This window comes from Ralstonia sp. SET104, from assembly GCF_003851545.1.
Lineage (GTDB): Bacteria > Pseudomonadota > Gammaproteobacteria > Burkholderiales > Burkholderiaceae > Ralstonia.
Window position 1 is genome coordinate 225,312 of record NZ_BHVX01000005.1, and the last position, 55,646, is coordinate 280,957.

The 55,646-nt window shown below is 63.9% G+C and carries 55 protein-coding genes, 1 tRNA gene and 1 riboswitch (1 of these 57 only partly in view); of the genes, 36 read left to right on the plus strand and 20 right to left on the minus strand.

Translation table 11 applies throughout. The features are described from left to right. Positions 1 to 60: 60 nt before the first annotated feature. Positions 61 to 1,308: a serine hydroxymethyltransferase gene (glyA, locus tag PSUB009319_RS08960; protein WP_124381947.1), complete on the minus strand. Its 1,248-nt coding sequence runs from the start codon at positions 1,306 to 1,308 to the stop codon at positions 61 to 63. A 134-nt stretch (positions 1,309 to 1,442) separates the two neighbouring features. Next, a riboswitch (ZMP/ZTP riboswitch) is annotated at positions 1,443 to 1,572 on the minus strand. 138 nt (positions 1,573 to 1,710) lie between these two features. Between glyA and ydfG the strand changes: the two genes are divergently transcribed. The 12 genes from ydfG (at position 1,711) to PSUB009319_RS09020 (ending at position 10,668) form a co-directional block, all read left to right on the plus strand. Next, complete coding sequence (gene ydfG / locus PSUB009319_RS08965; RefSeq protein WP_124381874.1) at positions 1,711 to 2,463, plus strand: bifunctional NADP-dependent 3-hydroxy acid dehydrogenase/3-hydroxypropionate dehydrogenase YdfG; 753 nt, start codon at positions 1,711 to 1,713, stop codon at positions 2,461 to 2,463. A 90-nt stretch (positions 2,464 to 2,553) separates the two neighbouring features. Beyond that, the gene (gene ybgC, locus PSUB009319_RS08970; protein WP_124381875.1) at positions 2,554 to 2,958 is read left to right on the plus strand and encodes a tol-pal system-associated acyl-CoA thioesterase; all 405 of its coding nucleotides are present in this window, start codon (positions 2,554 to 2,556) and stop codon (positions 2,956 to 2,958) included. Then, a complete protein-coding gene (gene tolQ / locus PSUB009319_RS08975; protein ID WP_004629517.1) occupies positions 2,955 to 3,647 on the plus strand; it encodes a protein TolQ in 693 nt (230 codons plus the stop codon). Before ybgC ends, tolQ begins: the two co-directional genes overlap by 4 nt. A 12-nt stretch (positions 3,648 to 3,659) precedes the next feature. Next, positions 3,660 to 4,094, plus strand: a complete 435-nt coding sequence (gene tolR / locus PSUB009319_RS08980) for a protein TolR (protein ID WP_124381876.1) — start codon at positions 3,660 to 3,662, stop codon at positions 4,092 to 4,094. Between the two features lie 52 nt (positions 4,095 to 4,146). Then, a complete protein-coding gene (gene tolA / locus PSUB009319_RS08985; protein ID WP_124381877.1) occupies positions 4,147 to 5,175 on the plus strand; it encodes a cell envelope integrity protein TolA in 1,029 nt (342 codons plus the stop codon). A 67-nt stretch (positions 5,176 to 5,242) separates the two neighbouring features. Beyond that, complete coding sequence (gene tolB, locus PSUB009319_RS08990) at positions 5,243 to 6,547, plus strand: Tol-Pal system beta propeller repeat protein TolB (protein ID WP_124381878.1); 1,305 nt, start codon at positions 5,243 to 5,245, stop codon at positions 6,545 to 6,547. 32 nt (positions 6,548 to 6,579) lie between these two features. Continuing rightward, on the plus strand, positions 6,580 to 7,098 hold the full coding sequence (pal, locus tag PSUB009319_RS08995; RefSeq protein WP_124381879.1) for a peptidoglycan-associated lipoprotein Pal: 519 nt from the start codon (positions 6,580 to 6,582) through the stop codon (positions 7,096 to 7,098). 68 nt (positions 7,099 to 7,166) lie between these two features. Continuing rightward, entirely contained in the window at positions 7,167 to 7,964 is a 798-nt protein-coding gene (ybgF, locus tag PSUB009319_RS09000; RefSeq protein ID WP_124381880.1) for a tol-pal system protein YbgF, read from the plus strand. 181 nt (positions 7,965 to 8,145) lie between these two features. Further along, a complete protein-coding gene (gene queC / locus PSUB009319_RS09005; protein WP_124381881.1) occupies positions 8,146 to 8,820 on the plus strand; it encodes a 7-cyano-7-deazaguanine synthase QueC in 675 nt (224 codons plus the stop codon). Between the two features lie 6 nt (positions 8,821 to 8,826). Further along, positions 8,827 to 9,942, plus strand: a complete 1,116-nt coding sequence (locus PSUB009319_RS09010) for a YeeE/YedE family protein (RefSeq protein WP_124381882.1) — start codon at positions 8,827 to 8,829, stop codon at positions 9,940 to 9,942. 52 nt (positions 9,943 to 9,994) lie between these two features. Further along, positions 9,995 to 10,070: transfer RNA gene (locus PSUB009319_RS09015), tRNA-Lys, on the plus strand. Between the two features lie 112 nt (positions 10,071 to 10,182). Beyond that, on the plus strand, positions 10,183 to 10,668 hold the full coding sequence (locus PSUB009319_RS09020) for a nucleoside 2-deoxyribosyltransferase (protein WP_124381883.1): 486 nt from the start codon (positions 10,183 to 10,185) through the stop codon (positions 10,666 to 10,668). Positions 10,669 to 10,726: 58 nt separating this feature from the next. Here the strand turns inward: PSUB009319_RS09020 and PSUB009319_RS09025 are convergent, their stop codons facing one another. Genes PSUB009319_RS09025 through PSUB009319_RS09035 form a run of 3 tightly spaced genes read right to left on the minus strand, consistent with a single transcriptional unit; the run spans position 10,727 to position 12,670 of the window. Next, positions 10,727 to 11,188 (minus strand): NUDIX domain-containing protein, encoded by a 462-nt coding sequence (locus tag PSUB009319_RS09025; protein WP_124381884.1) that lies wholly within the window; start codon positions 11,186 to 11,188, stop codon positions 10,727 to 10,729. A gap of 1 nt (position 11,189) precedes the next feature. Next, complete coding sequence (fetB, locus tag PSUB009319_RS09030) at positions 11,190 to 11,999, minus strand: iron export ABC transporter permease subunit FetB (protein WP_124381885.1); 810 nt, start codon at positions 11,997 to 11,999, stop codon at positions 11,190 to 11,192. Continuing rightward, complete coding sequence (locus PSUB009319_RS09035) at positions 11,996 to 12,670, minus strand: ATP-binding cassette domain-containing protein (RefSeq protein WP_124381948.1); 675 nt, start codon at positions 12,668 to 12,670, stop codon at positions 11,996 to 11,998. Before PSUB009319_RS09035 ends, fetB begins: the two co-directional genes overlap by 4 nt. Before the next feature lie 310 nt (positions 12,671 to 12,980). Here PSUB009319_RS09035 and PSUB009319_RS09040 point away from each other — a divergent pair, with 310 nt between their 5' ends. Beyond that, a complete protein-coding gene (locus PSUB009319_RS09040) occupies positions 12,981 to 13,346 on the plus strand; it encodes a hypothetical protein (protein WP_124381886.1) in 366 nt (121 codons plus the stop codon). 63 nt (positions 13,347 to 13,409) lie between these two features. Here the strand turns inward: PSUB009319_RS09040 and PSUB009319_RS09045 are convergent, their stop codons facing one another. The 3 genes from PSUB009319_RS09045 to PSUB009319_RS09055 all read right to left on the minus strand — a co-directional run bounded on the left by PSUB009319_RS09045 (position 13,410) and on the right by PSUB009319_RS09055 (position 14,778). After that, positions 13,410 to 13,937: a DUF3318 domain-containing protein gene (locus PSUB009319_RS09045; RefSeq protein ID WP_124381887.1), complete on the minus strand. Its 528-nt coding sequence runs from the start codon at positions 13,935 to 13,937 to the stop codon at positions 13,410 to 13,412. Beyond that, on the minus strand, positions 13,934 to 14,311 hold the full coding sequence (locus PSUB009319_RS09050; RefSeq protein WP_065857134.1) for a phage holin family protein: 378 nt from the start codon (positions 14,309 to 14,311) through the stop codon (positions 13,934 to 13,936). Before PSUB009319_RS09050 ends, PSUB009319_RS09045 begins: the two co-directional genes overlap by 4 nt. A gap of 140 nt (positions 14,312 to 14,451) precedes the next feature. Further along, the gene (locus PSUB009319_RS09055) at positions 14,452 to 14,778 is read right to left on the minus strand and encodes a YqjD family protein (RefSeq protein ID WP_009238780.1); all 327 of its coding nucleotides are present in this window, start codon (positions 14,776 to 14,778) and stop codon (positions 14,452 to 14,454) included. A gap of 282 nt (positions 14,779 to 15,060) precedes the next feature. Here PSUB009319_RS09055 and PSUB009319_RS09060 point away from each other — a divergent pair, with 282 nt between their 5' ends. Further along, the gene (locus PSUB009319_RS09060) at positions 15,061 to 15,699 is read left to right on the plus strand and encodes a peroxiredoxin (RefSeq protein ID WP_124381888.1); all 639 of its coding nucleotides are present in this window, start codon (positions 15,061 to 15,063) and stop codon (positions 15,697 to 15,699) included. 147 nt (positions 15,700 to 15,846) lie between these two features. Here the strand turns inward: PSUB009319_RS09060 and PSUB009319_RS09065 are convergent, their stop codons facing one another. After that, positions 15,847 to 17,229 carry an NCS2 family permease gene (locus tag PSUB009319_RS09065; protein ID WP_124381889.1) on the minus strand — a complete coding sequence of 461 codons (1,383 nt, stop codon included), beginning with the start codon at positions 17,227 to 17,229 and terminating at the stop codon, positions 15,847 to 15,849. A 398-nt stretch (positions 17,230 to 17,627) separates the two neighbouring features. Further along, entirely contained in the window at positions 17,628 to 18,833 is a 1,206-nt protein-coding gene (locus PSUB009319_RS09070) for an acyl-CoA dehydrogenase (RefSeq protein ID WP_124381890.1), read from the minus strand. A gap of 103 nt (positions 18,834 to 18,936) precedes the next feature. On the opposite strand from PSUB009319_RS09070, the gene PSUB009319_RS09075 reads away from it, so the two are divergent. Further along, complete coding sequence (locus PSUB009319_RS09075) at positions 18,937 to 19,761, plus strand: IclR family transcriptional regulator (RefSeq protein WP_124381891.1); 825 nt, start codon at positions 18,937 to 18,939, stop codon at positions 19,759 to 19,761. Between the two features lie 218 nt (positions 19,762 to 19,979). Here the strand turns inward: PSUB009319_RS09075 and metG are convergent, their stop codons facing one another. Together metG and PSUB009319_RS09085 are read right to left on the minus strand one after the other, a co-directional pair. Then, on the minus strand, positions 19,980 to 22,049 hold the full coding sequence (metG, locus tag PSUB009319_RS09080) for a methionine--tRNA ligase (protein WP_124381892.1): 2,070 nt from the start codon (positions 22,047 to 22,049) through the stop codon (positions 19,980 to 19,982). Between the two features lie 294 nt (positions 22,050 to 22,343). After that, on the minus strand, positions 22,344 to 22,973 hold the full coding sequence (locus tag PSUB009319_RS09085; protein ID WP_024975042.1) for an OmpA family protein: 630 nt from the start codon (positions 22,971 to 22,973) through the stop codon (positions 22,344 to 22,346). Positions 22,974 to 23,178: 205 nt separating this feature from the next. Here PSUB009319_RS09085 and apbC point away from each other — a divergent pair, with 205 nt between their 5' ends. The 15 genes from apbC (at position 23,179) to PSUB009319_RS09160 (ending at position 39,068) form a co-directional block, all read left to right on the plus strand. Then, positions 23,179 to 24,267, plus strand: coding sequence for an iron-sulfur cluster carrier protein ApbC (apbC, locus tag PSUB009319_RS09090; protein WP_124381949.1), 1,089 nt, complete (start codon positions 23,179 to 23,181; stop codon positions 24,265 to 24,267). A gap of 10 nt (positions 24,268 to 24,277) precedes the next feature. Beyond that, a complete protein-coding gene (locus tag PSUB009319_RS09095; RefSeq protein WP_124381893.1) occupies positions 24,278 to 24,808 on the plus strand; it encodes a DUF3305 domain-containing protein in 531 nt (176 codons plus the stop codon). A gap of 11 nt (positions 24,809 to 24,819) precedes the next feature. Further along, positions 24,820 to 25,368 (plus strand): DUF3306 domain-containing protein, encoded by a 549-nt coding sequence (locus PSUB009319_RS09100; RefSeq protein ID WP_124381894.1) that lies wholly within the window; start codon positions 24,820 to 24,822, stop codon positions 25,366 to 25,368. Between the two features lie 81 nt (positions 25,369 to 25,449). Next, positions 25,450 to 27,618 (plus strand): 4Fe-4S binding protein, encoded by a 2,169-nt coding sequence (locus tag PSUB009319_RS09105; RefSeq protein ID WP_124381895.1) that lies wholly within the window; start codon positions 25,450 to 25,452, stop codon positions 27,616 to 27,618. Between the two features lie 31 nt (positions 27,619 to 27,649). Then, positions 27,650 to 28,321: a molecular chaperone gene (locus PSUB009319_RS09110; RefSeq protein WP_124381950.1), complete on the plus strand. Its 672-nt coding sequence runs from the start codon at positions 27,650 to 27,652 to the stop codon at positions 28,319 to 28,321. A gap of 235 nt (positions 28,322 to 28,556) precedes the next feature. Beyond that, a complete protein-coding gene (locus PSUB009319_RS09115) occupies positions 28,557 to 28,805 on the plus strand; it encodes a twin-arginine translocation signal domain-containing protein (protein ID WP_124381896.1) in 249 nt (82 codons plus the stop codon). 67 nt (positions 28,806 to 28,872) lie between these two features. Next, on the plus strand, positions 28,873 to 31,869 hold the full coding sequence (locus PSUB009319_RS09120) for a molybdopterin-dependent oxidoreductase (RefSeq protein WP_124381897.1): 2,997 nt from the start codon (positions 28,873 to 28,875) through the stop codon (positions 31,867 to 31,869). 12 nt (positions 31,870 to 31,881) lie between these two features. Beyond that, complete coding sequence (gene fdh3B, locus PSUB009319_RS09125) at positions 31,882 to 32,559, plus strand: formate dehydrogenase FDH3 subunit beta (protein WP_124381898.1); 678 nt, start codon at positions 31,882 to 31,884, stop codon at positions 32,557 to 32,559. Next, positions 32,556 to 32,801, plus strand: coding sequence for a hypothetical protein (locus PSUB009319_RS09130; RefSeq protein WP_124381899.1), 246 nt, complete (start codon positions 32,556 to 32,558; stop codon positions 32,799 to 32,801). The genes fdh3B and PSUB009319_RS09130 overlap by 4 nt, the downstream gene beginning before the upstream one ends. Before the next feature lie 31 nt (positions 32,802 to 32,832). Further along, on the plus strand, positions 32,833 to 33,996 hold the full coding sequence (locus tag PSUB009319_RS09135) for a formate dehydrogenase subunit gamma (RefSeq protein WP_124381900.1): 1,164 nt from the start codon (positions 32,833 to 32,835) through the stop codon (positions 33,994 to 33,996). Between the two features lie 37 nt (positions 33,997 to 34,033). Continuing rightward, positions 34,034 to 34,351, plus strand: coding sequence for a hypothetical protein (locus PSUB009319_RS09140; RefSeq protein WP_124381901.1), 318 nt, complete (start codon positions 34,034 to 34,036; stop codon positions 34,349 to 34,351). Between the two features lie 82 nt (positions 34,352 to 34,433). After that, positions 34,434 to 34,976: a superoxide dismutase family protein gene (locus PSUB009319_RS09145; protein WP_124381902.1), complete on the plus strand. Its 543-nt coding sequence runs from the start codon at positions 34,434 to 34,436 to the stop codon at positions 34,974 to 34,976. A gap of 121 nt (positions 34,977 to 35,097) precedes the next feature. After that, a complete protein-coding gene (locus PSUB009319_RS09150; protein ID WP_124381903.1) occupies positions 35,098 to 35,973 on the plus strand; it encodes a formate dehydrogenase accessory sulfurtransferase FdhD in 876 nt (291 codons plus the stop codon). Positions 35,974 to 36,161: 188 nt separating this feature from the next. Continuing rightward, positions 36,162 to 36,728 carry a dCTP deaminase gene (dcd, locus tag PSUB009319_RS09155; protein WP_012762552.1) on the plus strand — a complete coding sequence of 189 codons (567 nt, stop codon included), beginning with the start codon at positions 36,162 to 36,164 and terminating at the stop codon, positions 36,726 to 36,728. A 60-nt stretch (positions 36,729 to 36,788) separates the two neighbouring features. Continuing rightward, positions 36,789 to 39,068, plus strand: coding sequence for an arginine/lysine/ornithine decarboxylase (locus PSUB009319_RS09160; protein ID WP_124381904.1), 2,280 nt, complete (start codon positions 36,789 to 36,791; stop codon positions 39,066 to 39,068). A 192-nt stretch (positions 39,069 to 39,260) separates the two neighbouring features. Here PSUB009319_RS09160 and PSUB009319_RS09165 read toward each other — a convergent pair whose 3' ends face one another. After that, the gene (locus PSUB009319_RS09165; RefSeq protein WP_124381905.1) at positions 39,261 to 39,869 is read right to left on the minus strand and encodes a hypothetical protein; all 609 of its coding nucleotides are present in this window, start codon (positions 39,867 to 39,869) and stop codon (positions 39,261 to 39,263) included. Positions 39,870 to 40,524: 655 nt separating this feature from the next. On the opposite strand from PSUB009319_RS09165, the gene PSUB009319_RS09170 reads away from it, so the two are divergent. Both PSUB009319_RS09170 and PSUB009319_RS09175 read left to right on the plus strand, forming a co-directional pair. Then, positions 40,525 to 40,800 (plus strand): hypothetical protein, encoded by a 276-nt coding sequence (locus PSUB009319_RS09170; RefSeq protein ID WP_124381906.1) that lies wholly within the window; start codon positions 40,525 to 40,527, stop codon positions 40,798 to 40,800. A 3-nt stretch (positions 40,801 to 40,803) separates the two neighbouring features. After that, positions 40,804 to 41,112, plus strand: a complete 309-nt coding sequence (locus tag PSUB009319_RS09175) for a hypothetical protein (RefSeq protein ID WP_124381907.1) — start codon at positions 40,804 to 40,806, stop codon at positions 41,110 to 41,112. 108 nt (positions 41,113 to 41,220) lie between these two features. Here the strand turns inward: PSUB009319_RS09175 and argH are convergent, their stop codons facing one another. From argH to PSUB009319_RS09190, 3 genes are all read right to left on the minus strand, one after another. Then, positions 41,221 to 42,636 carry an argininosuccinate lyase gene (argH, locus tag PSUB009319_RS09180; protein WP_124381908.1) on the minus strand — a complete coding sequence of 472 codons (1,416 nt, stop codon included), beginning with the start codon at positions 42,634 to 42,636 and terminating at the stop codon, positions 41,221 to 41,223. 96 nt (positions 42,637 to 42,732) lie between these two features. Continuing rightward, complete coding sequence (locus tag PSUB009319_RS09185) at positions 42,733 to 43,452, minus strand: anti-sigma factor domain-containing protein (protein WP_124381909.1); 720 nt, start codon at positions 43,450 to 43,452, stop codon at positions 42,733 to 42,735. Then, the gene (locus tag PSUB009319_RS09190) at positions 43,452 to 44,099 is read right to left on the minus strand and encodes an RNA polymerase sigma factor (protein ID WP_124381910.1); all 648 of its coding nucleotides are present in this window, start codon (positions 44,097 to 44,099) and stop codon (positions 43,452 to 43,454) included. The genes PSUB009319_RS09185 and PSUB009319_RS09190 overlap by 1 nt, the downstream gene beginning before the upstream one ends. Before the next feature lie 216 nt (positions 44,100 to 44,315). Here PSUB009319_RS09190 and PSUB009319_RS09195 point away from each other — a divergent pair, with 216 nt between their 5' ends. Beyond that, positions 44,316 to 44,921, plus strand: a complete 606-nt coding sequence (locus PSUB009319_RS09195; protein ID WP_124381911.1) for a ferritin-like domain-containing protein — start codon at positions 44,316 to 44,318, stop codon at positions 44,919 to 44,921. Positions 44,922 to 45,117: 196 nt separating this feature from the next. Here PSUB009319_RS09195 and ppc read toward each other — a convergent pair whose 3' ends face one another. Continuing rightward, a complete protein-coding gene (gene ppc / locus PSUB009319_RS09205) occupies positions 45,118 to 48,171 on the minus strand; it encodes a phosphoenolpyruvate carboxylase (RefSeq protein WP_124381912.1) in 3,054 nt (1,017 codons plus the stop codon). A 108-nt stretch (positions 48,172 to 48,279) separates the two neighbouring features. On the opposite strand from ppc, the gene hemC reads away from it, so the two are divergent. The 3 genes from hemC to PSUB009319_RS09220 are packed head-to-tail and all read left to right on the plus strand — an operon-like array spanning position 48,280 to position 52,628. After that, the gene (gene hemC / locus PSUB009319_RS09210; protein WP_124381913.1) at positions 48,280 to 49,296 is read left to right on the plus strand and encodes a hydroxymethylbilane synthase; all 1,017 of its coding nucleotides are present in this window, start codon (positions 48,280 to 48,282) and stop codon (positions 49,294 to 49,296) included. A gap of 15 nt (positions 49,297 to 49,311) precedes the next feature. Beyond that, on the plus strand, positions 49,312 to 51,432 hold the full coding sequence (gene hemDX, locus PSUB009319_RS09215; protein ID WP_124381914.1) for a fused uroporphyrinogen-III synthase HemD/membrane protein HemX: 2,121 nt from the start codon (positions 49,312 to 49,314) through the stop codon (positions 51,430 to 51,432). A 2-nt stretch (positions 51,433 to 51,434) separates the two neighbouring features. Further along, positions 51,435 to 52,628: a heme biosynthesis protein HemY gene (locus PSUB009319_RS09220; protein WP_124381915.1), complete on the plus strand. Its 1,194-nt coding sequence runs from the start codon at positions 51,435 to 51,437 to the stop codon at positions 52,626 to 52,628. Between the two features lie 33 nt (positions 52,629 to 52,661). Here PSUB009319_RS09220 and PSUB009319_RS09225 read toward each other — a convergent pair whose 3' ends face one another. The 4 genes from PSUB009319_RS09225 to PSUB009319_RS09240 form a co-directional block, all read right to left on the minus strand. Further along, a complete protein-coding gene (locus PSUB009319_RS09225) occupies positions 52,662 to 53,195 on the minus strand; it encodes a cytochrome b/b6 domain-containing protein (protein ID WP_260392921.1) in 534 nt (177 codons plus the stop codon). A 4-nt stretch (positions 53,196 to 53,199) separates the two neighbouring features. Then, positions 53,200 to 53,466 carry a PepSY domain-containing protein gene (locus tag PSUB009319_RS09230; protein ID WP_124381916.1) on the minus strand — a complete coding sequence of 89 codons (267 nt, stop codon included), beginning with the start codon at positions 53,464 to 53,466 and terminating at the stop codon, positions 53,200 to 53,202. A gap of 182 nt (positions 53,467 to 53,648) precedes the next feature. Then, positions 53,649 to 54,971, minus strand: coding sequence for an MFS transporter (locus PSUB009319_RS09235; protein WP_124381917.1), 1,323 nt, complete (start codon positions 54,969 to 54,971; stop codon positions 53,649 to 53,651). 164 nt (positions 54,972 to 55,135) lie between these two features. Further along, on the minus strand, positions 55,136 to 55,646 hold the 3' portion of the coding sequence (locus PSUB009319_RS09240; RefSeq protein ID WP_124381918.1) for an SDR family oxidoreductase. 248 nt of this gene lie beyond the right edge of the window; 511 of the gene's 759 nt are visible here — the last part of the coding sequence; its start codon lies off the right edge, out of view — the gene reads right to left on this strand; it ends in the stop codon at positions 55,136 to 55,138.

The following is a 55,646-nucleotide window of genomic DNA, read 5'->3' on the forward strand; positions in this document are numbered from 1 at the left end:
GGACAGGCACATCGCGGCAGGGTACTACGTGGCCGGAAGACCCGGCCATCGGCGGATGCCTTAAGCGTAGACCGGGAACTGCTTGGTCAGCTCGGCCACCTTGGCTCGTACAGCGGCAATGTTCGCTTCGTCGTGCGGGTTGTCCAGCACGTCGGCGATCAGATGTGCCACCTTCACGGCCTCAGCTTCCTTGAAACCGCGCGTGGTCATGGCCGGCGAGCCCAGGCGCACGCCCGAGGTCACGAACGGTTTTTCCGGATCGTTCGGAATCGCATTCTTATTGACAGTGATGTGTGCGTCACCCAGCACCTTCTCGGCTTCCTTGCCGGTGATGCTCTTGGCGCGCAGGTCGACCAGCATCACGTGGCTTTCGGTGCGGCCCGACACAATACGCAGGCCACGGGCCATCAGCGTTTCGGCCATGGCACGGGCGTTCTTGACCACCTGTTCCTGGTAGGTCTTGAACGCTGGGGACAGGGCTTCCTTGAACGCCACCGCCTTGCCGGCAATCACGTGCATCAGCGGGCCGCCCTGGATACCCGGGAAGATCGCCGAGTTGATGGCCTTCTCATGCTCGGCCTTCATCAGGATCACGCCGCCGCGCGGGCCGCGCAGGCTCTTGTGGGTGGTCGTGGTGACGAAGTCAGCGTGCGGCACCGGGTTCGGGTACACACCCGCGGCGATCAGGCCGGCGTAGTGGGCCATGTCCACCATGAAGTACGCACCGATCGACTTGGCGACCTTGCTGATGCGCTCGAAATCGATGCGCAGCGCAAATGCCGATGCCCCAGCGATGATCAGCTTCGGCTTCTTCTCTTGTGCCAGGGCTTCGAGCGCGTCGTAATCGATGTCTTCTTGCGCGTTCAGGCCGTAGCTGACGACGTTGAACCACTTGCCGCTCATGTTGAGCGCCATGCCGTGCGTCAGGTGGCCGCCCTCGGCCAGGCTCATGCCCATGATCGTGTCGCCCGGCTTGAGCACGGCAAAGAACACGCCCTGGTTGGCCTGCGAGCCGGAGTTCGGCTGCACGTTGGCCGCTTCGGCACCAAAGAGCTGCTTCACGCGGTCGATGGCGAGCTGCTCGACCACGTCCACGTATTCGCAACCGCCGTAGTAGCGCTTGCCAGGGTAGCCCTCGGCGTACTTGTTGGTCAGTTGCGAGCCCTGCGCGGCCATGACGGCCGGGGAGGTGTAGTTCTCAGAGGCAATCAGCTCGATGTGGTCTTCCTGACGCTGATTTTCCTTCTGGATGGCGGCAAAGATTTCGGGGTCGATCTGGTCGATCGTAAAGCGGCTGCGTTCGAACATGGCGAGTGTCTGGTCTGAAACGAAACGGAAATGGCAGAGATCGGGCGAGGCGTGGGGAAACATGCGCGCGGCTTGAACGGCTGCGCTCGGTGTTGGCCGATTACAGCGGGTGTCCAAGTCACCCAGTGCTTCCCATTCGCTGCCCAGGCGAGCGGCAGGCGTCGTTGTGCATGACGCCAGAAACCTTGCGCTTCCTCGTGGTCGTCGCCCACATGTTGAGGCTTCTTGATGCGGCCTCAGGATTCGCCAGTCGCGCAAGGTGGAATGGTTGCCCGCGAGTGTACGACAGGCCCATGGTCGCCGCAAGAAGCCGGCGTGCAGTCGCGCACATTGCGCTGCAATAAGACACAAGGCTTCAGGTAAACTCTGGTCTTTCGTCTTTTTAGGTCCGGAGGCACTTCCATGATCGTATTCGTGACTGGCGCAACAGCCGGGTTCGGGGCGGCCATCGCGCGGCGTTTCGTGCGAGAAGGCCATCGTGTGATCGCGGCCGGCCGCCGCCAGGACCGTCTCGATGCGCTCAAGGCAGAATTGGGCGACGCCGTGCTGCCGTTCGTGCTGGATGTGCTGGACGCCGATGCCGTCGCTGCGTTGCCGGGCACGCTGCCCGAGGGCTGGCGCGAAGTCGACGTGCTGGTCAACAACGCTGGCTTGGCACTGGGTCTCGAGCCTGCCCAGCGCGCCGACCTGACTGACTGGGACCGCATGATCGGCACCAACTGCTCCGGCCTGGTCCATATGACGCGTGCATTACTCCCGGCCATGGTCGAGCGCAACCGCGGCCACGTCATCAACATCGGCTCGATCGCCGGCACGTACCCCTATCCGGGTGGCAATGTCTACGGCGCGACCAAGGCGTTCGTGCGCCAGTTTTCGTTGAATCTGCGGGCAGACCTGACCGGCACCCGAGTGCGCGTATCGAACGTCGAACCGGGTCTTTGCTCGGGCACCGAGTTTTCCAACGTGCGTTTCAAGGGCGACGACGCCCGTGTGGACAAGGTCTACGAAGGCACGGAGGCACTCACCGCTGACGACATCGCCGAGGCCGTCTACTGGATGGCGGCGCTTCCCGCGCACTTCAATGTCAACGCAATCGAACTGATGCCCGTTTGCCAGTCATTCTCGGCCACCAGCGTCACGCGAGGGATGGCTTAAGGCTTCTTATGCAGGGTTTGTCGCGCCATGCAAGCCCTCGGCCGGCCGGTGGATGGCTGGCCGTCACATGCGTCTTGTTAAAATTGGCAGATGTCTTCTTTTGACTGGAACCTGCGCGTGTATTGGGAAGATACCGATGCAGGCGGCGTGGTGTTTTACGCCAACTACTTGAAATTTTTTGAGCGCGCCCGCACCGAGTGGCTGCGCGCGCTTGGGGTTGACCAGCAGGCGCTGGCCGACACGACCGGGGCCATTTTCGTCGTACGCAGCACTGCCGTGGACTACCGTGCGCCAGCACGCCTGGATGACCTCGTGCAGATCCGTTCGCGTATGGAACGGGTTGGCACGGCATCGGTCCAATTTGCCCAAGAAGGCTGGCGTGGCGACATTCTGCTCGCATCAGGCACGATTCGTGTTGGATGTGTTGACCGGCTCACTTTCCGGCCGACCCCGATTCCCGCTTCCGTACTCGCAACCATCAAAGCCGCCGCATGAATCCCGTCGAGGTCACACAAGATCTGTCGATCGTCTCGCTGGTGCTGCACGCCAGCCTCTTGGTCCAATTTGTCATGGGCCTGCTGCTGGTGATGTCGCTGTTCTCCTGGACGTACATCTTTCGCAAAGCCTTTGCGCTGCGTGCCGCACGCAGCCAGACCGAATCGTTCGAGCGCGATTTCTGGGCCGGCGGCGACTTGCAGGCCCTGTACCAGAGTGCCGCCAACAACCGCCACACCACCGGGGCGCTCGAGCGCATCTTTGAAGCCGGCATGCGTGAGTACCTCAAGGCGCGCGAGTTGCAACGGGGTGGTGGCGATCCGAGCGCCATCCTTGACGCATCCCGCCGTGCCATGCGCGCGGCCTACCAGCGCGAGATGGATTCGCTCGAATCGCACCTGCCGTTCCTTGCGTCGGTCGGCTCGGTCAGCCCATACATCGGCCTGTTTGGTACGGTGTGGGGGATCATGAACGCCTTCCGCGGCCTGTCCAACGTGCAGCAAGCCACGCTGTCCGCGGTGGCCCCCGGTATTGCCGAAGCGCTGGTCGCCACGGCCATCGGCCTGTTCGCGGCCATTCCGGCGGTGATCGCCTACAACCGCTATGCCACTGAGATGGACCGCCTGGCCAACCGGTTCGAGAGCTTCATGGAAGAGTTCTCGAACATCCTGCAGCGCCAGACGCGCTAAGGAGCCGAGCGTATGGCTACCATCCAGCGAACGCGCCGCGCCCGACGGGCCAAGGCCGACATCAACGTCGTTCCATATATCGACGTGATGCTGGTGCTGCTGGTCATCTTCATGGTGGCGGCACCCGTGGTGAACCCGGGCGTGGTCAACCTGCCTTCGGTGGCCAACGCCACGCCGCAGCAGACCCAGCCGCCCATCGTCGTGACCATCAAGGGCGACGGCACGATCCTTGCTCGCGTGAAAACCGGTTCGGGAGCGACCGAGCAGAAACTCGCCAACAACAACGAACTGCGCGCCTTTGTGAAGCAGCGCACCGACGAAAACCCCGATCAGCCAGTCGTGATTGCCGCTGACAAGTCGGTTCAATACGACCGCGTGCTGACCGTGATGAGCGTACTCAAGGGCGACGGCGTGAAGCGTGTCGGCCTGATGGTGAAATCGTCATGAGCACGTTGATGAACCGAACCTTGACGAACCAGGGCGGGGCAACCTGAACGTCATGACTACGACGTCGTTGCATCGGTATGAGCCTGTTCGCGAGCGCGGCACGCTGCGCGCGTTCGGGCTGGCGGTCCTGACGCACGTTCTGCTGCTGATCTTTCTGTACTTTGGCGTGCAGTGGCAGAGCAGCACCCCGCGCGGCGAAGAGGCTGAACTGTGGGACGAGGCCGCTGTTCAGCAGGCCGTGCAGCAGTCGGCTCCGGTTCCGGAAATCAAGCCCGAACCGGTGGTCAAGGCACCGCCCGCCAAGGTGGACGAGGAAGCCGACATCGCGCTGGAGCAGCAGAAGCGCAAGCGTGAGCAGGAAGCTGCTGCGGCCCGTGATGCAGAACTCGCCCGCCGCGCCGCGGAACAACGCGCCGAAGCGCAGCGTCAGGCCCGTCTGAAGGAAGAGCAGCAGGCCCGCCAAGCGGAACTCCAGCGCAAGGCCCTGGCCGAACAGCAGGCCAAGGAAAAGGCGGCAGAAAAGGCAGCAGAAAAGGCAGCCGCCGATGCCCAGGCGCGAAAGAATGCGCAACTGCAAGCCCAGGCCGAAGCGAAGGCCAAGGCTGAGGCGGAAGCCAAGCTTAAGGCCAAGGCGGCAGCGGACGCCAAGCTGAAAGCGGAATCCGAACGCAAGGCCAATGAGGCGCGCTCCAACGCACAGCGTAAGGAACAACTGGACCGCCTTCGCGCCATGGCCGGCGCCGGAGCGACGGGCTCGGTGGCAGGGTCTGGCGGTGGTGTTGGCAATGCGCAGGGCACGGGCGGTACTGCGTCGGCGGGGTATGCCGAGCGCGTGCGTGCCAAGGTCAAGCCGAACATCTTGTTCGACCCATCGGCCGTCAACGGCAATCCGTCGGCGGTGGTGTCGGTGCAGATGGCGCCGGACGGCTCGATCCTGTCCAAGCGCCTGACGAAATCGAGCGGCAACGGTGCCTATGACGAAGCCGTGCTGCGCGCGGTCGAACGTTCCGACCCGCTGCCGCGCGATACCAATGGCAAAGCGCCGTCGAGCGTCATCCTGACGTTCCGGCCCAAGGAATAAACGTGTCAGCGCAGTTCGTGCGGCGCTGGCCAACGGTTCTCAGATTCCGGATTTGATAGTAGGGACGATGAACATGATGAGAAAGATGTGGATCCCGATGTTCCGGCGCGCAGCGCAGGCATTGTTGCTGACCGCGGCGTGCGCCGGCGTGGCTCATGCCCAGCTCAACGTAGAGATCTCAGGCGTTGGCGCCAGCCAGTACCCGATCGCGATCGCCAACTTCCAGGGCGAAGCGCAGGCTCCGCAAAACCTCTCGGCCATCGTCCGGGCGGACTTGGCGCGTAGCGGCCGCTTCTCAAACGTGGACGTTGCCGGCGCGGTGGTGCCGGATAGCCCGGCGCCTGACCTGGGCGCGTGGAAAACCAGGGGCGCCGCAGCCTTTGTGGGCGGCACCGTGACCCGCAACGGCGACCGCTACGAAATCCGCTTCCGTTTGTACGACACCGCCAAGGGCGAAAGCCTGGGCGGCCTGTCGCTCACGCGCGGGCCGGGCCAACTGCGTTTGGCTGCGCACGAAATCGCCGACTACATCTACCAGAAGCTCATTGGCGAGCGGGGCGTCTTTGCGACGCGCCTGTCATACGTGTCCAAGGTCGGCCGCCGCTTCCAGTTGCAGATTTCTGACTCGGACGGCGCCAACCCGCAGATTGCGCTGACGAGCAATGAGCCGATCATCTCGCCGTCGTGGTCGCCGGACGGCACCAAGGTCGCGTATGTGTCGTTCGAGAGCAAGAAGCCCGTGGTGTACGTGCATGATCTGGTGGCAGGCCGCCGCACGGTCATTTCGAACCAGAAGGGCAACAACTCGGCGCCGGCCTGGTCGCCGGATGGGCGCCGCGTGGCGGTATCGCTCTCGCGCGATGGCAATACGCAGATCTACGTCGTCAACGCTGATGGTTCCGGCCTGCGCCGCCTGACGCGCAGCAGTGCGATCGATACCGAGCCGTCGTTCTCGCCCGATGGCCGCTCGATTTACTTCACCAGCGACCGTGGCGGTGCGCCGCAGATCTATCGCATGTCGGCCGAGGGCGAAGAGTCGGGCGGTGCGCAGCGCGTGACCTTCAAGGGCAGCTACAACACGAGCCCGCGCGTGTCGCCGGACGGCAAGCTGCTGGCGTACATCTCGCGCGTGGGCGGTGCGTTCCGCCTGTACACGCAGGACTTGTCCAACGGCGACGTGAACGCGCTTACGGATTCGTCGCACGATGAATCGCCGAGCTTTGCGGCCAACGGCAAGTTCATCCTGTATTCCACGCGCGTGGGTGGCAAGGCGGTACTGGCTGCGGTGTCGACCGATGGCCGCACGCGTCAGATTCTTTCGCTCCAGGCCGGTGAAGTTCGCGAACCGGCGTGGGGTCCTTTCATGCAATAACGAAGCAGTTGTCCCTCTAGGAGAAATCGGACATGTCGAAGTCCCAAACCATGATCAAACTCGCAGCCATTGCCACGCTGCTGGCCCTGGGCGCTTGCAGCTCGGGCGTCAAGCTGGATGACACCGCCAAGAACGGCACGGGCGGCGCCGGCACGGGCGCGGACGCCCGTACGGTGACCCCGGTGGACGTGGGCCGTGACGAGCTGACCGACCCGAACAGCCCGCTGGCCAAGCGCAGCATCTATTTCGACTTCGACAGCTACTCGGTCAAGTCGGAATACCAGGGCCTGCTGGGCCAGCACTCGCGCTATCTGCAATCGCACAACCAGCGCAAGGTCCTGATCCAGGGCAACACCGACGAGCGCGGCACGAGCGAGTACAACCTCGCACTGGGCCAGAAGCGTGCCGAGGCCGTGCGCCGCGCACTGTCGTCGATGGGCGTGCCTGACAGCCAGATGGAAGCCGTGAGTCTGGGCAAGGAAAAGCCGCAAGCGACCGGCCACGACGAAGACTCATGGGCACAAAACCGCCGCGCCGATATCGTCTATTAATCGGTACGGTTTGAAGTGGAACGCGCCGGCTGCGAGGTTGCGGCCGGCGTTCTTACGTTGGCAATCACATGAACACGATGATGAAACAGCGCGCCGATCGGACGTTACGCCGGGCCATGCGTCGAGCAATCCTGATGGCGACGCTCGTCGCGGGTGGCGCCCTTACCATGGCCGGCCCGGCGGCGGCGGGGGTGTTTGACGACGATGAGGCGCGCCGCGCCATCATCGACATGCGCGACAAGTTCAACAACTTCCAGTCGACAGCGGCTCAGCGCATTGATCAGAACAGCAAGAACCTGCTCGACGCGCAAAACCAGATCGAGACGCTCAAGTCTGAAGTGGCGCGCCTGCGTGGGCAGAATGAAGTGCTGCAGAACAGCGTCGATACGCTGACCAAGCAGCAGAAGGATTATTACACTGACCTCGACGCGCGCCTGAAGAAGTTCGAGCCGCAGCAGGCCACGGTGGATGGCCGCGAAGGCATGGTCCAGCCCAACGAGAAGCCTGAATATGACGCTGCGCTCAAGGCGTTTCAGGGTGGCGACTTCAAGGGCGCGGGCAACCAGTTCTCGGCGTTCGTGAAGAAGTATCCGCAGAGCCCGTATCTGCCGCTGGCGCAGTTCTGGCTGGGCAACGCGCTCTATGCGCAGCGCGATTACAAGGGCTCGAGCTACGTGCTGGAGAACATGGCACGCAGCAACCCGCAGCACCCGAAGGCGCCCGATGCGCTGCTGCAGGTGGCCACCAACCAGGGTGAGTCGGGTCAGAAGGCGGCCGCACGCAAGACGCTGGAATCGGTGGCGTCGCAGTACCCCGGCACTGAGCAGGCCAAGACCGCACAAAGCCGTTTGAAGACGATGCGCTGATCGGCAAGTCGTTCTGTGATTGAGATTGAGGAAACAACGCCCGCCCGTGGTTGCATCGGCGGGCGTTTTCTTATGGGCGACCATGACGGGTGAATGGCGGACATATGGCGCGTGGGGCGCGGGCAGGGCGGTAGCACGCTAAAATGCGGGCCTTCCCGATTCGCTTTGCAAGGCTTCGCCTATGAAAAAACGCGCCATCGTCCTGCTCTCCGGCGGGTTGGACTCTGCCACCGTGCTCGCCATGGCCAATGCCGATGGCTTTGAGACGTATGCACTGTCGATGCGCTACGGCCAGCGTCATTCGTCCGAGCTGGAAGCGGCCAAGAAGGTGGCGGCATCGCTGGGCGCGGTGCGCCACGAAATCGTCGATCTGGATCTGCGCAAGTTCGGCGGCTCCGCGTTGACCGATGATGCACTCGACGTGCCGACCGACGGTGCGCAGTCAGGCATCCCGATCACCTATGTGCCGGCGCGCAACACGATCATGCTGTCGCTGGCGCTTGGCTGGGCCGAGGCGGTGGGCGCGCGTGATCTGTTCTTCGGTGCCAATGCGGTGGATTACTCCGGCTACCCCGATTGCCGCCCCGAATACGTTGCCGCCTATGAGGCGCTCGCCAACCTGGCCACCAAGGCCGGCGTGGAAGGCGAGCGCATCCGCGTGAACGCCCCCATCATCGCCATGACCAAGGCGGAGATCATCCAGGCTGGCGTACGGCTGGGTGTGGACTACAGCATGACCGTGTCGTGCTACAAGGCCGACGACGATGGCCGTGCCTGCGGCGTGTGCGATTCGTGCCGCATCCGCAAAGCCGGGTTTGACGCCGCCGGCGTGCCCGACCCCACTCGCTACGTCTAACGCGCCATGCCCGATATCGACCTCAATGCGTTGTCCCACACCGTGCTGTGGGGCACTTTTGCGCTCACGTTTGTGTTTGGCGCGATCCTGCAGCGCACGCACTTCTGCACGATGGGCGCGGTGTCCGATGTGGTCAACATCGGCGACTGGAGCCGCCTGCGCATGTGGGCGCTCGCCATCGGTGTGGCCATGATCGGTACGGGGTGCCTAAGCTGGCTCGGGCTGATCGATACGAGTAAGACGATCTATACGGCCAGCAAGCTGCTGTGGCTGTCGTCGCTGGTGGGTGGGCTGTTGTTTGGTTTTGGCATGGTGCTGGGTTCGGGTTGCGGCAGCAAGACGCTGGTGCGCATTGGCGGCGGCAATTTGAAGTCGGTCGTGGTGTTTGTGTTTCTCGGGCTGGCGGCGTACATGACGCTCAAGGGCGTGTTTGGCGTGGTGCGCGTGGCGACCGTGGACGCTGTCGCAGTTACGCTGCCGACGTCGCAGGATTTGCCGAGCGTGCTGGGCCATGCGCTCTCCGTGGATGCGCGCACGCTGCGCCTCGCGCTGGCACTCGTGATTGGCGGGGCGCTGTCGTTGTGGGCGCTGCTGGGGCGCGATTTCCGCACAGGTGACAACCTGTTGGGCGGGATCGGCGTCGGGCTCATCATTGTGGGCATGTGGTACGTGTCGGGCCACGTTGGCTATGTGCAGGAAGATCCGAACACACTGCAGGAGGCGTTTGTGGCGACCAACAGCGGCCGCATGGAAGCGCTGAGCTTCGTGGCCCCCGTGTCGTACACGCTGGAGTGGCTGATGTTCTTCAGCGATACGTCAAAGGTGCTGACGGTTGGCATCGTGAGCGTGCTGGGCGTGATTGCCGGTTCGGCCGTGGTGGCGCTGGCCACGCGCACGTTCCGCTGGGAAGGCTTTGCCAATGCCGAGGACACCGGCAATCACATCATCGGCGGGATTCTGATGGGCATTGGCGGCGTGACGGCGCTGGGCTGCACGATCGGGCAAGGGCTGTCGGGCATCTCGACGCTGGCGATCGGCTCGTTCATTGCGCTGGCGGGCATCGTGATCGGCGCGCTGCTGGCGTTCCGTTATCAGATGTGGCGGATGGAACGCCTGACTTGATCTGACGGGCGTTGACAGAATCGCGGATATCTTTCTATAATCGCGGTCTTTGGGGTCTTTAGCTCAGTCGGTAGAGCAGTAGACTTTTAATCTATTGGTCGCGGGTTCGAATCCCGCAGGACCCACCAAATTTCAGAGGGCTCGACAGCAATGTCGGGCCCTTTGTTTTTGTGCGGTGCTTTTTTGTATGGCGTCCATCGGCGGCGCTATGCTGCGCGTATCGCTCACCGGTCTACGCTCATGCCTTTGCGCCTCTACCTCGCTGGCCCTGATGTCTTCCGCCCGCAACCCGCTGCGCATGGCGAAGCACTCAAGAAGCTGTGCACGGAGTTCGGTTTCACCGGCCTGTACCCGCTCGATAACGCGATTGCCCCGCAGGCCGATGGCGTTGCGACCGCCGCCGAGATTTACCGCCAGAACATCGCGCTGATCGACTCCGCCGATGCCGTGCTCGCCAACGTGGCGGACTTCCGCGGCCACGAGCCCGATTCCGGCACAAGCTTTGAAATCGGCTACGCCATCGCGCGCGGCAAAGACGTGTGGTGCTACAACGTGCCCGCCGTGCCGCTCATCGCGCAGGTGCCGAACACCAACGGCAACGATGCCGACGGCTGGGCGGTGGAAGACTTCGGCCTGTCGCGCAACCTCATGATCGCTTGCAGCAGCCGCCTCGTCGTGGGAGATGCACGCCAGTGTCTGGAGCGCATGCGCGCGCATTACGCTTAGTCGCTTACTGGATGTGCGTATGCGGATTGCTTCCTTCAGGGCGGCCAACGCCGTTCGCCTATAGCCCCGCTTCGGTCAGGCGGGCATCGATGCTCGCCAGCGTCAACGTCTGTGCGAACAGCCGCGTGAGCGATTGGCTCGCGTATCGCGGCACTTCCTCCGCCGCGGCCCAGCGGTAAGCGTCCATCTCGGGGATGAGCCGGCCGGTGTGATAGCTGTTGAACATCGACGTGCAGATCAGCGTGTCGAGTGCAACGTCCGCGCGGCGCAGGCGGGCGGCGAACAGATGCAATTCTTTGTCGCGGCGATACGGGATTCGGCCGAGTTCGATCAGCGCGTGGCTGTCGAGCACGAGGCCGGTTTCTTCGCGGGTCTCGCGCAGGGCCGTGTCGCGGTGGTTCTCGCCGGGGTCGGGTGCGCCTTTGGGGATGTCCCAGTGGCGCGTTTCGGTGGCGTGCGCGAGCAGCACTTCTGCGTCTTCGTTGAGCAGCACAAGGCCGCAAGACAGGGAGAGCGGCATGCTATTTCGCCCCGCCACGTTGCGTAATGCGCGCGGTCATCAACTGGTGATCTCGGCTGAACAGCCGGCGATAGGCCAGCAGCACCGCTGCCACCGTTCCTAACCCTGACGCTGCCGCCAGCAGGAACATGATGACGATCTGGTAGCGCACGGCTTGCAGCGGTGATTGCCCCGCCAGCACCTGGCCCGTCATCATGCCGGGCAGGCTCACTACGCCCACCACAGTCATCTGATTGATGATCGGCGTCATGCCGGCACGCACGGCGGCGCGTGCTGCGTTGCGCGCCGCCTCCCAGCGCGTCCCGCCGAGTGCAAGAATCGTCTCGACCTGATCGCGCGAGGCGATCAGTTCGCCGGTCATGCGCTCCAGCGCCAAGCCCACGCCAGTGAGCGTGTTGCCGAGAATCATCCCCATGATCGGAATTGCGTATTGCGGCGCGTACCACGGCCGCGCATGCAGCACGACCACCAGCCCGATCGCGCCGATCAGCCACGTGCTGCCGAACACCGACAACGTACCGTCCAGCCGCAAGCCCGCATAACCGCGCGCACCACGGCTGCCGGTGGCGTGTCCTGCGATCAGCGTCATGACGGCCACGATGCCCAGTACGGTTGCCCAATGCGCGTGAGCGAATACCCATTCGAGCACGAAGCCGACCGCCAGCAACTGTACGACGGTGCGCACGGCCGCCCACGCCAGGCGTCGCTCCAGCCCAAGCCCGAGCCCGATGGACAGCGCCCCGTTTACGAGGATCAGCGCCGCGGCAATGCCGACCTGCCAGGCGGAGAGGGTGAGGTCTTGGCCGTTCATCGCGCGGGCTCCGTGTTCAGCCAGCCGCCCTCGACGCGCCAATGTCGCCGGCCGATACGTTCGGCTTGTGCCGGATCGTGTGTCACCCACACCCAAGCGCGCCGCTCAGGCGCCTGTGCAAACCAAAGTTGCAAGAGCGCTTCGACCACGCGTGCGGAGGCAGGGTCGAGCGCGGCCGTGGGTTCGTCGAGCAGCAGGACGGTGGGCTCCGTTTGGAGGGTACGGACCAGCGCTGCAATCTGCGCTTCACCGCCGGAGAGATCCCCCGCGTTCTTCTCCAGAAAGCGCGCATCGCGCTCGGAACCTGCGAGCAGGGCGATGGCGGCGTCTCGGTCAAATCCGGTGCTGTGCCGCCGTACGTGCAGTTGGTAGGGCACGTGCAGGTTGTCTTCCACCGTGCCAGGCAGCAGCGCCGGGCGCTGGCGCACGTAAGCAACGTGACAGCGATAGGCGGGAATCGCGCGCGAGCCGATCGCTTGGCCATGCCATGTCACCTGACCGCCGTCGAGCGGGTCGAGCAGCGCCAGCGCGCGCAGCAGCACGCTCTTGCCCGAACCCGACGGCCCGGTAAGCGCAATCTGGTCTCCCGCTTGCACGACGAGTGTGGCAGGTTGCAGCAGCGTGACACCGGAGCGTGCGTCGCGGCGTTGGAGGTGGGTGGCGACCAGCATGGTGGGGCGAGTGTGTTGCGTACGATACGGCATCAATGAGCCGCTTTTATGCATTATGCATATGAGCGGGTGAGGCGGTCCTCCGCCGGAATCGCAGAGGCGCGTCAGCGTGTGCTGTTTTGGCACCGCATGGTGGCGCGATCCGCGTGCCATCCGGGGCCGCCCCTAGGCCGAACGTATCAGGCCGAATGCCTTGGCTCGTGGCTGATGTCGGACGAATCCGACATGGCATTCAGCGGCGGGCGGGTCGCCATTTGCGCACGCCAGGCATAGGATCGAAACGTCACCAGAAGAAGAAATGGAGGGCGCCATGGAGACAAACAAAATGCAAGTTGCTCACCCATGGTGGCAGCCGGGAGTGTTTGCATCGGCGCCGGCGATTTTTCTGTGGATGTGCGCGGAGTTGCCTCCCGATATGCTCGGCGCCATCTTCCATGCGGGCACGTCGCCAGACTCCATCAGGCACGTTGGCGATACGCTGTTCGTGATCGGCTGGACGGCCAGCGGCGCGCTGATGTGGCATGGCCGGCGGCGCATCGTGCCCGACGCTGATGTAACAGCGCAACCCGTCCAAGCCGAGGTGGGCCCAGCTAATCAACCGCACGGGCTCGCTGCCTTGCGCCAGAACATGGCCCGACGCTGGGAACGCGTGCGTCATCCAATTGCACTGCACTGACATTGCGCCGCCACAAACGAGAAAGGCCGGGTTGCTCCGGCCTTTTTGTTGGGCACGCACGCCTCAAGAGGTGCTGCCGGGGATGATCTCGTTCGCGTTGGCGTCAACTGCGGGTGTTGCCACGCCAGCGGGCTTGCCTTGCGCCTCTTGCCATTTTTGATAGCCCCACCAGGCCGCACCGGCCACGAGGCCAACTTTGCCGAGCTTTCGCGTAATACGGCCGATGAACGTGCGACGCAATCCCGCATACGCCAATGACAGCGCGGTCCCCACCAGCGGGTACTCACGCGCAATACCGAGTGTTCGCATCAGGCTGTTCGGCCGTGCCAGCGGACGTATCAGACTGGGGAGCAGCGCACCGAAGCCGCCCAGGCTGAAGGTGCGGCGTGTGGCGCGATGCACGTCGTTGCGGGCCTGTGCGTAGTCGTAGCGCTCCAGTGCGGCGCGCGTGAGCAGCAGTTCCTTGCGCACGCTCAGGGGTAGGCGGGTGTCGGCGCCACGGCGCGATGGCCGCACATGATGTCGTGCACTCGATGCGGGCTCGTTCATGGAGGTGCCGGGCGACGGTGCGTGTTGGGTCGGATCAGTCATCGGCGCAGGATCTCACGGTCTTTGTCGAGTTCGGCCAACGTGGCCTCGAACAGCGGAGGTGCGTTGCGCAGCAGCGAACGCACCTTCCATAGGCACGCGACCGCGCCCAAGGCATACAGCGCGGCCATCACGGCCAGGGACTGCCAGCGATAGGTATCCCAGCACAGGATGACCACCAGCGCCGTCAAGGTCATGATGGACAGGGCAATCAGGCTCACGGCCAGCATGCCCAGAAAGGCGGTGCCGAGCAGTCGTTCTTTTTCTTCAGCCAGTTCGACGCTCGCCAGCTCGAGCCGCGTCTGCAGCATCGAGACGACCGTGCCGGCCAGTTTCTTCAAGGAAGCGAACAGCTTTGGGCTGGTGTCGTCGGTCATGAGGTGTGCAGAGGGTGCGGGGCGAATGGCGTCACTGCCAACGCAGCACGCGCCATGCCCGGAATGGAACCGCCAAAATGCAACTGGCCGATGGCGCGATCCACAGGGCGCGCGCCATCGGCCAGAAAGGGTGCTGCGGATTACTTGCGGTTGAGCAGCAGGCCGATCAGCAGGCCCACGCCGGCTGCCACGCCCACGGCTTGCCACGGATGATCGTGGACGTAGTCATCGGTGGCGCGTGCGGCTGCCTTGCTCTTGTGGACGACCGCGTCTTGCAGGTCCTGCGCCTTTTCCTTGGCTTGGCGGAGCATGCCCATGCCGCGCTCACGCAGTTCAGCGGCTTTTTCGCCGCTGCTGGACGCAGCTTGTTTGAGCAGGGTTTCAGCGTCGGACAGTACAGTCTTCACGTCGGTCATCAGTTTCTCCTTATTGACGGAATCGGCCAGGTTGGGGGAAGTGTTCGTCATGGTCGGGTCCTTGGTATCAGGGGTGGTTCAATCGTCAATATGTCGACGCACTTATTCGCTAGCATATGTGTGGGCGCCGCGAAACTTCAAGCGCTCGCGTCGCGCATGCTGCGATGGATCAAAGGCCTCGGCCATTGTCCGGCAATGTGCGCATGCCTTCCACCATGTCGTCAGCAAATGCCGCGCCTAATGACGAAAAGTGATGTTGTTGTGAATTTATAGTCGTTTTGGTTGGATGGCAATCTGACTATAGTGGTTCCCAATCTGTGTATGGAGGACACGATGTCTCTACGTTTGGGCGATACCGCCCCTGATTTCGAGCAGGACTCAAGCGAAGGCCGCATCAAGTTTCATGAGTGGCTGGGCAATAGCTGGGGTGTACTTTTTTCGCACCCGGCCGATTACACGCCGGTCTGCACCACCGAACTGGGCCTGACCGCCAAGCTCAAGGAAGAATTTGCCAAGCGCAATGTCAAAGCGATCGCATTGTCGGTCGATTCTGTCGAGTCGCACAAAGGCTGGATCAACGATATCAACGAGACGCAGAACACCAGCGTCAACTTTCCGATCATTGCCGATCCGGATCGCAAGGTCTCGCAGTTGTACGACATGATTCATCCGAATGCGAGCGAGACGTTCACCGTGCGTTCGCTGTTCGTGATCGATCCGAACAAGAAGGTCCGCCTGACTATTACTTACCCGGCTTCGACCGGGCGCAATTTCAATGAAGTGCTGCGCGTGATTGATTCGCTGCAGTTGACCGATTATCACAGCGTGGCCACGCCGGGTAACTGGCAGGACGGCGATGACGTTGTCATTGTGCCGTCGCTCAAAGATGAAGAGGTCCTCAAGCAGAAGTTTCCGAAGGGCTACAAGGCGTTGCGCCCATACTTGCGCATGACGCCGCAGCCCAACAAGTAATCGTCTCCTTGGTAGTGTGATTACCGCCCGGCCGTGCGCCGGGCGTTTTTTGCGTTCGTGCAAACGATAGCGTGGCGCCAAAACAAAACCGGCCAGCCCTTGCGGGTCTGGCCGGTTTGTCTTTTACGCAGACGGTTCAGTGTGCGATCAGATCGCCCAGCCGCCCGCGTAGAAGGCCACCAGCGCCCCGGCAATCGCCACGGTACCGATGTTCAGCTTGCGCCATTCGCCGGCCACCAGGCGGCCGATCACCAGTGTGCTGAAGCCGAGCATGATGCCGGTGACGATGTTGCAGGTCAGCACGATAAACACGGCGCAGACCAGGCCAGACAGTGCATCGACCATGTCGTCCATGTGCAGCTTGCTCACGCTGGAGAGCATCAGCAGGCCGACGTACATCAGCGCGGGGGCCGTTGCGTATGACGGCACCAGGCCAGCCAGCGGCGAGAAGAACATCACCGCCAGAAACATCACGCCGACCACCACAGCCGTCAGGCCGGTTTTGCCGCCGGCGGCCACGCCAACCGTCGACTCGATGTAAGCCGCAGCAGGTGCGCCGCCAAAGCATGCCGAGAAGATCGAGCTGATCGAATCGGCCGTCAGAGCGCGGCCACCGTTGATGATGTGGCCCTTGTCGTTGAGCAGGCCGGCCTGACCGGCGACGGCGCGGATCGTGCCGGTCGCATCGAACACGGCGGTCATCACCAGTGCCAGCACGCTCGGCAGCACGGCGGCGGACAGTGCGCCGCGAATGTCCATCGCGCCGATCAGCGATGCATGGCCGGCAGAGGCCAGCGAGGGTAGGGCGAACACGCCTGTGAACTTCACGGCCGGGTCAAAGATCAGGCCCAGGATCGAGATGGCGATGATCACGATCAGGATGCCGCCCGGCACGCGACGACGCTCCATGCCGAAGATGGCAGCCAGACCCAGCACCGACATCATCACAGGGAAGGCAGTGACGTGACCCAGCGCAACGGGCAGGCCCGCGCCGGCGTTCTTGACCACCAGCCCGACGTCGTTGGATGCGATCAGCAGCAGGAACAGGCCGATACCGATGCCCGTGCCGTGCGCCACGCCCGAGGGCAGATTGCGCAGGATCCAAGAGCGCACACCCGTGGCCGAGATGGCGGTGAAGACCACGCCCATCAGAAAGACGGCGCCGAGTGCAACTTCCGGCGACAGCTTTTGCCCCAGCACCAGGCCGAAGGCCATGAACGCAGTAAGCGAAATCGCGCAGCCAATGGCGATCGGAAGCTGTGCCCACAGGCCCATCAGCAGCGAGCCGAAGGCCGTGGTCAGACACACGGCAACGAAGACTGCGCTGGTGTCAAAGCCGGCCTTGCCCAGCATGCCGGGCACGACAAACACGGCATACACCATTGCCATGAACGTGGTGATGCCAGCCACGACCTCGCGCTTTTGCGTGCTGCCGCGTGCAGAAATCTGGAAATAGCGATCAATGGCGCGCGCATCGGCGATGCCAGCGGTGCCAAGTTCCGTCGACGACGGAATGGACTGTTCAGCCATGGTGGGTTTGTCTCCTGGCAGGACTCCGCGCCGGCCGAACTCGGTCGTCCGCGTAAGGTGCCCTGTTCTGGTTTTGATATCGGTGCGGGTGCCCGCGTACGCGCGCTGGCATTCTCCAGACCGTTGTCTCGCGATTGGTTTTGTCGCGTGGCGCTGCAATCTGCGTGTGGACTGCGCGCTCGTTCTATCGGTGTGAGGGTGTGCGGCTGAACAATCCGCCGGCACTTGGACCAAAGCATAGACGCGCGCCTGCGCCCGATTCATGCGGCGTGGCGTATCCCGGTCATTTGCAAATTTGTATATCGCCAGGGGAGGAGAACAACAGTGCCCAGGACGGGCGAGAGATGCGGCGGCAGGCGCACGAGTGTGCACCAAACCGCCGAAAAAACAAAGCGCACTCAGAAGAAAGCCTGAATCCCGGTTTGTGCGCGGCCGAGAATCAGCGCGTGAACATCGTGCGTGCCCTCATAGGTGTTCACCACTTCCAGGTTCACCACGTGGCGGATCACGCCGAACTCATCGGAGATGCCATTGCCGCCAAGCATGTCGCGCGCCATGCGAGCGATATCGAGCGACTTGCCGCACGAGTTGCGCTTCATGATCGAGGTGATCTCCACGGCGGCGGTGCCTTCGTCCTTCATGCGGCCCAAACGCAGGCAGCCCTGCAGGCCCAGCGTGATTTCAGTCTGCATGTCGGCCAGCTTCTTCTGAATGAGCTGGTTGGCGGCGAGCGGGCGACCGAATTGCTTGCGGTCCAGCACGTACTGGCGTGCGATGTGCCAGCAGGCTTCTGCCGCGCCCAGCGCGCCCCATGCGATGCCGTAACGCGCCGAGTTCAGGCACGTGAACGGGCCTTTCAGGCCGCGCACGCCGGGCATCAGGTTCTCTTCCGGCACGAACACTTCGTCCAGCACGATTTCGCCCGTGATAGAGGTGCGCAGACCCACCTTGCCGTGAATCGCCGGTGCCGTCAGGCCCTTCCAACCCTTCTCCAGAATGAAGCCGCGAATCTCATCTTCGCCGTTGTCGTTGGGGAGCTTGGCCCACACCACAAACACATCGGCGATGGGCGAGTTGGTGATCCACATCTTGGCGCCCGACAGCGAGTAGCCGCCGTCAACCTTCTTGGCGCGCGTGATCATCGAGGCCGGGTCGGAGCCGTGGTTCGGCTCGGTCAGACCAAAGCAGCCGATCCACTCGCCGGTGGCCAGCTTGGGCAGGTACTTCTGCTTCTGCGCTTCGCTGCCGAATTCGTAGATCGGCACCATCACCAGCGACGACTGCACGCTCATCATCGAGCGATAGCCCGAATCCACACGCTCCACCTCACGCGCGATCAGACCGTAGCTGACGTAGTTCAGGCCCGGGCCACCGTACTGTTCGGGAATGGTCGGGCCCAGCAGGCCGAGTTCACCCATCTCGCGAAAGATCGATGTATCGGTCTTCTCGTGCCGGAACGACTCCAGCACGCGCGGCATCAGCTTGTCCTGACAGTACGACGCGGCGGCGTCGCGCACCATGCGCTCGTCGTCGGTCAGTTGTTGGTCGAGCAGGAGGGGATCAGCCCAGCTAAAGGCGTTAGGAGCGGCGTTGCGAGCGGTCACAGCAGTAGTCTCCGAGTCTTTGTTGTTCCGATATACGGAACACAGTTTCGAAATTTGAAGCTATCATAGCGCAACCACCGACAATTTCCAGCCGTTTTTTGTCATGAGCACAACACGTCTCCCCGATCCCGAATTCGATACTTCGCCCGCGGAGTCCAGTGACCCGAACTTCGTCACGGCACTCGCACGCGGGCTGGAATTGCTGCGCGCCTTTCGGCCCGGCGATACGTTGCTTGGTAACCAGGAATTTGTGCGCCGCACGGGCTTTCCCAAAGCAACGGTCAGCCGATTGGCGGGCACGCTCGTCTCGCTGGGGTATCTGCGTTACGACGAAGCGCTCGGCAAATATGGGCTCGATGCGGGCGTGCTGGCGCTGGGCTTCGCTTACCTGGCATCGAGCGATGTGATCCAACTCGCGCGGCCGCACATGAGCGCGTTTGCGCAGCGCTTTGGCGTGTCGATCTCGCTGGGCAAGCGTGATCGGCTGGACATGGTCTATCTGGAAACGATCCGCCACGACAGCCCGTCGATGAGCGGATCGTCGGGGTTGGGCGTGGGGTCGCGGCTGTCGCTGCTGTCGAGCTCGATGGGGCGGGCGTATCTGGCTTCGCTGCCGGCGGCGCGGCGTGAGCGCTTGTACGAGGCGCTGCGCACGCAGCAGCCCGCTCAGTGGGCGGCGGAGGGCGCGGCGGCAGACGACGCAGTCAAGGCCGGCGTGCGCGAGGGGTACGCAGTATCGCTACGCGACTGGCATCCGGCCATTCACGCGTGTGCAGTCGCGTTCTTCGCACCGAGCCAGCGCGAGCCGTATGTGGTGAGTTGCAGCGCGCCATACACAGCCGCTGATGCGGAGCGTATTCGTGACGAACTGGCGCCCGCGCTGCGTGAATTTGCCTCGCGGCTCGGCCACGTAGGGCCCCTTTCGTGATCGACCGGAACGTGCTTCGGCGCTACGGGCGGTGCCGCGAACGGTTCGGCCGTTCCCGCCCAATGCCAATGTGGCGCCTGGAATTTCTGTTGTAAGCAGGAAAAAGAGTGGAGGCTGCCTGAGCGAAGCGAGTTTAGCTTCATGGTCACAGGGCTACAGGCCGCTCGGGGTTGGGTGCAAGCGCACCACCAAGGCCCAACCCCAACCCATCAAACAAATCAGCGAACGCGCATCCCAGGCACAGCACCAGAATGCGGCTCAAGGATGTAAAGACCAGGCTGAGCCTTCTCGTCCGCAGCAGAAGCCGCCAACACCATCCCCTCCGACATCCCAAACTTCATCTTTCGCGGCGCAAGGTTCGCAACCATCACGGTCAGCTTGCCCACGAGGTCTTCCGGCGCATATGCCGATTGAATCCCCGAAAACACGTTACGCGTCTTCCCTTCACCCACATCCAAGGTGAGTTGCAGCAGCTTGTTCGACCCTTCCACGCGCTGGCAGGCCACGATTTTTGCGACGCGCAAGTCGATCTTGGCGAAGTCGTCAATGGTGATGGTCTCAGCCATCGGCTCGATGGTGGCAGCACCGTTGGCGGCGGCCACCGGCGCGTCGGCTGTGGCTTGCAGCGACTGACGATTCGCCTCCACCAGCGCATCCACCTGCTTCTTATCCACCCGCGTCATCAGATGTGAATACGGCTGGATCGGCTTGGCCGACGACAGTTGCGTGTCGATGGCGCGCCAGGAGAGCGGCTCCACGTTGAGGAACGCTTCGATGCGCTCGACCGTGGTCGGCAGAATCGGCTTGAGGTACACGGCCAGCAGGCGGAAAGCTTCCAGCGCGATTGAACATGCGGCGTGCAGTTTGTCGCGGTTGGCTTCGTCCTTGGCGAGATCCCACGGTTTTTCAGTATCGACGAAGGCATTCACGGCGTCGGCCAGTTCCATCACGGCACGCAGGGCCTTGCTGTACTCGCGCTTCTCATACAGATCGGCAATCTGCGGAGCGGCCTCGCGCAGTTGCACCATCAGCGGATGGCCCAGCGCCGCATCGCTCACGCGGCCTTCAAAGCGCTTGACCAGGAAGCCCGCCGAGCGGCTCGCGATGTTGACGAACTTGCCGACCAGATCGCTGTTCACCCGGGCGATGAAGTCATCCAGGTTCAGGTCCAGGTCTTCCATCGTCGCGTTCAGCTTGGCGGCGAAGTAGTAGCGCAGCCATTCCGGGTTCAGGCCCGTGTCGATGTAGCTTTGCGCCGTGATGAAGGTGCCGCGCGACTTGCTCATCTTGGCGCCGTCCACGGTCAGGAAGCCGTGCGCGAACACGTTGGTCGGGGTGCGATGGCCCGAGAACTTGAGCATCGCCGGCCAGAAGAGCGTGTGGAAATACAGAATGTCTTTGCCGATGAAGTGGTACTGCTCGGTGGTCGAGTGTTCCGCGATCCACGATTCGAAATCGAGGCCGAGCTTCGCGCACAGGTTCTTGAAGCTGGCGTAGTAGCCGACCGGCGCGTCCAGCCACACGTAGAAATACTTGCCCGGCGCCCCCGGAATTTCGAAGCCGAAGTACGGCGCATCGCGCGAGATATCCCAGTCCGAGAGCTTGGCTTCGCCCTCGTCGCCAAGCCATTCGCGCATCTTGTTCGTGGCTTCCGGCTGCGCCAGATCAGCCACCCATTCGCGCAGGAAAGTCTCGCAGCGCGGGTCCGATAGCTTGAAGAAATAGTGCTCCGACGACTTGCGCACCGGCGTCGCGCCTGACACCACGGAGTACGGGTTCTTCAGGTCGGTCGGCTGGTAGGTTGCACCGCAGACTTCGCACGAATCGCCGTACTGGTCTTTCGCGCCGCACTTCGGGCACTCGCCCTTGATGAAGCGGTCCGGCAGGAACATCTCCTTGACCGGGTCGAAGAACTGCTCGACCTCGCGCACGTCGATCAGGCCGGCTTCCTTGAGCTGCAAGTAGATGCGCTCGGACAACGCCTTGTTTTCGTCGGAATCCGTGCTGTAGTAGTTGTCGAACGAGACCAGGAAGTTGTCGAAATCACGCTTGTGCTCTGTCCAGACGCGTTCGATCAACTGGCGCGGGGTCAATCCTTCCTTTTCGGCGCGCAGCATGACGGGCGTGCCGTGCGTATCGTCGGCGCCCACGTAATAGGTCTCGTGCCCGCGCATGCGCTGAAAGCGCACCCAGATATCGGTCTGGATGTACTCGACCAAGTGACCGATGTGGATCGGCCCGTTGGCATAGGGCAGGGCGGAAGTGACGAGAATGCGGCGTTCGGACATGGGCGGGCCAGAAATGTGCGGGCGGGCCGCAAAGAGGGCGCGGCGCGCGGATAAACGGATATTTTAGCGCGCCCGGCGGCGTTGGGCCGGCTACGGATGAATGCAGGGCACGGCGGCCCCGAACCCATGCGTCACGATGCCGCGCATCGCGTGGCCCCAAAAAAAAGCGCCGGTCAGAGCCGGCGCAGCTTTCCACAACGGAAAAGGAGGAGAAATCAGGTACCGCCCGGGAGGTCAGCCACGCATCGCGAGCCAGCAATGCGCAGCAAGCGGTACCTGTTTTCTATGACAGGGTTAGCCCTGAATTGGTTTCAAATAAATTTCGACGCGGCGATTTTGTGCGCGGCCGGCCTCGGTGGCGTTGTCGGCAACCGGCTGATTCTGGCCGCGGCCTTCGGCGGAAAGGCGGTTGCGGGCGACGCCACGGTCGGTCAGGTAGCTCGCCACGCTTTGGGCGCGCTTTTGCGACAGCGTCATGTTGTAGTTCGGGTTGCCGGTGCTATCTGTGTGGCCGACCACGTTGGCGGCCAACTCCGGATGCTGCGTGAGCGTTTGTGCCACGCTATCCAGCGGGCCGCGGAACGACGGCTTGATCACTGCGCTGTCGGTGTCGAACGAGACCTGGCTCGGAATGTTCAGCTTGAGCGAGCCGTCGGGCTGCTCCGAAATTTGCGTGCCTGTGCCAGCGGTGTCGCCGGCCAGCTTGGACTTGATGGCGCCCCAGTTATAGCCCACGGCTGCGCCAGTGGCCGCACCCAGTGCACCGCCGATGGCAGCGCCCTTGCCGTTGCCGACCAGCGCGCCGATGCCAGCGCCCACGGCCGCGCCAACGCCGGTGCCCATGGCGGTCTGGTTCTGCTGCTCGGTGGCACAGCCGGCGGCCAGCAGGGCGACGAGCGAGACGGAAATAAGCTTGGCTTTCATGATTTCTCCTACGAGTAACAGGATCGGTTCTTGTTTGGTTTGCCGATATCCGGCGCGGCCGAGGGATATTGAGGGGAATCGGACGAATGACGCGCCGGCAAAATACAATAGCAAAACACTAGATAGAGTGGCCAGGGCGCCGCAAAGTTCATGCCGCGCCACCGTTGGCCCGTCCCCCATTCGCGTTAGATTTGTGGAGCAAATGTTGAGCGTAACCATCGAACAGATCACCGAAGCCCTGCGCGGCGTGGTGGATCCCAATACCGGGCGAGACCTCGTCTCGTCCAAATCGGCGCGCAACATCCGGATCGATGGCGGCGAGGTGTCGCTCGACGTGGAGCTCGGCTACCCGGCCAAGAGCCAGTTCGAGCCGATCCGCAAGCTGGTGATCGGCGCGCTGCGCCAAGTGCCGGGTGTCGAAAATGTGAGCGTGCAGGTGTCGATGAAGATCGTCGCGCATGCGGTGCAGCGTGGCGTGCACCTGATGCCGAATGTGAAGAACATCATTGCCGTGGCGTCGGGCAAGGGCGGGGTGGGCAAGTCGACCACCGCCGTGAACCTGGCGCTGGCGCTGGCCGCCGAGGGCGCCAACGTCGGCATTCTGGATGCCGACATCTACGGTCCGAGCCAGCCGATGATGCTCGGCATCCAGGGCCAGCCCGAATCGGCGGACGGCAAGACCATGGAGCCCATGGAGGGCCACGGCCTGCAGGCCAACTCGATCGGCTTCCTGATCGAGCAGGACAACCCGATGGTATGGCGCGGCCCGATGGTCACCTCCGCGCTGGAGCAACTGCTCAAGCAGACCAACTGGCGTGATCTCGACTACCTCATCGTCGATATGCCGCCGGGCACGGGCGATATTCAGCTCACACTGTCGCAGAAGGTGCCCGTGACGGGCGCGGTGATCGTCACCACGCCGCAGGACATCGCGCTGCTCGACGCCAAGAAGGGCCTGAAGATGTTCGAGAAGGTGGGCATCCCCATCATCGGTGTGGTTGAAAACATGGCGGTGTACTGCTGCCCGAACTGCGGCCATACCGAGCACATTTTCGGCGCCGGTGGAGGCGAGAAGATGTGCGCGCAGTACGGCGTGCCGTTCCTGGGCAGCCTGCCGCTGAACCTGTCGATCCGCGAGCAGGCCGATTCGGGCCGCCCGACCGTGGTGGCCGACCCCGACGGCGCGATTGCCGGTGTCTACAAGCAGATCGCGCGCCGCGTTGCCATTGCCGTGGCCGAGAAGGCGAAGGACATGACGAGCAAGTTCCCGTCGATCGTGGTGCAGAACACATAAGCGCACAATCATGGACGCCACCGAGCCGCTGCCCAATCCGAGAGAGGCGGAACGCCCATCCGTACGGATGGCGGTGGTGCTGTGCCGCCGCCCGACGGCCAACCGTTGGCAGCCATTTCAGTGGCGGCTGGAAGCCGTCGTGCCCGATCTTGGCGAATACGGCACCGCGCCGCGCTGCCTCGATCATTCCGACAATGACGAGCGCTGGCTCACGCCCGGCTTCGTCGTCACGCTGTTCCGGGACGAGGCCGAGGGCTACTACCTGAACGTGACCTCTGCGACGCCGTGCTGGTTCGTGCTGTGGCGCCTTGGCGAGGCGGGCACGGCCGACGAGGGCAGGGCGATTCCGCACACGGTTTCGCTCAGCTACAACGAAGCCGGCCGCTGGCTCGACGGCGGCGAGACGGTCGAAAACGTGCCGCTCGATGCCGCTGCGCTGGAATGGCTGCAGGCGTACGTGGCCGAGAACTACCGGCCCGAGCCGAAGAAACGGCGCCGGCCCGAGTCGTTCCTGCCGCCGGAAGACCGCGCGAAGTTTTGAGCGAGACTGCCGTGAGCGACGAAACTTTTCTCTCGCGCTGGTCACGCCGCAAGGCGGCCGAGCGGCGCGGCGAGCCAGAGCCGGAAGCCGCGCCGCCCGCGCCGGCCGTTGTGCCGCAGGCGCCGCTGGCTGGGCCCGCGCCCGAGGTGCCGCCCCCGCTCACGCTGGAAGATGCAGCCAAGCTGACGCCGTCCGATGATTTCGCGCCTTTCGTCGCCCACGGCGTGGACGACATCGTTAAACGCGCCGCGCTCAAGAAGCTTTTCACCGATCCGCACTTCAATGTGATGGACGGGCTTGATACGTACATCGACGACTATTCGCAGCCCGATCCGATTCCGCCCGAGATGCTGCGCGAACTGCGGCACACGGCGGAATTGCGGTTGTTTGCGCCGTTGGACGACGAGGAGGCGGCTCCGCCGACAGGAACCGAACCCGTATCGGAAGCATTGCCCAGTGTGGAGGAGAACGTGCCGGTTGAGCCCACCGAGCCGCCAACGGGCGAGACTTCCGCCCAGGCAACCCCGCATGGCACCCCTAAGCTGCCGTCCGTAGAATAAGAAAGAGCACCGCCCGGTATTGACCGTGCGGCCATGTCCCCACAGCCCGCGCCATGCACGCGGGCGCTCATGCACACATCCATGCCGACGCTGCTTTGCAGTTGCAATCACACCATGCCGCTTGGCACCGAGGCTGCCGACGCGGTGGGCGACGCCGTGCGCGCGTCCGGCGCCGCCATCGACGTGCCTGACCAGATACACCACCTGCTGTGCCGCCGCGAGATCGGCGCCTTCACCCAGGCGCTGGATGGCACGGCAGACGTGATCGTCGCCTGCACGCAGGAGAAGGCATTGTTTGCCGAAGTGGCCGCGCAGCGTGAGGGCGTGACCGCACCGATCCATTTCGTCAACGTGCGCGAAACGGGTGGGTGGTCGGCAGGGGCCAGGCGTGATGCGCGCGGCTTCCACGCCAAGACGGCGGCGCTGCTGGCGGTGGCCGGCTTGCCAGCGCCAGACCCGGTGCCGGTTGTTGACTACCAGTCGGCAGGCAATCTGCTGATCGTCGGGCCTGCTGAACGTACGTTGCCTTGGGCTGAGCGTTTGGCCGGTCAGCTCAGCGTGACGGTGCTCGCCACCGGCCGCGACCGCGCAGCCGGTCCGCTGGCGCCGCCGATGGAGCGCCGGTGGCCTGTCCACGCCGGTGAACTGGCCAAAGTGACGGGTTGGCTCGGCGCGTTCGAGGTGCAGTGGCACAACCGCAATCCGATCGATCTGGACCGCTGCACACGCTGCAACGCGTGCATCGATGTCTGCCCCGAAGACGCCATCGACACGCTCTACCAGATCGACCTGGACCGCTGCCGCGACCACCGCGCCTGCGTGAAAGCATGCGGTGAAGCGATGGCCATCGACTTCGGCCGCGTGGATGCACCCCAGGCGCTGTCTGGTCAGTTCGACCTGATCTTTGATCTGAACGACGCGCCTGCGTTCTCGCAACACCAGCCGCCGCAGGGCTACTTCCACGCCGGTGCCGATGCAGGCCGTCAACTGACGGCATCGCTGGCGTTGCTGCAGTTGGTGGGTGAGTTCGAGAAGCCCAGGTTCTTCCAGTACAAGGACTCAATCTGTGCACACGGACGCAACGGCCAGGTGGGCTGCAATGCTTGCGTGCAGGTGTGCTCCGCGTCGGCGATCTCGTCGCAGTGGAAGGACGGGCGCGGCAGCGTGCACGTCACGCCCCACCTGTGCGTGGGCTGCGGCGCGTGTACGACGGCATGCCCCACCGGTGCCATCACTTATGCGTATCCGAACGCGCCGTATCAGGGGCGCAAGCTTAAGACACTGCTGAACACTTACGCATTGGCGGGCGGGCATGATGCCGTGGTCCTGCTGCACAACGGTGAGCGTGGCCGCACGCTGATTGAGCAATTGGGCCGCGCCGCACGTGTCGGCAAAGCGCAGGGCGTGCCGGTGAATGTGTTGCCGGTTGAGGTCTTCCATGCGGCATCCACGGGTTTGGATCTGTGGCTTGCCGCGTTGGCCTACGGCGCCGCCCGCATCGCCATCCTGTTGACCGAGGATGATGCACCGGAGTACCGCGCGATGCTCACCGAGCAGGTTGTTGCGGCGCAAGCCATGCTGCACGGCCTGGGTGAGCCGGCGGATGCAGCGGGCGTGGTGCTGATCGACGTTGCCAATGCGGCTGGGCTGGATGCACGCTTGAATGGCGCCGATGTGTCTGGCCCGCTGCGCGGTTTCCGTCGTGACATGCCGGGTGCCACCTTTGCTGTGGCGGCGGCCAAGCGCGAAACGCTCGATTTCGCGCTGGATCATCTTGCACGCCACGCCAAGGCCACCGAAGCCGTCATTGCGCTGCCCGCCAGTGCACCGTTTGGCACCATCACCGTGAACCGCGAAAGCTGCACGCTGTGCATGGCCTGCGTGGGCGCATGTCCGTCGCAGGCGCTGCGCGATCAGGCAGAGCGCCCCGTGCTGGCCATGATCGAGCGCAACTGCGTCCAATGCGGCCTGTGCGAAACCACATGCCCCGAAAACGCCATTGCCCTCGTGCCACGCCTGAACCTGTCTGCCGAAGCGCGCCAGCCAGTCACGCTCAACGAGACGCAGCCGTTCCATTGCGTCCGCTGCGGCAAGCCGTTCGGCACGGCACAGATGATCACCACGATGCTGGCCAAGCTCGGCGCGCATCCGGCGTTCTCCGGCGCGGCCGCCGAGCGCCTGAAAATGTGCGGCGATTGCCGTGTGATCGACATGATGGAGCACGGTGAACGCCCCGGCGCCACGCACTGAAGACTGCGCATTGAAGATGACCCCAGCCCCCATGACTGACGCCCAGCCTTTGCAATTCCAGCCCGCCGCCACGCCTGCTGACAGCTCGGAAGATCTTGCTCGCGCCGATCTGTACGGCCTGTTGGCGACGCTGTTTTTCCGCGCGGCGGATGCCGATTTGCTGCAGCGTATCGCCGCCGCGCCGCTGGGCCCGGTGGGCGACGACGATGCCGCTTCCGCCGATGCGCAAGCCGCTGCCAGCAGTGCGCTCACGCAGGCCTGGCGAAGGCTCGTCGCGCGGGCCGGTCAGACAACTGCCGGGCAGGCCGACGACGAATACACTGAACTGTTTATCGGCGTCGGTAAGCCTGAGGTGTTCCTGTACGGCTCGTACTATCAGGCCGGTTTCATGAACGAGAAACCGCTCGTGGTGCTGCGCGACGATCTGCGCCGCTACGGCCTGGAGCGCGCCGAGGGCATCACCGAGACTGAAGACCACCTCGCCACGCTGTGCGAGGTCATGCGTTACCTGATTGCCGGGGACGTCGCCGCCGTTGCCCGCATCGAAGAGCAGCGCGCCTTCTTCCAGCGCCATCTGGCCACGTGGGTCGACACGGCCTGCGATGCTGTATTGCAGCATCCGCGCGCCGCGTTTTATGCCGATGTGGCGGGACTGGCGAAAGCGTTCTTTGACGTGGAACGCCTCGCGCTCGAGCTGGCGTGACCCCGCGCCAGTTGATTGCCTAAGAAATCAGCACGCCGCCAAGAGCCACGCCCCGCCAGCGTCACGGCGGGGTGGTTCAACGCGTGCTGATTAAAAAAATTCATCGGCAAATCGTCAGGAAAACCCGAGGGTGAGGGGTATCAGGCATGGTTTTCCCGCGCCGTTACTCCTAAAATGTGTCGGATATTTCCTATTACATTCGGTCATCGGTTTGAAAAAACCGGGGAGCATCAACATGCCAGGTCCGAACACTGTCCCTCACGCCCGCCCCCAGGCGGATTCCGCTGAATCCGCTCCCACGCGCCGCCGCTTCCTGATGGGCGCCGCCGTGGCCGCCGCCGCCGGCACGGCCGCCACGGCCAGCCATCTGGTGCAAGCGCCCGCCGCCTCTGCCACGCCACAGGCAGATCCGGCCGATGACGGCGCCACCGGCTACCGGCTGAGCGAACACATCCGCAAGTACTACAAGACGACGTGGATCTGAGGCAGCCGCATGCGCGCCGCTTCCGCTCCATCGTTATTGCACGCACCCCACATCCTCAGGTGACCCCATGCTTCTGACCCGCAAACCGGCGGTACAGGACACCAAAGCCGCTCAGGCACACCGCCAGGGCGCTGCGTCGCTTGCCGGCAGTCTGGCGCGCAGCCTTGCGGGCGCGCTGCCGACCATGGACCGTCGCACCTTCCTCAAACGTTCCGGTATTGGTGTTGGCGCGGGGCTGGCAGCCACGCAGCTCACGCTGGTGAAGAAATCGGTGGTGGGCGAGGCCCAGGCTGCTGAAGGCAAGGGTGACATCGTCGTGCGCCGCACGGTGTGCTCGCACTGCTCGGTGGGTTGCTCGGTGGATGCGGTAGTGCAGAACGGCGTGTGGGTGCGCCAGGAGCCGGTGTTCGATTCGCCGATCAATCTGGGCGCGCACTGTGCCAAGGGCGCTGCCCTGCGCGAGCACGGCCACGGCGAATATCGCCTGAAGACGCCGATGAAGCTCGTTGATGGCCGCTACCAGCGCATCAGTTGGGAACAGGCGCTCAACGAGATCGTTGCCAAAATGAACACGATCCGCCAGGAGACGGGGCCGGATTCGTTCTTCTTCGTTGGTTCGTCCAAGCACAGCAACGAGCAGTCGTACCTGCTGCGCAAGTGGGTGTCGTTCTTCGGCACCAACAACTGCGACCACCAGGCGCGCATTTGCCACAGCACCACCGTGGCGGGCGTGGCCAACACGTGGGGCTACGGCGCGATGACCAACTCGTACAACGACATGCAGAACGCCAAGTGCGCGTTGTATATCGGTTCGAACGCGGCAGAGGCGCACCCGGTGTCGATGCTGCATCTGCTGCACGCCAAGGAAACCGGCTGCAAGGTCATCGTGGTCGACCCGCGCTACACGCGCACGGCGGCCAAGTCCGATGAATACGTGCGCATCCGCTCAGGCACCGACATCGCGTTCCTGTTTGGTGTGCTGCACCACATCTTCAAGAACGGCTGGGAAGACAAGCAGTACATCCACGACCGCGTCTACGGCATGGACAAGGTGCGCGAGGAAGTGCTCACCAAGTGGACGCCGGACAAGGTCGAAGAGGTGTGCGGCGTGCCCGAGGCACAGGTGCACAAAGTTGCCGAGATGATGGCGATGAACCGCCCGAGCACGCTGGTGTGGTGCATGGGCCAGACGCAGCACACCATCGGCAACGCCATCGTGCGCGCTTCGTGCATCGTCCAACTCGCGCTGGGCAACATCGGCAAGTCGGGCGGCGGCGCCAACATCTTCCGCGGCCATGATAACGTGCAGGGCGCGACTGACGTGGGCCCCAACCCTGATTCGCTGCCCGGCTACTATGGCCTGGCTGCCGGCGCATGGAAGCATTTCGCCAACGTATGGGGTGTGGACTACGACTGGATCAAGAGCCGCTTTGTCTCGCAGGCGATGATGGAAAAATCCGGCACGACCGTCTCGCGCTGGGCCGATGCGGTGCTTGAGAAAAACGAGCTGATCGACCAGGACAACAACGTCCGCGCGGTGTTCTATTGGGGCCACGCACCCAACTCGCAGACGCGCGGGATGGACATCAAGCGCGCGCTCGACAAGATTGACCTGCTGGTGGTGGTAGACCCATATCCATCGGCCACGGCCGCGATGGCCAACATGCCTGCAGCCGACGGCACGCCGCCCAACCCGAACCGCGCCGTCTACCTGCTGCCGGCCGCCACGCAGTTCGAGACCTCGGGCTCGTGCACCGCATCCAACCGCTCGCTGCAATGGCGCGAGAAGGTGATCGAGCCGCTGTTCGAATCGCAGCCCGATCACGTCATCATGCAGGCCTTTGCAGATCGCCTCGGCTTCGGCAAGGAGCTGTCGAAGAATTACAAAATCACGGAGTACAAGCGCGCTGGCATGACGTGGCGCGAGCCCGAGATCGAATCGATCCTGCGCGAGATCAACGGCAGCAACTGGACCATCGGCTACACCGGCCAATCACCGGAGCGCCTGAAGGCCCACATGCGCAACATGCATCTGTTTGATGTGCGCACGCTGCGTTGCAAAGGCGGCAAAGACCCGGAAACCGGCTACGACCTCACTGGCGATTACTTCGGCCTGCCGTGGCCATGCTATGGCACGCCCGAGTTGAAGCACCCCGGCTCGCCCAACCTGTATGACACCAGCAAGCACGTGATGGACGGCGGCGGCAACTTCCGCGCCAACTTTGGCGTGGAGCGCGATGGCGTCAATCTGCTGGCCGAAGACGGTTCGTTCTCGCTGGGCTCGGAACTGACGACCGGCTACCCCGAGTTCGACCACGTCTTCCTCAAGAAACTCGGCTGGTGGGACGACCTGACCGATGCCGAGAAGAAGGCCGCCGAGGGCAAGAACTGGAAGACCGATCTGTCGGGCGGCATTCAGCGCGTGGCGATGAAGCACGGCTGCCACCCGTTCGGCAACGCCAAGGCGCGCGCCATCGTGTGGAACTTCCCCGATGGCATTCCGCAGCACCGCGAGCCGCTGTATTCCACGCGGCCCGACATGGTCGCCAAGTACCCGACGCACGACGACAAGAAGACCTTCTGGCGCCTGCCCACGCTGTACAAGACGGTGCAGCAGCGCAATATCGAGAACAAGGTCTACGAGAAATTCCCGATCATCCTTACCTCCGGCCGCTTGGTCGAATACGAAGGCGGTGGCGAAGAAACGCGCTCCAACCCGTGGCTGGCTGAGCTGCAGCAGGAGAACTTTGTCGAGATCAACCCCAAGGCCGCGGCCGACCGGGGCATCCGCCACAACGACTTCGTTTGGGTCAAAACGCCGACCGGCGCCCAGATCAAGGTGCGCGCCCTGGTGACCGAGCGCGTGGGTGTTGACCACGCCTTCATCCCGTTCCACTTCTCGGGCTGGTGGCAGGGCAAGGATCTGCTCGACTACTACCCCGAAGGCGCCCACCCGATCGTGCGCGGCGAGGCCGTCAACACGGCCACGACCTATGGCTACGACTCGGTGACGATGATGCAGGAAACGAAAACGACGGTCTGCCAGATCGAGCGTTTTGCATAACGGGGAGCGACCATGGCACGCATGAAATTCATCTGTGACAGCGAGCGCTGCATCGAATGCAACGCTTGCGCCACGGCCTGCAAAAACGAACACGAGGTGCCCTGGGGCGTGAACCGGCGCCGCGTGGTCACCATCAACGACGGCATGATCGGCGCGGAGAAGTCCATCTCTGTGGCGTGCATGCATTGCTCCGATGCGCCGTGCATGGCGGTCTGCCCGGTCGATTGCTTCTATCGCACTGAAGACGGCGTGGTGCTGCACGACAAGGATGTCTGCATCGGCTGCGGCTATTGCTCGTATGCGTGTCCGTTTGGCGCGCCGCAGTTCCCGAGCCAGGGCACGTTTGGCGTGCGCGGCAAGATGGACAAGTGCACGTTCTGCGCGGGCGGCCCTGAGAAGAACGGCAGCGAAGAGGAATTCGAGAAGTACGGCCGCAACCGTCTGGCCGAAGGCAAGCTGCCGCTGTGCGCGGAAATGTGCTCGACCAAGGCGCTGCTGGGCGGCGATGGCGATGTGATTTCCGACATCTTGCGTAACCGTGTGATGAAGCGGGGCAAGGGCGCAGAGTTGTTCGGGTGGGGCACGGCCTATGGTGGCCCGGGCGGTGCGCAGGGCAAGGGTGGCCAGACAGCGCCGGCCACCCCGGCTGCGCCCGCTGCGCCTGCTTCGGCCCCGGGAGCGCAATCATGAGCCCGCACAAACGATCGACCGGCCTGCTGATCGCCCTGGGCGCGGTGATATTGCTGGGTGCCTGCGGTGAACGCCCGCAGATTGCCTTCGCATCGCACCGCAAGGACGATGCACCCGCCTACAAGGGCGCAGAAGGTGATCCGTTCATGGCCAAGAACTGGACGCCCGGCGATCGCACGAGCTGGGAGAACCAGATCCGCGCGCGCGGCCAGTACCAGAACGAGTACAACAAGACGCCGTGACGCCATGACACGTACGAGCGGAGGTTCGTCCATGGGCACTTCCTGGAAACACCTTGTGATGGCGGCGCTGCTCGGCGGCGCGGCCATGCTCGCCAGCGCGCAGCAGCCGGCCAGTGCGCCGGTGCCCAACAACGCGCCTGTCAATCCGGCTGTGCAGCCGGCGCTGCCGTTCTCCAACATCGTCTCGGAGAACGTGTTTGATGTGCAGAAGCGTGACCTCACCAAAGAGGCGCAGGCGCAGACCACGCGGCGCACCACGCAGCCCGGCAACAACGCGCCTGTCTGGCGCGAGGTCAATTCCGATCAGGCGCACTACGCCAGCATCCCCGGTCTGGAAGCGGGCGTACTGATTCAGCGCACCGGGCAGAAATGGCGGCTGTTCCGCAACGGCGTCATCACCGTATGGGGCGGCTGGCTGGTCGTACTCGTGCCGCTGGCCATCCTGGGCGTCTTCCTGTGGAAGGGGCAGATCCGCCTGAAAGAACCGCCGACCGGCCGCAAGATCGAGCGCTTCACACCCACCGAGCGCTATGTGCATTGGACGATGGCGATTTCATTTGTCACGCTGGCGGTGTCGGGCATCGTCATGCTGTGGGGCAAGCATTTCCTGCTGCCGATCCTTGGCCACCAGTTGTTCGGCTGGCTGACGTACGCGCTGAAAAATCTGCACAACCTGATCGGGCCGCTGTTCACGGTCAGCATCATCGTAGCCTTCGTGATGTGGGTGCGAGACAACCTGCCGCGCCGTGGCGACGTGCAATGGCTGCTCAGCCTCGGAGGCATGTTTGCCGGTGAACACGGCGCCGAGGTGCCGTCGCACCGCTTCAACGCCGGCGAAAAACTCTGGTTCTGGGGCGGCCTCGTCGTGTTCGGGCTGGTGCTGTCGGCGTCGGGCTGGATGCTCGATCGCATCGTCCCCGGCGTGGACTACTACCGCAGCACGATGCAACTGGCCGAGGTCATCCACGCCATTGCTGCGGTGGGCATGATCTGCATGTCGCTGGGCCACATCTACATCGGCACGATCGGGATGGAGGGCGCCTACCGTGCCATGCGTGATGGTTATGTCGACGAGGCTTGGGCGAAGGAGCACCACGAGTTTTGGTACGACGACGTCAAGGCCGGCAAGATTCCGGTGCAACGGTCCCGACCGCCCGCGCCGCCCGCACCCAGCGAGCAGCCGGTCAAGTCATGACGCCATCGGCTGTGCCACTGATTCGAGGAGCCTCCCCATGCATGCATTCGCGATGAGCCGCGCCGCAGGTATGGCGCTTGCTACCGCCATCCTGAGCCTGACGAGCGGGCTGGCCGGGGCCAAGTTGCCGGCGCCGACGGAAGAGCAAACGGCACAGGCCACGCTGGCCAAGGCCAAAACGGCCTGGGGTGACAAGGTGGCCGCGTTCCAGACGTGCAAGGCGCAGGACAAGGTGGTGGCGTCCTACCAGGCCGGCGGCAAGGCTGCGCATACGCAGCCGGGCGCGCCATGCGTTGATCCGGGGCCGTTTGTCGCACCCGTGCCACCGGCGCCAGCGCCGGCCGCCAAAGGGTGAACCGTTGTTGCCAATGTTGCGTGTTCACCATCCGGCAGTACAATCGTCCGCTCCCCGAGTGAACCCTGACTGGAGGTGACACATGAAGCAACTCGTGATTGCACTCGCCGCGATCGGCCTGATGGCTGGCTGCGCATCGAACTCAGCGTCGACGGCCAAGGCGGCTGATTCGGCCATGGCGGCCTCGGCCGTGCTGGCGCCCAAGAGCGGCAGCACCGTGCAGGGCAGCGTGAAGCTGGTGCAGCAAGGCGACAATCGGGTTGCCATGGCCGTGGATATTTCTGGCCTGCCGGCCAACGGCATGTTCGGTTTCCACGTGCATGAAAAGGGCGATTGCTCATCGGCAGATGGCATGAGCGCAGGCGGCCACTTCAACCCGACCGGCCAGCAGCACGGTGATCCGCGCCACGGCGCACACCATGCCGGCGATATCCCGATGTTGCAATCTGATGCCAACGGCAAGGCCGTCGGCTCGATCACCCTCACCGGCGTAACGCTCACGCCTGGCCCGACCAGCCTGGTTGGCCACGCGCTGGTCGTCCACTCCGGCAAGGACGACTACATGACCCAGCCCACCGGCAATTCCGGCGGGCGCATCGCCTGCGGCGTGATCGTGGCGAACTGATCGCCTGAACGTGGCGCCTGTCTGCGGATGGGCGCCAGCCGTATGCTCATGCGCACGCTTGCCGTGCGCATTTTTTTTTCGGGCACGCTTGTCGTGCGCATTTCTTTATTGACCTAGATCAATGCCGCTGCGTCCAGAACTGACTAACGCTTCCGTTCCATTGCTCGACGAGGTTGAAGTGCTCGACGAGCTGGGCCGCGCGCGCACCGTCTATATCCCCGGCGAGCGCCCGCTCACGGTCTACCTCGACAAACGCGAACTCGTCACGCTGATGACGCTGGGTGGCGCCCCCGAAGCGCTCGTGCTCGGTTACCTGCGCAACCAGCGCCTGATCGGCAGCGTTGAAGAGATCGCTTGCATCCAGGTCGATTGGGAAACCGAATCCGCTGCCGTCACCACCCGAGCCGGCATTGCAGACCTGGACGAGAAAACCGCCCGCCGCACCGTTACCACCGGCTGCGGGCAAGGCACGGTATTCGGCTCGTTGCTGGACGAGATTGACGCCATCCACCTCCCGCCAGACGCACGCATGACCCAGACCACGCTCTACCGCGTGGTCGACACCATTCGTTTGCAGCAGTCGATCTATAAGCAAGCGGGCTCGGTGCATGGCTGTGCGCTGTTTGATGCGCGGGGCGAACTGCTGCACTTCATTGAAGACGTTGGCCGCCATAACGCTGTGGACGCCATCGCTGGCCGTATGTGGCTGGAAGGCATGAGCGGCGGCGACAAGATCTTTTACACCACCGGCCGCCTGACTTCCGAGATGGTGATCAAGGGCGCGCAGATGGGCATTCCGTTCCTGCTGTCGCGCTCAGGCGTGACGCAAATGGGCCATCAGATGGCCCAGCGGGTCAACCTGACGCTGTTTGCGCGGTGCACCGGGCGACACTTTCTGCTCTACACGGGGCGCGACCGGTTTGTGGCCGAAACGCATTTGGCCGGCATGGTCGGCCCGCGCGGGGAGTTGCCTCAAGCGGCGGAATCCGGTCGCTGATTTGCCCTTGGTTTGGCTGACAAGGCCGGCGCAAGTCATCGGTCGCCACGGGGTTTTCCGCCACAGGTTTGGGAGTACAATCCGCGTTCCAAACTTAGCCCAGGCGCGGGCCAAGCCGCCGACGTGACCAAATGGGGACAGTTTTCGCACCGCGAAGCCTGCCCCCATTTGTTCATCCAAGGCATCCCATGAGCATCAAATCCGACAAGTGGATCCGCCGCATGGCCGAGCAGCACGGCATGATCGAGCCGTTCGAGCCGGGTCAGGTGCGCGAGTCCGAAGGCCGCCGCATCGTCTCCTACGGCACGTCAAGCTATGGCTACGACATCCGCTGCGCCGACGAATTCAAGATCTTCACCAACATCAACAGCACCATCGTCGACCCGAAGAACTTCGACGAGAAGTCGTTTGTCGATTTCAAGGGCGATGTGTGCATCATCCCGCCGAACTCGTTCGCGCTGGCCCGCACGATGGAGTACTTCCGCATTCCGCGCACGGTGCTGACCGTGTGTCTGGGCAAGAGCACGTACGCGCGCTGCGGGATCATCGTCAACGTCACGCCGTTCGAACCCGAGTGGGAAGGCTACGTAACGCTGGAGTTCTCGAACACCACGCCGCTGCCCGCCAAGATCTACGCCGGCGAGGGCTGCGCGCAGGTGCTCTTCTTTGAAAGCGACGAGGAATGCGAGACCTCGTACAAGGATCGTGGTGGCAAGTACCAGGGCCAGCACGGTGTGACGCTGCCCAAGACCTAGTTTTCTCTCCGTTTCCGACCTACGGAGCGGTACCTTTAGCTTCATCCATAAGGAACCACGATGAAATTCCGCTTTCCCGTCATCATCATCGACGAGGACTTCCGCTCCGAGAACATCTCCGGGTCGGGCATTCGCGCGCTGGCGCAGGCCATTGAAGAAGAGGGCATGGAGGTCACGGGCCTCACCAGCTATGGTGATCTGACCTCGTTTGCGCAGCAATCCAGCCGTGCGTCGACCTTCATCGTCTCCATTGACGACGACGAGTTCATCAACCCGGACAATGACAAGCCGGAACCGGAAGCCGTCGAAAACCTGCGCGCCTTCGTGGCCGAAGTGCGCCGCCGCAACGCCGATATCCCTATCTTCCTGTACGGCGAAACGCGCACCTCGCGCCATCTGCCGAACGACGTGCTGCGTGAGCTGCACGGCTTCATCCACATGTTCGAGGACACGCCCGAGTTCGTGGCCCGACACATCATCCGCGAAGCGCGCAACTATCTGGATTCGCTGCCGCCGCCGTTCTTCAAGGCGCTGATCGACTACGCGCAAGACAGCTCGTATTCGTGGCACTGCCCGGGGCATTCGGGCGGCGTGGCGTTTCTGAAGAGCCCGGTGGGCCAGGTGTTCCACCAGTTCTTTGGCGAGAACATGCTGCGCGCTGACGTTTGCAACGCGGTGGAAGAACTCGGCCAACTGCTCGACCACACCGGCCCGGTGGCAGCATCCGAGCGCAACGCCGCACGCATCTTCGGCTCGGACCACATGTTCTTCGTGACCAACGGCACGTCCACGTCGAACAAGATGGTGTGGCACGCCAACGTGGCACCCGGCGACATCGTGGTGGTCGACCGCAACTGCCACAAGTCGAATCTGCACGCGATCATGATGACGGGCGCGATTCCCGTGTTCCTGATGCCGACGCGCAACCACTTCGGCATCATCGGCCCGATTCCGAAGAGCGAGTTCGAGCCGGAGACGATCGCCAAGAAGATCGCCGACCACCCGTTTGCCAGCAAAGCCAAGAACAAGAAGCCGCGCATCCTGACCATTACGCAGGGCACGTACGACGGCGTGCTGTACAACGCCGAGATGATCAAGAACATGCTGTCGACCGAGATCGACACGCTGCACTTTGACGAAGCGTGGCTGCCGCACGCCTCGTTCCACCCGTTCTACGAGGACATGCACGCCATCGGCCACGGCCGCCCGCGCAGCAAGGACGCGCTGGTGTTTGCCACGCAGAGCACGCACAAGCTGCTGGCCGGTTTGTCGCAGGCTTCGCAGATCCTCGTGCAGGATTCCGAGACGCGCAAGCTCGATTCGTATCGCTTTAACGAAGCGTATCTGATGCATACGTCGACGAGCCCGCAGTACTCGATCATTGCCTCGTGCGACGTGGCCGCGGCGATGATGGAAGCGCCGGGCGGCACCGCGCTGGTGGAAGAAAGCATTGCCGAAGCGCTGGACTTCCGCCGCGCCATGCGCAAGGTGGAGCAGGAATACTTTGGCACGAACGGCGGCAATGGGAAGGGCGACGACTGGTGGTTCAAGGTCTGGGGCCCGAACGACCTGTCTGACGAGGGCATCGAAGACCGCGAAGGCTGGATGCTCAAGGCCAACGAGCGCTGGCACGGCTTCGGCAATCTGGCCGAAGACTTCAACCTGCTCGACCCGATCAAGGCCACCATCATCACCCCGGGCCTGGACGTGGACGGCAAGTTCAGCGACTCGGGTATCCCTGCCGCCATCGTCACGCGCTATCTGGCCGAGCACGGCATCATCGTCGAGAAGACCGGGCTGTACTCGTTCTTCATCATGTTCACCATCGGCATCACCAAGGGCCGATGGAACTCGCTGGTGACCGAGCTGCAGCAGTTCAAGGACGACTACGACAACAACCAGCCGCTGTGGCGCGTGCTGCCGGAGTTCGTGCGCCAGTACCCGCAGTACGAGCGCATCGGCCTGCGTGAACTGTGCGACAGCATCCACAGCGTCTATCAGGCCAATGACGTGGCCCGCGTGACGACCGAGATGTATCTGTCAGACATGGAACCGGCGATGATCCCGTCGGACGCCTGGGCCAAGATGGCGCACCGCGAAACCGAACGCGTGGCCATCGACGAGCTGGAGGGCCGCATCACCGCCATCCTGCTGACGCCGTATCCGCCGGGCATTCCGCTGCTGATTCCGGGCGAGCGCTTTAACAAGACGATCGTGCAGTACCTGCAGTTTGCGCGGGAGTTCAACAAGCTGTTCCCCGGGTTTGAGACCGACATTCACGGGCTGGTCGAGGAAGAGGTTGACGGCAGGACGGGGTACTTCGTCGACTGCGTCAGGTAAGTTTCCGCTGCACAAATGCAAAACGCCGCGCGAGAGTATCGTGCGGCGTTTTTCTTTGGGGTTTCTTTAATGGGCGGTGCTACGAGGGGCTCTGATCGACCCAAAACAGTCCTGCGACATCAGAAATTCGTCGCCTGAAACCGGACGATCAGATTTACAAGGCACTAGGTGTCGAAGCTCCCGGCATGAAAGTCATAGAGCCACTTGAACCCCGGGAATCTGTCGAAGTGCATCAGCCTGGGCACGCGGGACAAGCAGTGTCGTTCGGTAGAACTCACAATCCTCGACGGTGCAGTTTGAAAGCACAGTAATCCCGGTGATCAACGTGTTGTCGGGCACCGTGAGGATGTGCCCGATGTCATGGAAACCGCTGCGGACGAATGTGCCACCAAGCAGCACAATGGCACCTGGCCCTACAAACTTGCAGTTCCGAAACTGCTTGTGCTCATGTACCTGCATGCCAGGTAGATGCAAATCAGAGAGGTGAATCACCTCATCGGAAAAATTGGCGCGAAGCGGGTTTATCCGAGTCGACTTAGCCGCTATCGCCGTGGCGATGGACGCCTCTGCCGCAGCTCGTTGCGCTGCCCGGGCAAGATAGATGGTTAGGGCCGTAAGCAGTGCAGCAAGCAAACCAACGCCGAACCCAGCAAGCCAGCCAAGACTATGGAATACCTGGAGCCCCGTAGCCAATACGCCTGCGGTCGTGCCTCCTGCGGCAACGATGAGGAACGTGACGACCTTCCATGCGAACTCCACCGTCCACACTGTTAGCTTGAGCGAGTCGAGAATCTTCTTCATGGGACGCGAATTTCAAAGCCTAACGCCGATATTGGCTAAGTTATTGTGAGCCATGATCGCTCGTCCAGAAAACCCCAATAGCCGGGGGCGCGCGAAAGCGGACGCTCGCGCCTGACCGTTCATGGCCGAACTCGACCACCAATCCCTCTCCCCCTCAAGCGATCACCCACATCGGCAAAAAACCTTTGGGATTCTCCACCAACGGCCGAAGCCTGCAGCCCAGGTCTTGACGGCCCCGCACGCAAACCACCGCCTCAAATCCCACCGCGCAACAACGCGTAACTTGCCCCGGGGCACCAGCAAACGTAGACTCCCCGGGCCGCGCAAAAAAAGCGTGGCCGGGCTTCGAAACCCCGAGCTTAGACTCAACCCGTGACGCCGATCAGGCAGTCGCGCGCCGGCGTTCACCCTTACGGGCGGGCCTCGGCGGGTACGGCTTCGGCCGTGCCGGTTTTTGGTTGAGTCTTCCGGTGTTTCGAGCCCGTCGTGTGCCCGCCCACCCCTCGCGGTGGGCGGTTCTCCCAAACTCACGACGAGGGGAAGACATGGTTCCGCCGGATCACTCTCACTCCGTTCTCACCTTCAACGGCCACCGCGCCGTGCTCCAGCCATCTTCGTGCCGCATCGTTGTTCGCCCCCTCAGCGGAGGCGCGCAGTGATCGAATCCGACGCCAATTACCAAAAAGGCGCCAAGGCCGCGCGCCGGTTCCTGCTGCACAAGCAACGCACATTGGAAGCGGGCCGCACCTTTCGGGCCGAAGTCGTGCGCAAACGGCTGGAAACTCGCGTTCAGGCGCACTCCGATGAATACAAGGCCGGCTTTACCGATGGGCTGGGTGCCTACGTGTTGGCCACGCTCGAAGGCATGCAGGTCGATCTGGAACTTTGGGACATCCTGCGCGAACTGGTGTTTCCGGGCGAGGCGGAGTGAGACATGCCGCAGAACCCGGAAAGCGGGCCGTTGCCCGCATCTGAATCGTCTGTGGGCACCGAGTACCAGCGCGGCATGTTGGCTGGGCGCGAGTTTCTGGTTGCGCTACGAGATAGCACGCTGCGTTACCGGCTGTTCGGGCCGTCGGTGCTGCGTGCGGTGCTGGAGGTGGAAGCGGCCGGTCAGTCCAAGGGCTATCAGGACGGATTCCTGGATGCGATTGGCGCTTACATCTTGCAAACGCTGGCGGGGCAGAAGCTGGATTTGGCGGCTTGGAATCCGCGCAGCGTGGGGCGGGTTGCCAAGCGGTGAGCTGGGTGGTGAAGGCTGGCCGTCGACCCGTGTGTGCACGGTGGCCGCCACAAAGCAAAACGCCGCGCAATGCAATGCGCGGCGTTTTTGTTTGAAGCGTGAGGCGAATTATTCAGCCAATGCAGCGCGCGCAAACGCAATGGCCTGCTTCACCTGCTCCGGCGCAGTCCCGCCAATGTGATTGCGCGAAGCGACCGAGCCTTCCAGCGTCAGTACGGCGTGCACGTCGTCGCCGATGAGGTTGGCCTTGTCGCCCAGGCCGCTGATGTCGCGCAGTTGCGCAACGCTCAAATCCGCCAAGTCGCAACGCAGGTCGTCGCAGGCACGAACGGCGTGGGCCACGGCTTCGTGCGCATCACGGAAGGGCAGGCCACGCTTGACCAGGTAGTCAGCCAAGTCAGTGGCGGTGGCGTAGCCCTGCAGCGCGGCGGCGCGCATGGCGTCAGCCTTGACGGTGATGCCGGTCGCCATATCGGCAAAGATGCGCAGCGTGTCGACCACGGTATCCACGGTGTCGAACAGCGGTTCCTTGTCTTCCTGGTTGTCCTTGTTGTAGGCCAGCGGCTGGCCCTTCATCAGCGTGAGCAGGGCGATCAGATGGCCGTTGACGCGGCCGGTCTTGCCGCGCGCCAGTTCAGGCACGTCGGGGTTCTTCTTCTGCGGCATGATCGAGCTGCCGGTGCAGAAGCGGTCCGCAATGTCGATAAAGCCCACGCGCGGGCTCATCCACAGGACCAGCTCTTCAGAGAAGCGCGAGACGTGCGTCATGACGAGCGCGGCCGCGGCGCAGAATTCGATGGCGAAGTCGCGGTCGGACACGGCATCCAGCGAGTTGCGGCACACACCGTCAAAGCCGAGTTGCTGTGCGACGAATTCGCGGTCGATGGGGTAGCTCGTGCCGGCCAGTGCAGCGGCGCCCAGCGGCAGGCGGTTGACCCGCTTGCGAGCATCGAGCATGCGCTCGGTGTCGCGCGTGAACATCTCGACGTAGGCCAGCAGGTGATGGCCGAACACCACCGGTTGCGCGACCTGCAGGTGCGTGAAGCCCGGGACGATGGTGTTGGTGTGCTGCTCGGCCAAGTCCAGCAATGCGCCGCGCAGGGCCTTGAGCAGACCGACGATGTTGTCGATCTCGCTGCGCAGCCACAGGCGGATGTCGGTGGCGACCTGGTCGTTGCGCGAGCGGCCGGTGTGCAGGCGCTTGCCGGCGTCGCCCGCCATGGCGGTCAGGCGCGCTTCAATGTTCAGGTGCACGTCTTCCAGGTCCAGCTTCCACTCGAACGTGCCGGCTTCAATCTCCTGGCGGATCTGCGTCATGCCTTGTTCGATGGCCGTGCGGTCGGCCTCGGCGATGATGCCCTGCTTGGCGAGCATGGCCGCGTGCGCGAGCGAGCCCTGGATGTCGAAGAGTGCTAAGCGCTTGTCGAAGAACACCGACGCGGTATAGCGCTTGACGAGGTCAGACACCGGCTCGTTAAAGCGGGCGGACCACGCTTCGGCCTTCTTGGCGAGTTGGGAGGTCATGGGCGGACAGCTGGAGGAGGGCGGCCAGCAGAATGCTCGGGCCGCAAATTCAGGAAACCGCGATTATATCGCCCGCTCAGCCCCTCAGCCGCCGGGCTACGGCGTGCTGCCGATCAGTGCGCCCTTGAAGACCACGGGCCCCGTCGGCCCGTCCGGGTTGGGCGAGCCGCCGCGCGGCTCCACGCTGATGGCCAGCGCTGACACTTGCCGCAACGGCTGCGCCACAGTCAGCCGCACGGCACGCTGGTGTCCGATCACCCCAAGTGACTGCGGGTGCTCGCCGGGCGGCAACGCCCAGAGCTGCAAGGCCTGTTCGGTGGTGAGCGGCGTCGCATCCAGCCGCTTGATCGACAGCGTGTTGGTGCGCACATCCCAGGTGACGAGGACGGCCGGCTGGGCCTGCGCATCCTGCAGCACGGCCACCGCGTTGGCGACGGGCACCTCGCGCAACTGCTGCGACAGCCGCAGGTTCAACCCGATTGCCACGGCCGCGAGGCCTGCCGCAACCACTGTGGCACCGCGCCAGAAGCCGGTGCCTTGCCAAAGCCGTTGCCAGAGGCTGTTCTGCGGCGGCGCTGGTTCGCGCCAGCCGAGCTGCACCTCCACCCGGCAGAGGATTTCCGGCAGCGGTGCCGTGGCGGGCTGCAATGCGGGCAGGTCAGCGAGGTAACGCTCCCAGCGCTCGACGGTCGCACGGATATCGTCATGGCGCCGGATCCACTGCTCGAACCGGCGGCGTGCGCCTGCGCGCAACGTGCCGACCGTATATTCGGCGGCCAGCTTGTCGGCAAGATCGGGGTGGCGGCGCGGGTCCATCAGGGCGCTCCGAGGCATTCGCGCAGGCGTTCCAGGCCGCGCCGCATCCAGGATTTGACGGTGCCCAGCGGCAGCGAAAGCGCTTGCGCCAGCTCGTTGTGCGACAAGTCACGCAGATACGCCAGCGTAACGATCTCACGCTGCTTCGGGTCCAGGCGCTTGATGCATTCGGCCAGGGCGCGGGCCTGCTGGCCGGCGAGCGCGATGTCAGCGGGACCGGGGGCGTGGTCGACCAGCGCTTCGGCGCAGGTTTCGTCCAGCGGCACGGATTCCTGCACACGTTCGGCATGCTGCCGGCGCAGGCAATCGAGTGCGCGGTTGCGCACGATGGCGGTCATCCAGGTCATCGGGGCGGCCATGTGCGGGCGGTAATCGCCCGCGTGGCGCCAGATGTTGACGAAGCTTTCTTGCAAGACGTCCTCGGCCCAATCCTTCCTGACCAAGATACGCAGCGCGAGCCCAAACAGTTTCGGGGCACTGCGTGCGTAGAGCGTGCGCAGGGCGTCGCGATCGCCCACACCGATGCGTTGCAGCAGGGCGGCCAACTCTTGCGCACCGGCATTTTGCGGCTGGCCTGTCGCGGCCGCCGACGGTGGGTCGGCGTCTTGCGCGGCGTGGTCTGCGGCGGTGTGCTGGAAGGTGAGCACGTGGGCGGCTTTGTGGAGGGGTCTGCCCAAAGTGTAGGAAGAAACCTGGACCACCGTGGGAATTCACGTGGGCCGCGCGGTGGCTTTTGCGTCCGGTCTGCATCCAGTTGGGTGTGCTCCGCGTATAAGCGGTCAGGCGCTGCGCAAACGCCCGCGATTCGCACCTCCGCATCAAGCGGGTCGCGCTTCGTCCCCACACATGCAAGGAGACCGACGATGGATACGACCAAAGAGATGGATCTGTTCGATGGTGACAACGCACGCATTGATGCGCGCCGCCGCGTGCTGCTGCGTGCGCCGGGGCTGATGGCATTGGGCTCGCTGGCGGCGGTGTCGCTGGGGCAATCGATGCCGGCCTGGGCGCAGACCCAAGCGGGCAGCGTGAAAGACGACATCAACATCCTGAATGTGGCGCTCGGGCTGGAGTACCAGGCCATTGCCGCGTATCAGGTGGGCGCGGAAAGCGGCCTGCTGCAAAAGCCCGTGCTGGCGACGGCGGTGAAATTCCAGGGTCATCACAAGGCGCACGCGGCAGTGCTGGCGGGCACGGTGTCCAAGCTGGGCGGCACGCCAGTCATGGAGAAGACGGTGGCGGAATACAACTTTCCGGTCAGCCAGTTGAAGAACCAGGCCGACGTGCTGCGCTTTGCTGCCGGGCTGGAGAAGGGCGCCACCTCCGCCTACCTGGGCGTGATGCCGAATTTCTACACGCGAGATTTGACCAAGGCTGCCGCCAGCATCCTGGGCGACGAGGCGATGCACTGGGCCGTGCTGCTCTCGGTGCTGGGTGAAGACCCGGTGCCGGTGGCGTTCATCAGTTAAAGGGTTTGTTGGGCCGCCACACCGGTTGCTCGTTACGGTGTGGCGGTTTTTTTGTGCCCGTCGAATGCTTCGACGATGCAATCGAGCAAGGCCCGCACGCGCACCAGTTGCGGGTGGGCCTGGGCGCGGCGGCAGACCAGCTCTGTCATCCCAATGCCCGCCGCCACCGCGCTGGCTGCCTGATTAACCGCTTGTTTTAGCCGCTATTGCGCAAGCCGGCTGCAATCCCGTTGATCGACAGATGGATGCCGCGCCGCACGCGCATGTCGTTGGCCCCAACCTTGTCGCTGCCGGTCTTGCCCGAACGGAAGCGCTTGAGCAGTTCAACCTGCAAGTGGTTCAGCGGGTCGAGGTACGGGAAGCGGTTCTTGATGGAACGCGCCAGCAGTGGGTTGTCGGCCAGCCGCTCAGATTGCCCGGTAATGGACGACAGGATCTGTTCCGTCAACGTGAACTCTGCCGAGATGCGCGAGAACACCGCGTTGCGCAGCTTGCGGTCTTCGCACAATTGCGCGTAGCGCGAGGCCACGTTCAGGTCGGCCTTGGATAGCACCATGTCCATGTTCGACAGCAGGTTCGCAAAGAACGGCCACTGCTTGTGCATGCGCTTGAGTGTGGCCAGGCGCGCGGCCTTGGCTTTTGCGTTGCCGGCGTCATCCAGCCAGCGCTGCACCGCGCTGCCGAAGCCGAACCAGCCCGGCAAAAGCAAGCGGCACTGACCCCACGAGAAGCCCCACGGAATCGCGCGCAGGTCTTCAATGCGGCGATGCTTCTTGTCCATCAGCTTGCGCGAGGCCGGGCGTGAACCGAGGTTCAGGTCGGCAATCTCGGTGATGGGCGTGGTGGCGAAGAAGTAATCCTTGAAGCCAGGGGTTTCATAGACGAGGTTGCGGTATGCGGCAAAGGCGTTGTCCGACAGCGCCTGCATGGCGGCTTCGAACTCTTCCAGGCCCTTCGGGCGGTTGCGCGTGGGCAGCAGCGTGGCTTCCAGCGTGGCCGCAACGATGGTCTCCAGGTTGCGCCGGCCGATCTCGGGGTTGGCGAACTTGCTGGAGATGATCTCGCCCTGCTCGGTCAGGCGGATCTGCCCGTTCACCGTGCCCGGCGGCTGCGACAGGATGGCCTGATAGGTTGGGCCGCCTCCTCGGCCCACCGTGCCGCCGCGGCCGTGGAACAGGCGCAGGCGCACGCCCTTGCGCTCGAACAGTTCCACCAGCGCCAGCTCGGCCTTGTACAGCTCCCAGTTAGAGGTGAGGAAGCCGCCGTCCTTGTTGGAATCCGAATAGCCGAGCATGACCTCCTGCTCGTTGCCCTGCGCGGCCAGCACCGCATCAAAGCCGGGCAGGGCGAGCAGGTCACCCATGATCTCGGGAGCGTTGCGCAAGTCTTCAATGGTTTCAAACAGCGGGATCACCATCACGTCCAGCGCCGCGCTACCGCTGCCATTGGCACCGGTGCGGAACATGCCGGCTTCCTTCTGCAGCAGCATCACTTCCAGCAAGTCGGATAGCGTCTCGGTGTGCGAGATGATGTAGTTGCGCACGATGCGGTTGCCGTAGCGGGCCCGCACCTCGCGCGCGGCGCGGAAGATGTCGATCTCCGACGTGGTCTGTTCGCTGTAGGTGTGGAACGGCAGCGTCAGCACGCGCGGCTGTTGCAGCTCGCGCAGCAGCAGCGTGCGCTTGTCAGCTTCGGATAGCGCGGCGTACGCGCCTTCCACACCGGCCACCTTCAGCAACTCGGCGACGGTCGCTTCATGCACGTCCGACACCTGCCGCAGGTCGATCGACGACAGATGGAAGCCGAACACATCAATCGCACGTGCCAATGAGGCGAGCCGCCCATCGGCCAGCACCTCGCCGTGGTGCGCGGCCAGTGAATCGATGACGATCTGGATGTCGGCGCGCAGCTCTTCCGCATTGTTGTAGGCCGGTGCGGGGCCAACAGCGTGGCGGCCTGCGTCTTCACCGGTCAGCTCACGGCAGGTGGCGGCCAGGCGTGCGTACACGCCGATCAGCGCACGGCGGTACGGCTCGTCCACGCGATGCTCGGAATGATCGGGCGAGCGCTCGGCCAGCGCTTGCAGCTCAGTGCTCACGTCCACCAGCGAGGTCGACATTGACAGCTCGGCGCCGAGCGCGTGAATCTCTTCCAGGTACCAGGCCAGGATCACGCTCGCCTGCTTGCGCGCGGCGTCGCGTAACGTCGTTGCCGTGACAAACGGATTGCCGTCGCGGTCGCCGCCGATCCACGAGCCCATCTGGAAGAAGGGCGGCAGCGGTGCGGGCTCGCCGCGTGCGCCACGACGCGGGAACACGGTGGCCACGTCCTCTTCCAGCTCACGGTACAGCGCGGGAATCTCGCGCAGAAACGTCGTCTGGTAGTACGACAGCGCGTTTTCGATTTCGTCGGCCACCATCAGGCGCGTGGTACGCAGCATGCGCGTCTGCCACAGCTTGGTGACGTGGGCGCGCAGCAGCGCGGTGTTGCGATCACGCTCACGCGTGGTGAGCGGTGCGTCGCGCTCGGCCAGCAGGCGGGCGATTTCGCGTTGCGCATCAAGCGTGCTCTTGCGCTGCACTTCGGTCGGGTGGGCGGTCAGCACCGGCACGATCAGCGCGGTCTCGAAAAAGCGGCGCAGCACGTCGCCTGACAGGCCTTCATCGGCGGCCGACAGCAGCGCGCGCATCAGGCTGCCCGGCTGCGGCGGCGATCCGGCCAGCGCATGCACGCGGCGGCGGCGGTTGTGGTGCTGGTCTTCGGCGATGTTCGCCAGGTGCGAGAAGTAGCTGAACGCGCGCACGACCGACGTGGTCTGGTCGCGCGACAGGGTTTTCAGCAGCCGGTCGAGTTCCTGCTCGGCCTGGCGGTCGCCGTCGCGGCGAAAGCGCACGGCGGTCTGGCGGATGGTTTCAACCGTTTCGAAGACGGTGCCGCCTTCCTGGTCCCGCAGCACATCGCCCAGCAGACGCCCCAGGAAGCGGATGTCTTCCTTCAACGGCTGATCTTTGGCCGCAGCGCTGCCCGACGAGCGCCGGGCGATGGGACCCAACGCGGGGCCAAGTGACGCGCCGTTGGCCTCGGCGGTGCCATTGCCCTTGCCCTTGGTTTTGGTTTTGGTTTTGGCGACTGGCGTGGTTGTCGGCTTTGCTGTGGCCTTGGCGGTTTTGCTGGTCTTGGGCGGCACGGCGGATGCCTTGCGGGCGGGGGTCGCGCGCGAGGAAGCGCGGCGCGCGGCGGGCTGCGTCATGGTGTCTCCTAGATTGGATCGGTAAGGTGCCTGAGCGGCCCTCTTTTCTGCATCATCCCGACGTGATGGGCGGACTGTCGCGAAAAAGCTGCGTGCTACCATTGCCGCATGTCTTCTAACGCCCACCCGACTCCCGTCGAATCCCAGCTTGCAACGACTCCTGCAGCCCAGGCGCCGAGCAAGCTCGTCATTGCCTCGCGCGAAAGCCGGCTTGCCCTCTGGCAGGCCGAACACGTGCGTGCTGCATTGCAAAAATACTATCCCGCGTGCGACGTGTCCATCCTTGGAATGACCACGCGCGGCGACCAGATTCTCGATCGCTCCCTCGCCAAGGTGGGCGGCAAAGGTTTGTTCGTGAAGGAACTGGAGGTCGCGCTGGCCGAGGGCCGGGCCGATCTGGCCGTCCATTCGCTCAAGGACGTGCCGATGGAGCTGCCGGACGGCTTTGCGCTGTCGACCATCCTCGAGCGCGAAGACCCTCGCGACGCCTTTGTTTCCAACGACTACGCCGATCTGGCCTCGCTGCCGGCCGGCGCCGTGGTGGGTACGTCCAGCCTGCGCCGTGAGGCTTCGCTGCGTGCGCGGTTCCCGCATCTGGTCATCCAGCCGCTGCGCGGTAACCTCGATACGCGCCTGGGCAAGCTTGACCGGGGCGACTACGCTGCGATCATCCTGGCCGCTGCCGGGCTCAAGCGATTGGGGTTGGCCCAACGCATTCGCAGCACAATCGCGCCAGAAGAATCGTTGCCCGCTGCGGGGCAGGGCGCGCTCGGTATCGAAATCCGCGCCGATCGCGCAGATGTGCAGGCCTGCCTCGCGCCACTGCATGATCAACCGACGGCGCTGGCCGTGACTGCCGAGCGCGCTGTCTCGCGCATCCTCGGCGGGTCTTGCCAGGTGCCGCTGGCCTCGTTCGCGCAGTGGTCGGACGCCGGTACGCTGCGCCTGCGCGCTTTCGTTGCCTCGCAAGACGGCACCCGCAAACTTGCCGTCGATGGCGAAGCCACACCGTCCACGCTGGCCGAAGCCGATGCACTGGGCGTGCGCGTTGCCCAGCAGATGCTGGCAGGTGGCGCGCGCGACATCCTCGCCATGCTGGGCGCTGACGCCCCGCCCGCCACCTAATCCCCACGGCACGCCATGGACGATCACTTGCCACTGTCATCGCCCGCGTCCAGCGCGCCTGCCGCATCCCCGCCCCTGGTGGTGGTCACGCGTCCGCGCGCGCAGGCGCCCATGCTGGTGGCGGCGCTTGAGCGCCACGGTCTGCGCACGCACCAGTTTCCGCTGCTCGACATTGCGCCGACGCCGAATCTCAGTGACCTGCGCGCCGCGCTGGGCGATCCGTCGCGCTATGCGCTGGTCGTGTTCGTCAGCCCGAATGCTGTGCAGCAGGCGTTTGCCGCCATGCCCGAAGGGTTCCGCTGGCCGCAGGAAGTGCCGGTGGCCGTGGTGGGCCCCGCAAGCGCTCAGGCGCTGGCTACGCACGGTGTCGCGCCGCCCGCGCATCGCGTGATCAAGCCCGACACGCACGCTGACGACGCACGCCAGGATTCCGAAGCGCTGTACGCACGGCTGGATGTGCCGTCGCTGCGTGGCCGTGAAGTGCTGATCGTGCGCGGCAACGGTGGCCGTGAATGGCTGGCCGATCAACTGCGCGAGGCCGGTGCATCGGTCCGCACGGTGGAGGCCTATCGCCGCAGCGTGCCCGTGCCCGACGCTGCTGCATGGCTGGCGCTGCGTGCCGTGCTTTCTTCTCGCCATGCCTGGACGCTTACCAGCTCCGAGGCCGTTCGCAATCTCGATGAACTGGCTCGTGCCAATCTGTCGCCCGCTGATCTCGACATACTGCATGGGGCGCCGTCCTTTGCTTCGCACGCCCGCATCGTCGAACAGGCCAAGTCGCTGGGTTTTCGCGACGTGACGCTGACCGGTGCCGGCGATGACCAACTGCTCGCCAGCGTGCTGGCCTGGGCAGGCCCCGTGCCAGCGCCAACGCCGGTACCGGCGGCACCTGCTGCGGCGTCGGCTGAATCGAATATTTCTCCTTCTTCTTCCACCGTGACGCAGACTCCCGTTCCCTCGTCCGCCCCCGCTTCTGCTTCGGCTTCCGCTGCATCCGCTGCATCCGCTGCATCAGAGGTGGGCAAGCCGAGCCCGGCGCCCGCGCCTGCTGCCTTTTCCCCCAGCATGACCGTGAACCACGCGCCGCGCCGTGGCGGCTGGTTGATCTGGGTGGTGCTCGTCGTTGTGGTGGCTGCCGTGGCAGCGCTGCAGGTACGCAACGAACGCCTTGCGCGCGATATCCGTCAGCGCGCGCAGCTGAACGAAGCCCTGGCGCAGGAGATGCGCGTGCTTTCGCGCGCTGACCAGGACGCCGTCGCCCAGTTGCAGCAGAAGTTCGGCGCACTGGATGCCCGCACCGTTGAAACGCGCGATCGTCAGACCACGCTGGAGCAGGCCAATCAAGACCTCCTGCGCAACCGCGACGACTGGCAGCGCGCCGAGATCCAGCGCTCGCTGGAGGTGGCCGCCGAACAACTGCAATTGACCGGTAACGTGCCCGGCGCGCTGGCTGCGCTGCAAACCGTTGACGCCCGCCTGGCCACGCTCGACAAGCCGCAGTTCAATGCCGTGCGCCGTGCGGTTTCGCGCGACATGGCCAAACTCAAGGCAATGCCGTCGTTTGATCTGGCAGGCGCTGCGCTGCGTCTGGATGACGCCATCAACGCGGTCGATACGCTGCCGCTCATCTCGTCGGCTCAGCCGCTGGATGCAGAACAGGCCGCGCAGGCGCCGCATGCAGCTGCCAAATCGACAAAGAACGCCAAGGCGCATGCCGGCGCATCGGAGCCAGCCGCGTCGGTGCCCGCAAACCCGGGGTGGTCGGCTGGGGTGCGCGCGTGGTGGGGCCGCTTGTGGAACGACGTGCGTAGCGAGCTCGGCCAGATCGTGCAGGTGCGCCGCGTTGACCAGACCGAGGCACTGCTGCTGTCTTCCGATCAAGCCTGGTTCTTGCGTGAAAACCTCAAGCTGCGCTTGATGAACGCGCGTCTGGCGCTGCTCTCGCGCAACGACGCCGTGTTTCACGCAGACCTGGGCCGCGCCGATACGCTGCTCGCGCGCTACTTCGACACGCAGTCTTCGCGCGTGAGCACGGTGCAGAATCAGCTGGCGCAAGTGCGCACGATGGTTGGCACGCTGCAGGTGCCGACGCTGGCTGACAGCCTTGCCGCCGTGCGCGGTTCGGGCAAGGAGTGAGCATGCGCTGGGTATTCTGGGTTGCGCTGCTGTTTGCCGCCGCCGTCGGGCTGGCGCTGTTTACCGAACTCAACCTGAGCAACGTTGTGCTGTTCTACCCGCCGTACCGGGTGGAGATGTCGCTCAATTTCGTGCTGGCGGCGCTACTGGTGACGTTCGTGGCGCTGCATCTGGTGATGCGCCTGTTCCACCATGTGGCGGGCATGCCCGCACGTGCGGCGGCGTATCGCGAGCGCAACCGTATCCTGAAGGCATCGGCAGCGCTGCGTGAGGCGATGGAAAGCCTGTTTGCCGGTCGTTTCGGTCATGCCGAGCGCCAGGCGCGTGAAGCACAAGCTTGGGAAGTGCAGCGCGAAACCGCGGCGCTCATCGGCGCCCGTGCTGCGCACCGCATGCAGGAGACGGAACGCCGCGACGCGTGGATGGCTGAAGTCGCCTCACCCGATCGCGAGCAAGCCAAGCTGGTGTCGATGGCCGAACTGCTGGTTGACGCGCGTGATGCGGAAGGCGCGCTGGAGAAGATCGCGCAATTGCAATCGCAGGGCTCACGCCAGATTCAGGCACAACGCATCGCCCTGCGCGCGCACCAGCATTTGAAGAACTGGGGCGAAGTGCTGCGCCTCACGCGCGCGCTGGAAAAGCGCAACGCCATCCATGCAGTGCTGGCGGCACGTCTTAAACAGATGGCGTGCGAAACGCTGCTGGCCGAGCGCCGCCACGACGCCGATGCGCTGAACGGTTTCTGGCGTGAACTGACCACCGAAGAGCGCCGCTCGCCGCGCATTGCGTCTCAGGCGGCGCTGTACTTCGCAAAGCTTGGCCGCACCGATGATGCCAAGCGCATCGTCGAAGACGGCTTGAAGACCCACTGGGATGGCCGCCTGATCCGCCGCTATGCCGATTGCGCCGTGCCCGGCAAGGCGCTGCCGCTGATCCAGCAAGCAGAGAAATGGCTCGCCCAGCATCCAGTGGATGCCGACTTGTTTTACACGCTCGGCATGCTGTGCTTTAAGGAGCAACTCTGGGGCAAGGCGCAGTCGAACCTCGAGTCTGCGTTGAAGTATGCAGACGCTGATCACTCCGGCAATCTGCGCGCCCATGCGCATCTGGCGCTGGCACAGATGTATGAGCAGACCGAACGCATGGAAGAGGCCCAGCGCCACTACCGGCAGAGTGCGCTGTTGGCGGTCAAGTAAATCGGAGTCAAGTAAATCGGATAGAGCGCCGCGCTAGTCGTGGCGCTTTTTCTTGCCCGTGAGCATCGCAAGGATGAGGTTGTTCTTGTGCAGCAGGCTCATGACAATCGCTGCGCTGATATGCACAGCCACCAGCGCGGCCAATGTGTACGCCAGCCAGGCGTGCAGATCTCGCGGCCAGTCCTCACCCCAGAGCCCATCAAGCCGCGATAGCCAGCCCGTCACGGCCAGCGCGACGATCAGCGCCCACATGGCGAGCATGCCCAGCGCACCGATTGGGTTGTGGCTCGCAAACTTCATCGGTGTGCCTGCCCGCAGCGACGTGGCATAGCGGCGCAGGATCGACAGGCGCGGCCACCACGTGGCAAAGCGCGCGTTCACGCCTCCCACCACGCCCCACGCTAACCGCAGTGCAACCAATGCGGCAGCTACATAGCCCAGGTTGCGGTGCAGGGGGCCGCCGGAATCTTCAAACAAGTCCCACAGCACCAGCGCCGCCACGCTCCAATGCGTGATGCGAACAACGCGGTCCCACACCGGCACGCATGTTGGCGACTCTGGTGCCACTGATTTACTTCTCGATCTCGGATTTCACGACTTCCAGCGTTTTGGTGTCGTAGTAGATCTCGGCCTTTTTGCCGTCTTTGTTGGTGCCGTAGATCTCATAGCAGTTGCCATCCACCTTGAACTTCTTGATGGAATAGCCCTCCGCTTTGATCTTGGCCTGGGCTTCTGCCTCGGGCATCCATTCGTTCTTCGGGTGCTTGGCGCATTTGGCGCCGGCAAACGCGCTCGTGGAGCAGGCGATGGCCAGGGCGGCGACGGTGATCTTCAGCATGCGGTCTCCTTGTGCGTGACGGTTCGAGGAGAGGGCAGGCTAGAGTAAATAAGAATGAGTCGCAATATGGGAATTCGACAGAAACCGGTTGGCCGTAATGCAACGGAAAGGAATGGGAGCGTGCCGGAAAAGCGGAGGGAAGGCGCCACCGCGCGCAACGGTGGCGCAAGTCCGGGGCGGTCTTACTTGTTCACCATCCGCGCAGGCACGGAAAGCGTGAGGATCGCGCCCAGCACCATCGACGCGGCCAGCATGTACATGCCGGAATCGGTGCTTTTGGTGGCGTCTTTCAGCCAGCCGACGGCGTAGGGGCTCAGGAAACCCGCCAGGTTGCCCAGCGAGTTGATCAGCGCAATGCCGGCGGCGGCGCCAGTGCCGGCCAGGAAGGCGGTCGGCAGGCTCCAGAACAGCGGCAGCGTGACCATGATGCCCATCGTGCCGAGTGTGAGCGCGGCCATGGCCAGTGTGGTGTTGGTGTGCCACACGGCCGAGAGCACCAGCCCCACCGCGCCCGCGACGGCGGGAATGGCGATGTGCCAGCGGCGCTCACACGTGCGGTCGGAGCTGCGGGCGACCAGAATCATGGCGAGCACCGCCGCGCCATACGGAATCGCCGTCAGCAAGCCCACTGACAATGGATCGGCCACGCCCGTCTGCTTGATCAGCGTCGGCAGCCAGAAGCTCACACCGTACAGGCCCATCACGAAGGTGAAGTAGATCAGGCTCATCAGCCACACGCGCGGGCTGGCCATCACGGTGCTGATGGGCGGGTCTTCCTTGTCGGCGTCTTCTGCTGCCACGTTGCGGGCGAGCAGGGCTTTCTCATCGCCGGTGAGCCACTTGGCGTGGCTGATGCGGTCATCCAGATAGAGCAGCACGACGATGCCGATGATGACCGACGGGATGCCCTCGATCAGGAACATCCACTGCCAGCCGGCCAGGCCATAGACACCGGCGAAGCTCTTCAGCGCCCAGCCCGAGAGCGGCCCGCCGATCACCCCCGAAAGCGCCACCGCCGTCATGAAGAACGTGGTGGTGCGCCCGCGCCGCTGTGCCGGATACCAGTAGGTGAGATACAGGATGATGCCGGGGAAGAAACCGGCCTCGGCCAGCCCCAGCAGGAAACGCATCACATAGAACATGGACGGCGTGGTCACGAACATCATGGCTGCCGAGATGATGCCCCACGAGATCATGATCCGCGCGATCCAGATGCGCGCGCCCACGCGGTGCAGGATCACGTTGCTCGGCACCTCAAAGAGGAAGTAGCCGATGAAGAAGATGCCCGCGCCCAGGCCGTAGATGGTTTCGCTGAACTTGAGGTCGTTGAGCATCTGCAACTTGGCAAAGCCCACGTTGACGCGGTCGAGATATGCGACCACGTAGCACAACAGCAGAAACGGAACCAGACGCCACGTCACCTTGCGGTAGGTGGCTTCTTCGAAATCACTTGCGGATTGCGGCAGCGTGCTCGCGCTACCCAGCGGTGGGGTGTTGGTGGCCATCGGGTCTCCTGTCTTGTCGTGGAATCAGACCGATTGCATTGCGTCGCAGCGCTTTCTTGTCCCTGGTCGGCGCCGCCACATCGGTCCATCAGAACCGCCACCGCATTCTGCGCCCTCTCGCGCGGCATCGCCAAGCCGCCCGGCGGCAGGGTCTGCACTGATGCCTACACGCAGCGCCCGCCGTCCACCTCCAGGCACGCGCCGGTGATGAACTCGGCTTCGTCCGACGCCAGATACAGGCACGCATTGGCCACATCCTGCGGCGTGGACAGCCGCCCCATCGGGATCGTCGCCAGAAAGCGCGCGCGGTTCTCGGGCGTATCGGGCATGCCCATGAACTGCTCGATGAGGCCCGTGGCGCCCATCACCGGGTTGACGCAGTTCACGCGGATCTTGTCGGGGCCAAGCTCCGCCGCCATCGCTTTGCTGGCCGTGATGACGGCCCCCTTGCTGGCGTTGTACCAAACGAGTCCCGGCCGCGGCCGGATCCCGGCGGTGGACGCCACGTTGACGAACACGCCGCCGCCGCGCTCGCGGAAGTGCGGCACCATGTGGCGCGCAGTCCAGTAGATGCTCTTTACGTTGACGGCCATCACACGGTCGAACTCGTCTTCCGTGATCTGCAGGATCGGCTTGTTCTTGTGCGTGGTGCCCGCGTTGTTGATGACGATGTGA

Coding starts and splice junctions, on each gene's coding strand:
- glyA (WP_124381947.1), bottom strand. CDS start 1,308: ATGTTCGAACGCAGCCGCTTTACGATCGACCAGATCGACCCCGAAATC.
- ydfG (WP_124381874.1), top strand. CDS start 1,711: ATGATCGTATTCGTGACTGGCGCAACAGCCGGGTTCGGGGCGGCCATC.
- ybgC (WP_124381875.1), top strand. CDS start 2,554: ATGTCTTCTTTTGACTGGAACCTGCGCGTGTATTGGGAAGATACCGAT.
- tolQ (WP_004629517.1), top strand. CDS start 2,955: ATGAATCCCGTCGAGGTCACACAAGATCTGTCGATCGTCTCGCTGGTG.
- tolR (WP_124381876.1), top strand. CDS start 3,660: ATGGCTACCATCCAGCGAACGCGCCGCGCCCGACGGGCCAAGGCCGAC.
- tolA (WP_124381877.1), top strand. CDS start 4,147: ATGACTACGACGTCGTTGCATCGGTATGAGCCTGTTCGCGAGCGCGGC.
- tolB (WP_124381878.1), top strand. CDS start 5,243: ATGAACATGATGAGAAAGATGTGGATCCCGATGTTCCGGCGCGCAGCG.
- pal (WP_124381879.1), top strand. CDS start 6,580: ATGTCGAAGTCCCAAACCATGATCAAACTCGCAGCCATTGCCACGCTG.
- ybgF (WP_124381880.1), top strand. CDS start 7,167: ATGAACACGATGATGAAACAGCGCGCCGATCGGACGTTACGCCGGGCC.
- queC (WP_124381881.1), top strand. CDS start 8,146: ATGAAAAAACGCGCCATCGTCCTGCTCTCCGGCGGGTTGGACTCTGCC.
- PSUB009319_RS09010 (WP_124381882.1), top strand. CDS start 8,827: ATGCCCGATATCGACCTCAATGCGTTGTCCCACACCGTGCTGTGGGGC.
- PSUB009319_RS09020 (WP_124381883.1), top strand. CDS start 10,183: ATGCCTTTGCGCCTCTACCTCGCTGGCCCTGATGTCTTCCGCCCGCAA.
- PSUB009319_RS09025 (WP_124381884.1), bottom strand. CDS start 11,188: ATGCCGCTCTCCCTGTCTTGCGGCCTTGTGCTGCTCAACGAAGACGCA.
- fetB (WP_124381885.1), bottom strand. CDS start 11,999: ATGAACGGCCAAGACCTCACCCTCTCCGCCTGGCAGGTCGGCATTGCC.
- PSUB009319_RS09035 (WP_124381948.1), bottom strand. CDS start 12,670: ATGCTGGTCGCCACCCACCTCCAACGCCGCGACGCACGCTCCGGTGTC.
- PSUB009319_RS09040 (WP_124381886.1), top strand. CDS start 12,981: ATGGAGACAAACAAAATGCAAGTTGCTCACCCATGGTGGCAGCCGGGA.
- PSUB009319_RS09045 (WP_124381887.1), bottom strand. CDS start 13,937: ATGACTGATCCGACCCAACACGCACCGTCGCCCGGCACCTCCATGAAC.
- PSUB009319_RS09050 (WP_065857134.1), bottom strand. CDS start 14,311: ATGACCGACGACACCAGCCCAAAGCTGTTCGCTTCCTTGAAGAAACTG.
- PSUB009319_RS09055 (WP_009238780.1), bottom strand. CDS start 14,778: ATGACGAACACTTCCCCCAACCTGGCCGATTCCGTCAATAAGGAGAAA.
- PSUB009319_RS09060 (WP_124381888.1), top strand. CDS start 15,061: ATGTCTCTACGTTTGGGCGATACCGCCCCTGATTTCGAGCAGGACTCA.
- PSUB009319_RS09065 (WP_124381889.1), bottom strand. CDS start 17,229: ATGGCTGAACAGTCCATTCCGTCGTCGACGGAACTTGGCACCGCTGGC.
- PSUB009319_RS09075 (WP_124381891.1), top strand. CDS start 18,937: ATGAGCACAACACGTCTCCCCGATCCCGAATTCGATACTTCGCCCGCG.
- metG (WP_124381892.1), bottom strand. CDS start 22,049: ATGTCCGAACGCCGCATTCTCGTCACTTCCGCCCTGCCCTATGCCAAC.
- PSUB009319_RS09085 (WP_024975042.1), bottom strand. CDS start 22,973: ATGAAAGCCAAGCTTATTTCCGTCTCGCTCGTCGCCCTGCTGGCCGCC.
- PSUB009319_RS09095 (WP_124381893.1), top strand. CDS start 24,278: ATGGACGCCACCGAGCCGCTGCCCAATCCGAGAGAGGCGGAACGCCCA.
- PSUB009319_RS09105 (WP_124381895.1), top strand. CDS start 25,450: ATGCCGACGCTGCTTTGCAGTTGCAATCACACCATGCCGCTTGGCACC.
- PSUB009319_RS09110 (WP_124381950.1), top strand. CDS start 27,650: ATGACTGACGCCCAGCCTTTGCAATTCCAGCCCGCCGCCACGCCTGCT.
- PSUB009319_RS09115 (WP_124381896.1), top strand. CDS start 28,557: ATGCCAGGTCCGAACACTGTCCCTCACGCCCGCCCCCAGGCGGATTCC.
- PSUB009319_RS09120 (WP_124381897.1), top strand. CDS start 28,873: ATGCTTCTGACCCGCAAACCGGCGGTACAGGACACCAAAGCCGCTCAG.
- fdh3B (WP_124381898.1), top strand. CDS start 31,882: ATGGCACGCATGAAATTCATCTGTGACAGCGAGCGCTGCATCGAATGC.
- PSUB009319_RS09130 (WP_124381899.1), top strand. CDS start 32,556: ATGAGCCCGCACAAACGATCGACCGGCCTGCTGATCGCCCTGGGCGCG.
- PSUB009319_RS09135 (WP_124381900.1), top strand. CDS start 32,833: ATGGGCACTTCCTGGAAACACCTTGTGATGGCGGCGCTGCTCGGCGGC.
- PSUB009319_RS09140 (WP_124381901.1), top strand. CDS start 34,034: ATGCATGCATTCGCGATGAGCCGCGCCGCAGGTATGGCGCTTGCTACC.
- PSUB009319_RS09145 (WP_124381902.1), top strand. CDS start 34,434: ATGAAGCAACTCGTGATTGCACTCGCCGCGATCGGCCTGATGGCTGGC.
- PSUB009319_RS09150 (WP_124381903.1), top strand. CDS start 35,098: ATGCCGCTGCGTCCAGAACTGACTAACGCTTCCGTTCCATTGCTCGAC.
- dcd (WP_012762552.1), top strand. CDS start 36,162: ATGAGCATCAAATCCGACAAGTGGATCCGCCGCATGGCCGAGCAGCAC.
- PSUB009319_RS09160 (WP_124381904.1), top strand. CDS start 36,789: ATGAAATTCCGCTTTCCCGTCATCATCATCGACGAGGACTTCCGCTCC.
- PSUB009319_RS09165 (WP_124381905.1), bottom strand. CDS start 39,869: ATGAAGAAGATTCTCGACTCGCTCAAGCTAACAGTGTGGACGGTGGAG.
- PSUB009319_RS09175 (WP_124381907.1), top strand. CDS start 40,804: ATGCCGCAGAACCCGGAAAGCGGGCCGTTGCCCGCATCTGAATCGTCT.
- argH (WP_124381908.1), bottom strand. CDS start 42,636: ATGACCTCCCAACTCGCCAAGAAGGCCGAAGCGTGGTCCGCCCGCTTT.
- PSUB009319_RS09185 (WP_124381909.1), bottom strand. CDS start 43,452: ATGGACCCGCGCCGCCACCCCGATCTTGCCGACAAGCTGGCCGCCGAA.
- PSUB009319_RS09195 (WP_124381911.1), top strand. CDS start 44,316: ATGGATACGACCAAAGAGATGGATCTGTTCGATGGTGACAACGCACGC.
- ppc (WP_124381912.1), bottom strand. CDS start 48,171: ATGACGCAGCCCGCCGCGCGCCGCGCTTCCTCGCGCGCGACCCCCGCC.
- hemC (WP_124381913.1), top strand. CDS start 48,280: ATGTCTTCTAACGCCCACCCGACTCCCGTCGAATCCCAGCTTGCAACG.
- hemDX (WP_124381914.1), top strand. CDS start 49,312: ATGGACGATCACTTGCCACTGTCATCGCCCGCGTCCAGCGCGCCTGCC.
- PSUB009319_RS09220 (WP_124381915.1), top strand. CDS start 51,435: ATGCGCTGGGTATTCTGGGTTGCGCTGCTGTTTGCCGCCGCCGTCGGG.
- PSUB009319_RS09230 (WP_124381916.1), bottom strand. CDS start 53,466: ATGCTGAAGATCACCGTCGCCGCCCTGGCCATCGCCTGCTCCACGAGC.
- PSUB009319_RS09235 (WP_124381917.1), bottom strand. CDS start 54,971: ATGGCCACCAACACCCCACCGCTGGGTAGCGCGAGCACGCTGCCGCAA.